The organism is Micromonospora sp. NPDC049274, assembly GCF_040678875.1.
Classification (GTDB): Bacteria; Actinomycetota; Actinomycetes; order Mycobacteriales; family Micromonosporaceae; genus Micromonospora.
Genome location: NZ_JBFAQS010000004.1, coordinates 226,742 through 284,412, shown reverse-complemented (window position 1 = coordinate 284,412; position 57,671 = coordinate 226,742). Strand labels below are relative to the sequence as shown.

Sequence of the window (57,671 nt, the reverse complement as noted above, 5' to 3'; positions counted from 1 at the left end):
CCGCGACGATCGACCACGATGCCGCCGACTCACCCGAGTCCCTCCTGATCGGCGGCGCGGTGGCCGAGAACCCGGAACGGGGTCGGGCGGCCAGCCCGATCGGCTACGTCACGGCGCAGGCCCCGCCCATGCTGCTGATCCACGGCGACCAGGACCTCCTCGTGCCGGTGGGGCAGAGCGAGGAACTCGCCGCGGCGCTGGCCGCAGTGGGTGTCGAGGTCGAGTTGTCGGTGGTGCCGGGGGCCGGCCACTGCTTCACCGGCGTCCCGTTGGAGCCCGTGGTTCGCGACAGTCTGGCGTTCTTCACCCGCGTTCTCGGGTCGTAGGGCGGGAGCGCGCGGCGGCCGTCCAGCCTGGTGGTGCCGCGAGGGCCGGACCGGTTCCCCTCCGGTCCGACCCTCACGAATCGTTCCGCGCTAGGCGCGGAGTCTGCGCTGCCGGACGACCAGCAGCAACGCGGCACCGAGGAGCACTGCGAGCACACCGGCCGCCATCCAGCCGCCGATCGGGAACGACGTGCCGGTCACCGGCAGCTTCCCCTTCACCGGGATGGTGATGGTGGACTCCGGCGCCACCGGCGCCGGGCCGTCCGGCGGGGTGCCGGTGGCCGTCGCGCTGTTGCGCAGCGAACCGTGGTGATAGTCGGCCTTGCTGACCGTGTACGTCGCCGCACAGGTCACGGCGGCACCGGCGGCCAGGGTGACCGAGCCGTTGGGTGTCCGGTCCGGGCCGCAGGTGATCGGGCCGAGGTTGGCCGGTGCCGCCGGTGCCGTGAGGGTGTCGGTGACAGTCACGTCGGTAAGCGCCACGCGGCCGGTGTTGGTGACCACGAACTGGAACGGCACCTGCTGACCCGGCCGGGTGATCTTCTCGGTGCTGCTGGACTTCACCACCGTGATGGCCGCGCCCCGGGTGGCCGTGACCTCGGCGGACGCCGGTGCGGAGCGTACCGGTGCGGGTGGTTGTTGGCCGGGGATGGTCGGCGGCGTGCCGGCCGCCACGGCCGTGTTCGTGATCGTGCCGGCGTCGATGTCCGCCGCGGTGACGGCGTAGGTCGACGTGCAGGTGGTGCTCGCCCCGGAGGCCAGGGTGACGCTGCCGTTGGCGACCGGTGGGGTGCCGCACGTGATCGCCCCGGGCGTGCCGGTGCCGGAGAACTCCGTCTCGTCGACAGTCACCGCGCTGAGCGGGGTGGTGCCGGTGTTGGTCACCACGAACCGGTACGTGACCACGTCACCGGCCGTCGACACCACTGTGGGTGTGACCGACTTGGCGATGGTGATCGCCGGGTGCGGGATCGGGATGTCCAACGGGGACGGCGGGGAGACCGGCGGCGGCCCGAACGGTGGCGTGCCGGTGGCGGTGGCGACGTTGCGCAGCGACGAGCCGACGAACTCCTCCTCGCTGACGGTGTAGGTCGCCCGGCACTGGATGGACGCGCCAGGCGTCAGGGTCACCTCGCCGTTCGGGATGTTCTGCGGGCCGCAGGTGATCTCCCCGAGTACGTCCCGCTCGGACGGCGGCAGCACGGTGTCGTTGACTGTCACTCCGGTCAGCGTGAGGCCGCCGGTGTTGACCACCAGGAAGGTGTACGGCACCTGCTGGCCCGCCGCGGTGATCGCCACCGTGGTCGATGACTTGATCACGTCGATGTCGGCCGCGAGCCCCGCCTGGGGAATGGTCAACGTCGAGGGCGGCGAGTTCACAGGCGTACCCCCGGGTGGGGTGCCGTGTGCGGTGGCGGTGTCGGTGACGCCGTTGTTGTCGAGGTCGGCCTGGGTGACCGTGTAGGTGGCCGTGCAGGCGGTTGACGCACCCGGCGCGAGGGTAGTCGTCGCGCAGGTGATCGGGCCCAGGTCGGCGTTGGACGAGGGCGGCGCCTGCACGTCTGTGACATTCACGCTGGTCAGGGTGAGCCCGCCGGTGTTGACCACGTGGAACCGGTAGGGCACCTGCTGCCCGACCGTGCCGATCGTGGTGACGTCGGAGACCTTGACCACCGAGATCGCGGCGACCAGCCCGGATTCGGGAATCGTCAGTGTGGACGGCGGCGAGTTCACCGGAGTCTCGGTGCCCGGCGGGGTGCCGTGCGCGGTGGCGGTGTCGGCGACCGCGTTGTTGTCCAGGTCGGCCTGGGTGACGGTGTAGGTGGCCGTGCAGACGGTCGCCGCACCCGGCGCGAGGGTGGTCTGCGGGCAGGTGATCGGCCCGAGGTTGGCGTTGGACGAGGGCGGGGCCTGCACGTCGGTGACGTTGACGTTTGTCAGCGTGACGCCACCGGTGTTGATCGCGAGGAACTGGTAGGGGACCTGCTGCCCGACCGTGGTGATCGTCGTCGTGGTGGACGACTTGACGACCGAGAGCGACGGCGTGACGTCGGCCGCCGGGATGGTCAGCACGACCTGATCCGAGTCCACCGGCTCCTCGGTCCCCGTCGGGGTGCCGTGCGCGGTGGCGATGTCGGTCAGTTCGTCATGGTCCAGGTCGGCCTGGGTGACGGTGTAGGTGGCGGTGCACGCGGTGGTCTCGCCGGGCGCGAGGGTGGTCTGCGGGCAGGTGATCGGCCCGAGGTTCGCGTTCGAGGACGGCGGGTCCTGCACGTCGGTGACGGTGATGTTGTTCAGCGTGATGCCGCCGGTGTTGGCGACCAGGAACCGGTAGGGCACCTGTTGGCCCACCGAGTTGATGGTCGCGCTCGTGGACGACTTCACAAGCGAGATGGCCGGGGAGGGCGCGTCGCCCGGGATCGTGAGCGTCGACGGATTCGACTGGACGGGCGTTCCCCCGCCGGGAGGGGTGCCGTGCGCGGTAGCGGTGTCGCGTACGGCGCCGAGGTCCAGGTCGGCCTGGGTGACCGTGTAGGTGGCGCTGCACGTGGTCTGCGCGCCGGGGGCGAGGGTGGTCGCGGCGCAGGTGATCGGCCCGAGGTTGTCGTTCGACGACGGCGGGGTCTGCACGTCGGTGACGCCGACGTTGGTCAGGGTGAACCCGCCGGTGTTGACCACGTTGAACGTGTACGGCACCTGCTGCCCGACGGTTGTGATCGTGACGGTGGTGGACGTCTTGAGCACCGCGATCGCGGCGACCAGGCCGGTCTCCGGCAGGGTCAGCGTCGAGGGTGGCGAGTCCACAGGCGTACCCCCGGGTGGGGTGCCGTGTGCGGTGGCGGTGTTGGTGACCTGGTCGTTGTCGAGGTCGGCCTGCGTGACGGTGTAGGTGGCGGTGCACGCGGTCCGCGCGCCCGGCGCGAGGGTGGTGGCGGCGCAGGTGATCGGGCCGAGGTTGTCGTTGGACGAGGGCGGCGCCTGCACGTCGGTGACGGTGACGTTGGTCAGGGTGAGGCCGCCGGTGTTGACCACGTGGAACGAGTACGGCACCTGCTGTCCGACGGTCGTGATCGAGGCGGTGGTGGACGTCTTCGTCACCGTGATCGACGGGATCAGCCCCGCCGCCGGGATGGTCAGTGTGGACGGCGGTGAGGTGACCGGGGGGCCGGTGGGTGGCGTACCCTGGGCGGTGGCGGTGTCGGCGACCCGGTCGTTGTCGAGGTCGGCCTGCGTGACCGTGTATGTGGCGGTGCAGGTGGTGGTCGCGCCCGGCGCGAGGGTGGTGGCGGCGCAGGTGATCGGGCCGAGGTTGTCGTTCGAGGAGGGCGGGGTCTGCACGTCGGTGACGCCGACGTTGGTGAGGGTCAGGCCGCCGGTGTTCGCGACCAGGTACCGGTAGGGCACCTGCTGGCCCACCGACGTGATGGACGTGGTGGTCGACGACTTCACGACGGTGACGGCGGCGGTGAGCCCCTGCGCCGGAATGGTCAGGGTGTCCGGATCGGACACTACCGGCGGTCCGGTGGGTGGTGAGCCCTGGGCGGTGCCGACGTTCGTGACACCGCCGTTGTCGAGGTCCGCCTGGGTGACCGTGTAGGTGGCGGTGCACGCCGTCCGGGCGCCCGGCGCGAGGGTGGTGGCCGCGCAGGTGATCGGACCGAGGTTGGCGTTGGACGAGGGCGGGGTCTGCTGGTCGGTGACCGAGATGGTGGTGAGCGGGACGCCGCCGGTGTTGACCACGTGGAACGAGTACGGCACCTGCTGGCCGACGGTCGTGATCACCGTGGTGGTCGACGCCTTGATCAGGTCGATGCCGGCCGGGCTCGCGCCCGCGCAGGACAGCGTGGTGCTGAACGGGAAGTAGTGGATCTCGCCGCCGCGGTGGTCCAGCGTACGGGTGATCACGCTGCCCTCGGTGTTGCTGGCCGAGAGGTCGGTGAGGCTGGCGTTGGGGGCGTAGATGGTGCCTTCGACCGTGGCGGCCCCCGGCGTGAGGGTGAGCGCGGTGGCGGTCGGGAAGTTGAACAGGATGTAGCGCGCCTGTGGGCCGCCGATGCCGGAGAAGTTCGGGGCGGTCCAGTCGAACGTGTTGCCGACCCCCGTGGTGTCCACGTTGACCAGCAGCGGGGTGCTGGCGGTCGGCTGGTTGGCGAAGGTGAGCGTCTGAATGTTGGCCAGGTCGGCGGCGGTCAGGTTCAGGACGTTTGTCACGCCCGGGGTGAGGGTGACCACGGCGTTGCTGCCCGCGGGGATGGGCCGGGGGAGCACGTCGCCGTTCGGAGTCCGGAGCACCACGGTGTTGTCGCAGGTGGCCAGGCCGGCGGTCGTGTCGCGGAAGGCGGTGAAGGCCCCGGCGAAGTTGATCGGCGAGGTGGGCCCGACGCTGGGGACGGGCTGTCGGGTGACAAGCTCCACCCGGGGGGACGCGTCGTAGTTGTCCGACGGCAGGATCCGCGTGTTGACCTGGGCGCCGTTGTTGTCGGTGTCGCGTACGACGGTGCCGGTCAGGTCGCCGACCTTGGCGTACCCGCTGGAGAGCACCTGGAGACGGGTGCCACCGACGCTGCCGGCGAAGTTCACGCGCCCACCGACGACGAGCGCGCTCGGTCGGGCGTCGCCCGGTACGACGAACGACCCGGCGGTCGCCCCGGCGAGTTGGTAGTTGCCGAAGGTGAGGTCTCCGCCGACGGCGAGGGTGCCCTCGTTCTCGTCGCTGACGACGTTGGCGTCGCCCTCGGTCATGACCCCGAAGCTCAGCGCCTCGGCGACCGGGTCCACCGGCCCGACGTCCTCGGCCGCGGTCAGTACCCGATTCGGCAGGGGCGTGGCCGGCGTCGGCGCCAGCAGAGCGTTGACCGCCAGGATGGCGCCGACGGCGGTCAGCGCCGCCGCGCGGGTCCTGCGGCTACCCCACGAAGAAATCCTCATCACGCCCCCGTTGTGTCCGATGTGCCAGGGGAGCGTAGCGAGGCAATTGTCGAGCTATGAGCTATTTGTCCGAAATGATGACCGGGGTGGGAGATCAGCGCGGCGCGGCCAGCGGCGGCGCCGACGGCCCGAAGGTGGTCAGGAACCGGTCCCGGAAGGTGTCCATCGGCCACACGGGCGCCTGCGGGCCGGGCCGCAGCCCGTCCTGCCAGCCCCATCCCGCGACCCGGTTCAGCACCGCCGGGTCCCGGGCGACGATGGTGATCGGCACGTCCCGGCTCGCGCCCTCGCCTGTCACCACCGGGGCCGGCTGGTGATCGCCGAGGAAGACCAGCACGAGATCGTCGTCGCCGTAGGTCTGTACGTAGGAGATCAGCGTCTCCAGCGAGTAGGCCACGGCCTGCCGGTAGCCGGCCCGGATCCGGCCGGTGTCCCGGTCGTTTGAAGCACCGTCCTCAGTCGCGCCGGCGTCACCGTGGTAGACCGCGCCGTCGCCCACCTCGTCCCAGCCGATCATGTGGGGCACCGCCGTCCACGGGGAGTGGCTGGAGATCAGCGGGATCTCCGCCATGATCGGACGGTCCGCGTCCGCGCGGACCTGCCGCTGGAAGAACGACAGGGTGTACTGGTCGGGCATCGGGGCGTAACTGAACTTCGGGCCCCGATAACCGAGCGCCGCGGCGTCGTAGTAGCTGTCGTAGGAGAAGAAACCCCGCTCCGGCCAGGGCTGGGTCGCCGCCGGCAGCACTCCGACGGTCTGCCAACCGGCCCGGCGGAACGCGCCGTTGAGGGTGAGCCGGTCGCTGGCCAGCAGAGAGCGGTGGCGCTGTTCGTTGTTCGTCCACAGACCCGACAGCAGCGTGTCGTGGGCCAACCAACTGCCTCCGCCGAACGTCGGGGAGGTGAGGAAGCCGCTGCGCGCGCCGTACCCGGCCGCGCGCAGCCGCTCCGTCCCGGTGTCCAACACCGCGTTGACCTGCGGCGCCAGCTCTGGATCCTCGACGGCGTCGCGCCCGTAGCTCTCCACGAAGGCGAGGACGACGTCCTTGCCACGCAACCCGGTCAGCAGTTGGTCACCCGGGACGTCCTGAAACGGATCGGCGTCGATCTGGGCGGTGAACCGGCCACGGTCGGCCAGTCGTGCGTCCACCTGCTCGGCGTGCGCGCCGACAAGCGCGGTGGTCCCGGCGTCGGCCACCGGCACGCCCGGGACGATCCGTACCCCGACGACGGCGCAGACCACCCAGGCGACAGTCAACGCGGCCACCGCCCGCGTCGCCACCCGCTCGTGGCCGACCAGCAGCGACGCCAGCCGCCGCACCGCCACGGTCACCACCAGCAGCAGCGCACCGACCAGCAGCACGACGCCCACCACCGCGCCGACCGCGCCGGCCCGTCCGGCCGAGTCCCGCACGAACCCGTACGCGTCGTCGAGCAGCAGCCAGTCCAGCACCAGGTCGAACGGCCGGTCGAGGGCCGTGCGGAAACCCAGGTCGGCGAGCTTCACGATGGCCAGCAGCCCGAGCAGCGGCCCCACCACTGCCACCACCACCCGCCGGGGCCGTGGCGGCAACGCCAGCAGCAGCGCCGCGACGAGCAGACCCTCCAGCGGAATGCGCAGGAACGCGCCGGGTGTCAGCTCGCCGAGCCGGTCCGGGCCGACCAGGACGGCGTACACCAGACCCACCGCCAGCACCGCGCCGGCCGCCGACCACGTCCGCCGGGCACGGCCGCGCCGCACGGGCGACACCACAGGAGTACGCCCCGAAGCGTCACCGGTCGGGGCGAGGCGCGGGCGTTGCCGGCCGGTCAGCCGGCGCAGCCGGGCGGGAAGGCTCATCACGACCTCCAGTCGGAGTGGACCGTACCGCCCGAGCGGGCCGCAAGCGCGGGCACCGGGCCGGGAACCGGCAGCAGCGGCGGCACGACGAGCGGCGCGTGCCCGCCCAGCGGAAGCAGGGGCAGCGCCACAGGTGCGGCGGGCGCGGGCGTGGCGATCGGCAACGCGACCGCGATCGGCGCGGTGACCGTCGGCGCGGCGACCTGCGGCGCGGCCCGGCGGCGGTGCCACAGCCAGGCCACGTCGCGACCGAACGACTCGACAAGCAGGGCCAGCGCCGCCACCAGGACCACAGCCGTCCACGGCTCCGGCAGCACCCGCGCGGCGGCGACCGCCAACACCACCCCCTGCGCGGCGGCCACCACCTTGCGCCAGTAGCGCGGCGGCAACGCGGCACGCAGCCAGGGCAGCACGGCGCTCGCCGCGACGAAGACGTACCGCATCGCGCCGACAGCCAGCACCCAGCTCCCGGCCGTCGGGGCGACGTACACGCTGAGAACCAGGATGAGGAACGCGTCGACCTCCATGTCGAAGCGGGCCCCGAGCGCGCTGACCGTGTCGGTGCGCCGGGCGACCTGACCGTCCACCGCGTCCAACAGCAGGGCCACCCCGCTCAGGGCGACCAGCAGCCCCACCGGCGTCGGACGGCCGAACGAGTCCACCACCAGCGCGGTCACCGCGCCGACCAGGACGGCCCGGGCCAGCGTCACCCGGTCCGCGGGACCGAGACGGGACGCGCCGGCCAGGTGCAGGCCCCGGCTCAACGCGAGGCAGGTGAGCGCCGCGTAGCCGGCCCCGGCCAGCCAACCCGCCGGGCTCAGACCCACGGTGGCGGTCAGCGCCGCCAGCACGACCAACTGCGCGCTCAGCCCGATCACCGGACCGCTTCGAACTGTGGGCACCGTACCTCCGTGTTTATGATCGACGACCCCGACAGGGAACACGGAAATCAGGGCCGTTCGGTTCGACAGGGACAAAAGGTGAGGTGTGCGAGGGTGATCCGCGAGGCGTACGCCTGCTGGGTGCGCGAGCCCGGCGCGGCGGAGATCCGGCCGGTGTCGCTGCCCGTTCCGGGGCCCGACGAGGTGCTGGTGCGAGCCCGCTACTCCGGGGTGAGCCGGGGCACCGAGACGCTTGTGTTCGCCGGCCGAGTGCCCGTCGACCAGTACGCGGCGATGCGCGCCCCATTTCAGGAGGGTGACTTCCCGGGCCCGGTGAAGTACGGCTACCTCAGCGTCGGCGTGGTCGAGCAGGGCCCGGCGGAGCTGCTCGGACGTACGGTGTTCTGCCTGCACCCGCACCAGAGCGCGTACGTCGTGCCGGCGACCGCAGTGGTGCCGGTGCCGGACGACGTGCCGCCCGCCCGCGCCGTGCTCGCCGGCACTGTGGAGACCGCCGTGAACGCCCTGTGGGACGCCGCGCCCCTGGTCGGCGACCGGGTCAGCGTCGTCGGCGCGGGCATGGTGGGCTGCTGTGTCGCGGCGCTGCTCGCCCGGTTCCCCGGCGTGCAGGTCGAGCTGGTCGACACCGACGCCCGTCGGGCCGGGATCGCCGGCGCCCTCGGTGTCGGGTTCGCCCAGCCGAGCGACGCGACAGGCGACCGGGACCTGGTCGTGCACGCCAGCGCCACCTCCGCCGGGCTGCAACACGCGCTGGACCTGCTCGCGCCCGAGGGCACGGTGATCGAGCTGAGCTGGTACGGCGACCGGCCGGTGCAGGTGTCGCTGGGCGGCGCCTTCCACTCCGGACGGCTGACCGTGCGCAGCAGCCAGGTCGGCATGGTCGCGCCCGCGCGGCGGGGCCGCCGCAGCTACACCGACCGGCTGGCGCTGGCCCTGGACCTGCTCGACGACCCGGCCTTCGACGCGCTGATCACCGGCGCGTCCCGGTTCGCGGAGCTGCCCGACGTACTCGCCCGACTGAGCACGGGTGACCTGCCCGCGCTCTGCCACCTCATCACCTACGACGACGGGGAGTGACAGTGTTCAGCGTGACAGTTCGGGATCACATGATGATCGCCCACAGTTTCCGGGGCGAGGTGTTCGGTCCGGCCCAGCGCCTGCACGGGGCGACGTTCGTGGTGGACGCGACGTTCCGCCGCCCCGACCTGGACGCCGACGGCATCGTCGTGGACATCGGCCTGGCCACCGAGCAGCTGCGGGCCGTGGTCGGCGAGCTGTCCTACCGCAACCTCGACGACGAGCCCGCGTTCGCCGGAATGAACACCACCACCGAGGTGCTGGCCCGTACCGTCGCCGACCGCCTGGCCGAGCGCGTGCACGCCGGTCAGCTGGGCGCCGGGGCGCGTGAGCTGGCCGGCATCACCGTCACCCTGCACGAGTCACACGTCGCCTGGGCCAGCTACGAGCGGTCGCTGTGACCGACGCGGGCCGGCCGACGCCGGCCCACGCCGCCGTCGTCGTCGGCGAGCCCGGCAGGACGGTGCACGTCGTCCTGCCCGGCGACATCGACGATCCGGCAACGCCCAGCGGCGGCAACGCCTACGACCGGCGGGTCTGCGCCGGTCTCGGCGAGAGCGGTTGGTTGGTGCGGGAGCACCCGACGCCCGGAGCGTGGCCGCACCCCGACCCGGCCGCCCGGGCGGCGCTGGCCCGGCTGCTCGCCGCCCTGCCGGACGACGCCGTCGTGCTCGTCGACGGCCTGATCGCCTCGACCGTGCCGGACCTGCTCACCCCGCATGCCCGACGGCTGCGCCTCGTCGTGCTGGTGCACATGCCCCTGAACGACGAGGCCGAGGGCCGTGCGCTGGCCACCGCGCGGGCCGTCGTCACCACAAGCGAGTGGACCCGCCGTCGCCTGCTGGCCCGCCACTGGTTGTCCGCCGACCGTGTCCGCGTCGCACCGCCGGGAGTGGCGCCCGCACCACCGGCGCCCTCCGGCTCGGCGGCCGGCGACCGGCTGCTCTGCGTCGCCGCGGTCACCCGCCACAAGGGCCACGACGTGCTCGTCGACGCCCTGTGCGTGCTGGCCGAGATGCCCTGGACGCTCGTCTGCGCCGGCACGCTGACCCGGGAACCCGATCTGGTGCGCCGGTTGCGCGACCGGCTCGCCGGCGCCGGGCTGGCGGAACGGGTCCGGCTGGCCGGCCCGCTGACCACTGCGGCGCTCGATGCCGCGTACGCCGCCGCCGATCTGCTCGTGCTGCCGTCGCGCGGCGAGACGTACGGGATGGTCGTCACCGAGGCGCTGGCCCGCGGCGTGCCGGTGCTGGGCACCCAGGTGGGCGGCCTGCCGGAGGCGCTCGGTCGTGCGCCCGACGGTGACCTGCCCGGGCTGCTGGTCCCGCCGGACGACCCGGCCGCCCTGGCCGGCGCCCTGAGCTGGTGGTGGGGTGACGAGGAGCTGCGGGCCCGGCTCCGGCGTGCCGCGCTCGCCCGCCGCGACACCCTGACCGACTGGCCGGCGACGACCGCGCGCCTGGCCGCAGTGCTCAAGGAGGTGGCGGAGTGACCGTCGACGAGACCCTGCCGTTCGCCGACTGGCTGCGTCTACGCGAGCCGGCCGACGCGGCGGCCCGCGCCGAGGACCTGGTGGACGCCGTCCGGCCCCGGCTGACCGGCGACGCCCCGATCATGATCCACGACCTGGGCAGCGGCACCGGCTCGATGAGCCGCTGGCTGGCGGCGCGGCTGAGCGGGCCGCAGCACTGGGTGCTGCACGACCGCGACGCCGACCTGCTGGCTCGGGCCGCCGACAGCATGGCCGGGGTGACCGCCGCCGACGGAGCGCCGGTCACCGTCGACACCCGTTGCGGCGACCTGACCCGGCTGAGCGCAGCCGACCTGTCCGACGGCGCGCTGGTCACCGCGTCCGCGCTGCTGGACATGTTGACCGCCGAGGAGGTCGATCGGGTGGTGGCCGCCTGCGTCGACGCCGACCGTCCCGCCCTGTTCGCGGTCTCGGTGACCGGACGGGTCCGGCTCACCCCTGCCGACCCGCTCGACGCCGAGGTCCAGGAGGCGTTCAACGCGCACCAGCGGCGTACCGTCGACGGCCGCCGGCTGCTCGGCCCGGACGCCGCCGCCGCCACCGCGGCCGCGTTCGCCCGGCGGGGCGTGCGCGTACGGGAGCGGTCCAGCCCGTGGCGGCTCGGCCCGGAGCAGGCCGACCTGGCCGCCGAGTGGTTCCGCGGTTGGCTGGGCGCCGCCTGCGAGCAACGCCCCGACCTGGTCGGCCCGACCCGGGCGTACGCCCAGCGCCGGCTGGCCGACGCGGCCGCCGGCCGGCTCGGCGTGATTGTCGAACATCAGGACCTGCTGGCCGGCGGATGAACCGTCGCCGCCCTGGGTACGTGCTCTAGAGAGAGTGGACGATCTTCGGGGAGGACCGGCGTCGATGCTGTGGGCCTGGGCACGAGTGGTCGGCGGGGTGGGCCTGCTCGCCGTCCTGCTGTGGCAGGTGGGTGGCGGCCCGTTCCTCGCCGGCGTACGGCTGATCAACGCGCCGTCCCTGGCCGCGGCCCTGCTCATCGGCGTGCTCACCACTGTCTGCGCGGCGTGGCGGTGGAGCCTCGTCGCCGGTGGCCTCGGCGTACGCCTGCCGTTGTCGACCGCCGTGGCGCACTGCTACCGGGCGGTGTTCCTCAACGCCACGTTGCCCGGCGGGGTGCTCGGGGACGTGCACCGGGCGGTGCGCCACGGCCGCGACGCCGGCGATGTCAGCCGGGGCATCCGCGCGGTGATCTGGGAACGTACCGCCGGCCAGGTGGTCCTGGTGGGTGTCGCGCTTGTGGTGCTCGCGGCGTTCCCGTCCCCGGTGCGGCCGTACCTGCCGGCCGCCGCCGCCCTGCTGCTCGCGGGTGGGCTGGCAGTCGTGTTGCTGGCGCGGCTCCTGCCCGGCACCGGCCGCTCCCGGTGGGCCCGCGGCGTACGGACCGCCGTGGCGGACATCCGTGCCGGCCTGCTGGCCCGACGGACCTGGCTCGGCGTCCTTGTCGCCTCCGCCGTGATGGTCGCCGGTCACCTGGCCACCTTCCTGGTGGCGGCGCGGACCGCCGGCTCCGACGCCCCGCTCACCCGGCTGCTGCCCCTGACACTGCTCGCCCTGCTCGCCATGGGCCTGCCCCTGAACGTCGCCGGCTTCGGCCCCCGTGAGGGGGTGGCCGCCTGGGTGTTCGGCGCGGCCGGGCTCAGCGCGGCCGAAGGTGTCGCCACCGCCACCGTCTACGGCGCCCTCGTCCTGGTGGCCAGCCTGCCCGGCGCGGCAGTCCTGCTCGCCCGACGGGCCCACAATCCCACCACCGCTCGGGAAGCTGCCTCCGGCGGCGGCTGTTGAGTCAGTGGTGAGACGGTACGCGCCGTCGCCTCCGGGCGGCGCCGGACAAAGGAGTCCCATGCTCGAAGCACTGCCGGTCGCCACGGTCCGTACGCAGGTCACGGTGCCGCTGGCGTTTCCCGACGGCTACACCACCACCGTCCGGGTGTTCACGTTCAAGGGACTGGTGGACGGTCGGGAACACCTCGCCCTCGGCCTGGGTGACTGGGCCGGGGCGCTGGACCGGCTCGCCGCCGGCGGGGAGCCGCCGCTGGTCCGCCCGCACAGCGAGTGCCTCACCGGCGACGTGTTCGGCAGCCAGCGCTGCGACTGCGGGCCGCAGCTGCGCGAGGCGGTGCAGCGGATCGCCGAGACCGGCGGGTTCCTGCTCTACCTGCGCCAGGAGGGCCGGGGCATCGGCCTGTACGCCAAGCTCGACGCGTACGCCCTGCAGGACGCCGGGTTGGACACCTACCAGGCCAATGTGGCGCTGGGCCGGGGTGAGGACGAGCGCGACTACAGCGTCGCCGCGCAGATGCTGGCCACCCTCGGCGTGCCCCGGGTCCGCCTGCTCAGCAGCAACCCGGACAAGGCCGAACAGCTCACCCGCCTGGGCGTGGACGTCGTCGAACGGGTACCGACGAGCATCTTCCTCTCCCCGGCCAACGCCGAGTACCTCGCGGCGAAGGCCGCCAAGGCGGCACAGACCGAGGCGGCGGAGGCGGAGTCCGGTCGTACCCCTGACCGGCACGTCTCCCGGTGAGCTGCCGGCCGGCGCCGACGCGGCCCTACGTGCTGCTGAGCTGCGCCACAAGTATCGACGGGTACATCGACGACGCTTCCGAGCGGCGGCTGTTGCTGTCCAACTCCGACGACCTCGACCGCGTCGACGCGGTCCGGGCCACCTGCGACGCGATCCTGGTCGGCGCCGCCACGGTCCGCCGCGACGACCCCCGCCTGCTGGTGCGGTCCGCGTCGCGTCGGGCCGAGCGGATGGCGCGCGGGCGGCCCGCGTCGCCGACCAAGGTGACCCTGACGGCCCGGGGGGACCTCGACCCGACCGCCCGGTTCTTCACCGCGGGCGATGCCGTCCGGCTTGTCTACTGTGCCAGCGCGGCGCTGGACAAGGCCCGGGAGCGGGTCGGCCGGGTGGCCGCCGTGGTGGACGGGGGCGAGCCGGTCGACCTCGGGTGGGTCCTCGCCGACCTGTCGGCGCGGGGTGTGCGCCGGCTGATGGTGGAGGGTGGCGGGACGGTGCACGCCCAGTTCCTCACCGCCGGCCTCGCCGACGAGCTGCACCTGGTGGTCGCCCCCTTCTTCGTCGGCGACCGCCGGGCGCCGCGCTTCGTCGGCGAGGGGAACTTCCCCTGGCATCCCGGTCGCCGCGCCCGGCTGGCCGAGACCCGCCAGATCGGCGACGTGGTCCTGCTCCGCTACGCGCTCTCCGAGCGCTGCCGCGACGCCTGAATACGACGCAGCAGGTACGCGAGTCCGCTGAGCAGGAAGAGCGCCGCGCTGAGCAGGAGCCAGCGCACCAGGTACGGCCGCTGGGTCAGGCCGGTGGCCGCCTCGTGGGTCGTCTCGCCCCAGCGCAGGATGCCGGGGGAGTAGACGACGAACAGCAGCGCCGTGCCGAGCGCCGGCACACGCAGGTGGTTGAGCAGCGTGACACGATCGCGGACCACCGCGCGCAGCGCCCGGTCGGCGCTCGCGTACACCGGGAACAGCACCAGGTCGTGGGCGATGACCGCGCCGACGAACCAGAGCAGCATCCGGCCGAACGTCGCCTCCTGCGCCAGCCGTAGCGCCACCCAGCCGGCGAGCACGATCACCGCGGTCACCAGGAGCAGATGCCATGGCGCCGCGCCGTAGCCGGCCCGCAGCCGCCCGGCCGGTCCCGCCGTCGGCCTGTCCCGTCCCTCGGTCGGTCTGTCCCGTCCCTCGGTCGGCTCGTCGCGCTCAGCCATCGGTCCGGACCCGGAAGTCGATCTCGGCGACCCACTTCGTGCAGTGCACCCCGGGCAGGGCCGGCACGATGACCCGAGCCGGATAGCCGTGGTCGGGGGCCAGGTCGACGCCGTTGACGCGCAGGGCGAGCAGCGAATCCGGATCGAGGACCTGGTTGGCGGCGAGTACCGCCGTACGGAACAGCCCACCCTGCTCCAGCGACGACACCCGCGCCGAGACCGGGTCCGCGACCCCGGCGAGGGCGGCCAGGTCACGAAGACGGACGCCGGTCCACGTCTGCCGGGTCGACCAACCCTCCACGCAGGAGATGGGCAGCGCGGCGGTGTGCTGCGCCATGGCCAGCAGGCCGGGCCGGTCCAGGGTCACGGTCCGGCCACCGCCGCGCAGGGTCAGCCGCCAGCTCGCGTCGGTCTGTTCGGGGCGGATGCCGGCGGCGGCGACGGTGCGGTTGACCGGGAATCCGTTCGGTCCGGTGCCGGGCTGTCGCCCCCGGGGCAGCAGCAGCGCGGTGCGCCGCAGCGGACCGTCGAGGCTCTGCCCGATGGTGAGGACGGCCAGCAGCAGCGCCCCGCCGCCGACCAGGCCGACCGCGCCGCGTCGACTGACCGTGGCGGGCCCGGGTTCGGCGGCGACCAGGCCGTCCGGGTCGGGCGGCTCGGGTCGCGTCGCGGCGCGCGGGGTCCGCAGCTCCGCGCCCAACGGGCGGGACCGCAGCGCGGTCACCAGCCGGGGGAACTTGATGAGCACGTGCGCCACGAAGGCAGCCGTGAAGATCCAGGCCCCGAAGTAGTGGGCGGTGTAGAAGTCGAAGCCGAACACGTACGCGTACTGGATGTTGAGCAGGCCGGTGGCGATCTGGAACAGGATCCCGCCGACCAGCAGCAGCAGGGTGAGCCGTTCCAGCACCTGGGCGAGGGAGCGGGCCGGCGGCCAGTCGAACAGCTTCGGCAGCACCGACCACAGCTTGCCCAGCACCACCGGGACGAGCACGATGCCGAGCGTCACGTGCAGTCCCTGGGTGACCCGGAACAGCCATGACGGCCGCGTCGGCCAGTCGAAGGCGGGCAGCCGCAGCCAGCCCACGTGCGCCGGGAACGCCTGGTCGAACTGCGGGCCGTAGGCGGCGTAGTCGAGCAGCCCGGTGATGATCACCAGAGGCAGGGCCACCAGCAGCACCGACCCGTAGACGGCGGTGAGCCAGGGGCCGCGCAACGGGCTGCGCCAGCTCCGTTCGGCGGCGTCCACACCGGGCGGGCGGTGCTGGGCCAGCCCTCGCCAGAGTCGGCGCGGCGCCCCGTAGCCGTCCGCGTCGGCCGCCTTGGTCCCGCTGCCGCCCGGACCGGGTCTGCTTACCGGCACCCGCCGCTCCTTCCTCGCCGTTCGCGCGCCGTACGTCGTCCACACTCCTCGGCCCGGCCGGGCGCGTGGGCCGGCGGCGGGCACTGCCGGCAGGTTAGACCGCGGGGGTACGGCCGGGCCGGGTTTACCGCATTACCGAACGCTTAGCGGGCCGCCGGCACCTGCCGAGCTGTTGCGAAGTCCTTACGGGTCCGCCGAACCGGCCCGCCGGGCGCCCGTTCCGCCCTACCGTGACCGGCATGCGCGTACTGGTCACCGGCGCGGCCGGGTTCATCGGGTCGCAGGTCGTCGATCTGCTCGTCGAGCAGGGTCACGAGGTGGTGGCGCTGGACGCGCTGCTGCCCCAGGCGCACGGCGGTGAGCTGCCGGCATGGTCCCGCCGACACGACGTGGTACGCGGCGACGTCCGTGACGGCCCCCTGCTGGACCGGCTGCTGACCGGAGTGGACGCGGTCTGCCACCAGGCGGCGATGGTCGGTCACGGCCTCGACCCGTCGGACGCCCCCGACTACGTCACGCACAACGACTACGGCACGGCGGTGCTCCTGGCGGCCCTGCACCGGGCGGGGATCGGCCGGCTGGTGCTGGCCAGCTCCATGGTGGTCTACGGCGAGGGACGCTACGCCTGCCCCGAGCACGCCACGGTGCGCCCCGCGCCCCGCCGGCCCGAGGACGTGATGGCCGGCCGGTACGACCCGACCTGCCCGCACTGCGGCCACGGACTCGATCCGGTGCTCGTGCCGGAGGACGCGCCACTGGAACCCCGCAGCACGTACGCCGCCAGCAAGCTCGCCCAGGAACACCTGGCCGCCGCATGGGCTCGGCAGACCGGCGGCGCGGTGTGGGCGCTGCGGTACCACAACGTCTACGGCCCCCGGATGCCCCGCGACACTCCGTACGCGGGGGTGGCATCGATCTTCCGGTCCGCGCTGGCTGCCGGCGTGGCGCCCCGCGTGTTGGAGGACGGCCGGCAACGGCGCGACTTCGTGCACGTCACGGACGTGGCACGGGCCAACCTGCTGGCGCTGACCAGCAGCGCCCCAGCGGCCACGCTGGTGCCGGTGAACGTCTGCTCGGGCGAGCCGCACACCGTCGGGGAGCTGGCGGTCACCCTGGCCGAGGCGATGGGCGGGCCGGCCCCGCAGGTGGTGGGTGGGTCCCGCGCCGCCGACGTGCGGCACGTGGTCGCCGACCCGCGCCGGGCCACCGAACTGCTCGGCTACACGGCCCGGGTCGGCTTCGCCGAGGGCGTGGCCGGCTTCGCCACCGACCCGCTGCGCGAACCAGCAGCCGTCGCGGGCTGACCGGTCTGCACCGGCCGTTCGTGGCCCTGCCGTCCGTGACCGTGCGGCCGGGGTGGCTAGGAGACCGTCCAGACCAGGTGGTTGACGGCCAGCGCGGTGAGCGCCTGCGCGGCCAGCCACCAGCGCCGCGACCCCGCCGGCAACCACGCCGTGGCCACCAGCAGCCAGACGACGAACGGCAGCCAGATCCGCTCCACCTCCGCCTTGCTCAGCCCGGACAGGTCCGCGCCGAGGACAGCGACGAGAGCGGCAAGCGGTAGCAGCACGGTGGGGCCGGCTGCGCGTACCGCTGCTGCCGCAGGCGTGGCCAGCCGGCCGACGGCCCGCCACCCGCTCGCGGCCGCGCCCGGGCCGAAGCGCGGCCCGCCCGGCGCCGGCCCGCGCGCAGCGGTCGGGGCGTGGGCCGCCAGCGCAGGGCGCAGCCCCGGCCACGACGATCGCGCGGCCGCCAGCACGCGGCGCAGCGTCGGCCCGAGCACGGGCCCGGCGCTGAGCAGCAGCGCGGCCAGGTTGGCCCAGACCCAGTAGGCGTACGGGCGGTCGGCGGCCCAGCCCTGGTAGTACCGCTGCACGACCAGGTGGTAGCCGACCCACCAGTGGAAGCCCGTCGCGCTGAAGGCCGCCACCACTGCCGCGACCCCGACGACGGCGGCGAGCAGCGCGCCCCGACGGTGCGTCCGGCGCAGCGCCACCACGGCCAGCGCGAGAAGACCGACCAGCAGGAACCCGTACGACAGGTACAGCGCGAACCCGAGCACGGCCCCGCCGGCCAGAGCGGCGACGCGGCCACGGACCGCCAGCAGCGCCAGGCCGGCCGCGACCACGGCGGCGAAGATGCCGTCGGCCGAGGCGCCCACCCAGACCGCCCCCGGCAGCAGCACCAGGAACGGGAGCACCGCACGCGCCGCGTCAGGCGCGCCGAGAGCCCGCAGGGTCACCGGCACCGACACCGCGACCGTGGCGCCGACCAGCACACAGGCCAACGCGGCGGCCGCGCCTCCACCGAGGCCGATGCGGTCCAGCCAGACGAAGATGAGCAGCGCGCCCGGAGGGTGACCGGCGGTGTGGGTGGCCCACGAGCCGGGCTGGAAGTCGACGATCCGCCCGGCGAAACCGGCAAGCATCGCCGGGATGTCGGTGATCCCGGGTACCTCGTGCAGATACTCGGCCTGCGGGGTGAGCCGTTGGGTCAACCCCGCCGTCCAACCGTCCACCAGGGCCAGCGACAACGTCCAGGCCACGGCCGTCAGCCACGCGGCGGTCAGTAGGACACCCCACCGGGCGGTACGGGCCCACCGCGCTCCCCAGCCCACCACCGCGACCGCGACCGCCAGCGCGGCCGGGCTGCCCCAGCCGACATGCGGCCGCCACGTCGCGTACAGCGGCGCCGCGTCGGCGTGCATCCCGGCGCCGCGCGCGTTGACCACGGCCCCCACCAGCACGGCGATGGCGAGCAGCGCCGCCTCCACGCCCACCACCAGGAGGTCCCTGGCGTGGCGGCGCGGCGGGGTCCGCCCGGGGGCGGCGGCGAGAGCGGTGGTCGAGGCCATGACCACCGGACGGTACGGCGACAGCCCGACCCCGCGCCCCGGAATCGGCCTCCCGTCACCGGACGGTAAGAAATGCCCAGGTGGTAAGGGTTCGGTAAGCACATTTCCGCCTCCGTCGCCGGGGTGCCGCCCTAGCGTCGGCGGTATGCCGACTGAGATCGACGTGGTGCTGCCCTGCCTGGACGAGGCCGCCGCCCTGCCGGGCGTGCTCACCGCGCTGCCGCCCGGCTACCGGGCCATCGTGGTGGACAACGGCTCCCGGGACGGCTCGCCCGAGGTGGCCGCCCGGTACGGCGCCCGGGTGGTGCACGAGCCCCGACGCGGCTACGGCGCGGCCGTGCACGCCGGTCTGGAGGCCGCCGACGCCGAGGTGGTGTGCGTCCTGGACGCCGACGGGTCGTTCGACCCCACCGAGCTGCCGGCCCTGGTCGCGCCGGTGGTCGCGGGCACCGCCGACCTCAGCGTGGGCCGGCGACGGCCGGTCGGGGCCGGGGTGTGGCCGTGGCACGCCCGTGCCGGTACGGCGCTTGTCGCCGCGCTCCTGCGCCGTCGGGGCGTACCGCTGCGGGATCTCAGCCCGATCCGGGTGGCCCGTCGCGAGGCGCTGCTCGGCCTCGGCGTCACCGACCGGGCCTTCGGCTACCCCCTCGAACTGCTGATCCGGGCCGCCGCCGCCGGCTGGCGGATCCACGAGCTGGACGTCACCTACGCGCCGCGGGCCGCCGGCACCCGGTCCAAGGTGTCCGGCTCGGTGCGGGGCACCCTGCGGGCCACCCGCGACTTCGCCGGCGTGCTGCGTACCGTGGAAGGCCCCCGGTGACAGTTCTGCTGGTGGTCGCCAAGGCACCGGTCGCCGGGGCGGTGAAGACGCGGCTCTGCCCACCCGCCACGCCGGAGCAGGCGGCCCGGATCGCCGCCGCCGCGCTGCGCGACACCCTCGACGCCGTCCGTGCCACCCCCGGTGTCACCCCGGTGCTGGCCTGGTCGGGTCGGCTGGCCGAGGCGGAGGACGCGGCCGCGTTGACCGCCGCGCTGGCCGGCTGGACGGTGCTCGACCAGCGCGGCGCCGGCCTGGGCGAGCGGCTCGCCAACGCGTACGCCGAGGTCGCGGTGGCCTACCCGGGACGGCCCGTGCTGCAGATCGGCATGGACACGCCGCAGGTCACGCCGGCCGGCCTGGCCGCGGCGGTGCTGCGCCTGCGCGCCGCCGACGCGGTGCTCGGCCGAGCACGCGACGGCGGCTGGTGGTCACTCGGGCTGCGCGATCCCCGGCACGCCCGGGTGCTACGCGACGTGTCGATGTCGACGCCCGACACCGGTCGCGACACGTGGGCGGCCCTGACCGGGCGCGGTCTGCGTACCGCGCCGCTGCCGGTCCTGCGCGACGTCGACGAGTGGTCCGACGCCCTCGCGGTGGCCGTCGAGGTGCCCGAGGGTCGCTTCGCCCGACAGGTCGCGGCGGTCCGCCTCGCCCTGCTGCCGGGAGGCCGGCGGTGAACCCCGTCGACACCGCCCCGGTCGATGTCGCACCGGCGAGGCCGTCGCCCACGCTCCCGCCGCCGGTGAGCACGGACCCGTTCGCCGCCGCGCTCGCCGACCGTGTGGCCCGTGGCCGGTGGCTGGTGCACGGCGACGGTGTCCGCAGCCGGCTGCCGGTGGACCGCTGGCACGGGCCGGCCGAGCCGGCGGTCGCCGGGCTTGTCGAGCGGTGTGCCGGGCCGACACTCGACCTCGGTTGCGGGCCGGGGCGGCTCACCGTGGCGCTGACCCGGGCCGGCCGGACGGCGGTAGGCGTGGACGTCTCCGCGACGGCGGTGCGGCTGACGCGGGCCCGGGGCGCGGTGGCGGTGCACGGCGACCTGTTCGAACCGCTGCCCGGCGAGGGCCGGTGGGCGCACGCCGTGCTGATCGACGGGAACATCGGCATCGGCGGTGAGCCGGTCGCGCTGCTGCGCCGCTGCCGGGACCTGCTCGTACCCGACGGCACGGTCCTGGTCGAGCTGGAGCCGCCCGGCGCGGGCCTGTGGCAGGGCCAGGCCCGGGTGGCCGCCGAGCAGCGGGCCGGCCGCCTCCTGCTCGGCCCGGCGTTCCGCTGGGCCCGGTTGGACGCGCGCGCCGTGCACCCGGTCGCCGACGCCGCCGGGCTCGCGGTGCGGGAGGTGTTCCGGAGGGGGCGACGCTGGTTCGGCGAGCTGACGGCGAGCCGCTGACGCCGCCGGTGTCAGGCGGTCGGGAGGCGGACCACGAAACGGCAGCCGCCGACGACGTTCTGCACGTCCACCCGGCCGCCGTGCGCCTCGACGAGCCCGCGCACGATCGCCAGCCCCAGCCCTCCGGAGCCCTCCCCGCCGGAGCGGGGCGTCCGGGCCGGCTCACCCCGGAACGCCACGTCGAACAGTCGGGGCAGGTCGTGTTCCGGAATACCGCCGCAGGTGTCGGCGATCGCCAGCCAGGCGGCGTCGCTCTCCCGCCCGGCGTCCACCCGTACCGTGCCGTCGCTCGGCGTGTAGTGCACCGCGTTGAGCAGCAGATTGCCCACCACCCGGGCCAGCTCCGGCTCGCTGGCCAGCACCGTGGGCCAGCCCGACTCGGCGGCCACCAGGCGGATGCGACGGGCCTTGGCCAGCTGCGCGGTGCCGGCCAGCGCGTCGGAGACCACCTCGCCCAGCGGCACCGCCGACAGTGTCAGGCGCAGCGCCCCGGCGTTGATCCGGGACAGCTCGAACAGGTCGTCGACGAGTCGGGTCATCCGGTCGGTCTGCAGGCGGATCCGCCGGTGATATTCGGCGACCGTCGCGGGGTCGTCGACCACCCGGTCCTCCAGCGCCTCGGCCATCGCCCGCAGGCCGGCGAGGGGTGTCCGCAGGTCGTGCGACACCCAGGCCACCAGGTCCCGGCGGCCCTTCTCGACCCGCCGTTCCCGCTCCCGGGCCTGGGCCGCCCAGACGGCTGCCACGGCCAGTCGACGCCCGAAGTACCAGCCGACGCCGAGGCTCACGACCGCCGCCGCGGCGACCGTCAGCAGGACGACCTGGAGGTCGTGCGGGGACAGGAACATCGCCTGGGCGACCACCACCACCCCGGCCACCACGGCGGCCACGGTGACGGTGAGCAGGACGCACACGTGCACGGTGATCGACCGGTGCCGCAGCAGCCGTAGGGTGAGCGCGCCCAGCAGGCCCACGCCGAGCGCGGCCGCGAGCGCCGCCGCGAAGATCAGCGCCAGGTCACGCATCGGCCGGCTCGTACCGGTAGCCGACGCCCCAGACCGTGACGATCCGTCGCGGTTCGGCCGGGTCGTCCTCGATCTTCTCCCGCAGCCGCCGCACGTGCACGGTCACCGTGGACTGGTCGCCGAAGTTCCACCCCCACACCCGCTCCAACAGCTCGGCGCGCCGGAACGCCCGCGTCGGGTGCCGCATCAGGTGCGCCAGCAGGTCGAACTCGCGCAGCGTCAGGGCCAGGTCGCGGCCGTGCAGCCGGGCTGTCCGTGGCCCGGTGGCCACCTCCAACCCCGCGTCGGCCAGCAGCTCGGCCGCCGGCGCGGCCGGTTCACCCGCCCGGCGCAGCACCGAACCGACCCGCAGCACCAGCTCACGCGGCGAGAACGGCTTACCCAGGTAGTCGTCGGCGCCCAGTTGCAGGCCGAGCACCCGATCCGCCTCGTCGCCGCGCGCGGTCAGCATGATGATTGGTACGCCGTCCGGCTGCTCCCGCAGTCGCCTGCACACCTGCAACCCGTCCAGCCCGGGGAGCATCAGGTCCAGCACGACCAGGTGCGGCGGCCGGTCCTGCACGGCCTCCAGAGCGGCCAGGCCGTCGCCGACGTGGCTCACCTCGTACCCGGCGTGCTCCAGGTAGCGGCAGACCACGTCGCTGACGGTCCTGTCGTCGTCGACCACGAGCACCCGCTGCGCCACTGGCCACCTCCCCGGGCCAGCGTAGCCAGCACGGATGCGGTCGGCGATTGCGCAGACCTTGCGGTTTGCTTACCGCCGAGCCCCTGGTCGTCGACCTGACGGCTGATCCGGCGCGGGCCGTCCGGCGTGGGCTGACCGAGTGATCAGCCAGGCGGCGCGGACTGCGTACGATGCGGGGCTGGGTTTCCCTCGTCGCGGCGGAGGTATCGGGCAGATGGCAGGCCAGCACGAGGGTTTCGCCCTCGGCGTCGACCTCGGCACGTCCAACACGGTCGCCGTGCTGCGATGGCCGGACGGGCGGACCCGTCCCGTGCTGATGGACGGTCAGCCGGTCAGCCCGTCGGCCGTGTACGCCGACCCGGACGGCACGCTGCACGTCGGCACGGACGCCCGACGGCTGGCGCAGGCCGACCCGGCCCGGTTCGAGCCGAACCCGAAGCGTCGGGTGGAGGAGCCGACCGTAAGGCTCGGTGACCGCTCGTACCTCCCGGCGGAGCTGCTCGCGGCGGTGCTGGCGGCGGTCGGGCGGGCCGCGGTGGACGCGGTCGGCTTCCTGCCCCCTGCCGTGCTGACCTGCCCGGCGGCCTGGGACGAGACGCGCCGGCAGGTGCTCGCCGACGCGCTGCTGCGGGCCGGGTGGCCGCAGGCGGCCGAGCACACCCTCGCCGGGCCGACGCCGCCGGGCACGCGACTGCTGCGCGAGCCGGTGGCCGCCGCCCGCTACTACACCCAGGTGCTGCACCGGCCGGTGCCGGTCGGCGGCGCGATCGCGGTGTTCGACTTCGGCGGCGGGACGCTCGACGTCGCGGTGCTGCGCAACGAGGGCGCCGACCCGTGGGGTGACTCCGGCTTCCGGGTGGTCGCCGACGGCGGCCTGCCCGACCTGGGCGGCCTCGACCTGGACGCGGCCCTTGTGCAGCGGGTCGGCGAGCTGCTGGGCGAGCGGCACGCCCGGCGGTGGGCGCGGCTGGTCCGGCCCTCGGATGCGGCGCAGCGCCGCGACCAGGTCCGACTCTGGGACGAGGTACGCGGCGCGAAGGAGATGCTGTCCCGCTCCGCCGTGGCGCCGGTCGCGGTGCCCGGGGTCGCAGAGGCGGTGCGGCTGACGCGCGACGACGTCGAGCGGGTGGCCGCGCCGCTGCTGCGTCGTGCCGTGGAACGGGCCCGGGAGGTGATCGCCGCCGCCGGTCTGCGCCCCGACCAGCTCGCCGGGCTGTTCCTGGTGGGCGGTTCGTCGCGGATTCCGCTTGTGGCGCGGATGCTGCACGCCGAGCTGGGAGTGGCGCCGACCGTGCTGGACCAGCCGGAAATGCCGGTGGCCGAGGGCGCGCTGACGGACCTTCCGCTGCGCCGAGCCCTGCCGGCGTACGCGGGAGCGCAGGCTGCCCCTCCGGCTTCGCCCGCGCCGGCTGTCCCGGCTCCGGCAGGCCCGGCGCCAGCGGGCCCGGCTGTCCCGGCTGTCCCGACGGGGCCGAGTTCGGCGCAGACCGTGCCGGCTGCGGCGGGCCAGGCGGGGCCGAGTTCGGCGGAGACCGTGCCGGCTGCGGCGGGTCCAGCCCTGCCGGGTTCGGCGGAGACGGTGCCGGCTGCGGCGTCGACCGCGCCGACCGTGCCGTCGCAACCCGGGCCGGCGTCGACGCGGCCGGACTGGCCGCCACCCCCGATGCCGACCGTGCCGGGGCCGCAGGGCGTCGCGGGCACCCTGGCCGACGGGGCGGGCGCCGCCGGAACACCCACTCCATCCGGCGGTACGACCTGGCGGCGGGCCCGCTGGGTGGTGCTCGCCGCGGTGCTCGCCCTGGCCGGGATGGCCACCGCGGCGACCCTCTACCTGCTGCGGGACCGCTATCCGGACCTGGAGTTCGCGTCGCTACGCGAGTTGTCGCGGCCGCCGGCCGGCGCCGAGCGGCCCAGCGACATGTGGACGGCGGTGCTCGACGATCGGGCCTACCTCGGGTATCCGCTGCCGGACGATCGGCTGGAGGTGGTGGCCGTCGACACCACCACCGGCGACGAACTGTGGCGCCGGCAGACCGACGTCACCGCCGACGACTGGTCGGGACTTGTCGCCGTGCCGGGAGCGGTAGCGGTTGTCGCCGACGCTCCGGTCGACAGCACCCCGCGCGAACTGGCCGTGCTGGACGGCCGCTCCGGCGCCCAACGCTGGCACCGGGCGATCCGTGGCGACGACGACGTCTACTTCTCCGACGACACGGCGGTACTGGTGGACCGGTCCGCTGGCCGGCTGGTCGGCCTGAAGCTGGGCGACGGTTCCGACAAGTGGAGCAGGCCCAGTCCGCGTGACCAGTACGGCGGTGTCCGTACCGTCGTCCGGCCGGTGGGCACCGACGAGGCGGCGGGTGGGCCGGCGTTCCTCGACGGCGCCGCCCGCGACCCGTGGACGGGCAAGGGACGGCGACTCGTCCAGCTCGGGCCGGACCGGTCGCTGCGGCTGCTCGACATGTCCTCGGGCTCGGTGCTGCGCGAGTGGGGCAACGTCGCCGACCTCGACGATCTGCTGGTGGCGCACGAGGACCGGCTCTACGTGGCCCCCACCGACGGCGGGTACCAGCTGCTGGCGTACGACCTGGGTTCCGACGCGGCCCCGGTGGTCCTCTACCGTGCCGAGGACGCGGAGTACCGGCCCAAGACGCTTGTGGCCTGCGGTGAGCGGCGGGCCTGCCTGGTGCAGGTGCGCAACAGCGACGCCGAGCGCACCGAGGTGGTCGCGGCGACCGAGGGCAAGCCGGCGGTCACCTGGTCGGCGCCGGGCGCGACAGGGCTGGTCCCGGTCGGCGAACAGCTGCTCGCCGAGCGGGAGTACCCGAAGACGACTGTCACCCTCTTCGACGCGGCCGGCAAGGTGGTGCTGGCTGACCGCCCCGGCGTGGCGGCCCGGCTGGACGCCGGCAACCTGCTCGTCTTCGCCGAGGCGACCAGTTCGGTGGCGGACGACCGCAGCGTGGCCGGCGTGTGGGCCGAATCGGGCACGATCGACGAGCTGGGTCAACTCGTCGACGTCCGCAGCGCGTCCTGCTCGTGGAACACACGGGTGATCGCCTGCGGCGCGGACCGGGACTTCGTGCTGTACCGGTTCACCGACGACGGCGCTTAGGATGCTCCGGTGATTCTTCGGGGTACGGTCCGCGCCGATCGTCCGCTGGTGGTGCTCGCCGTCGGCGAGGAGGCCCGCTATCTACCCGCTGAGCTGCCGGTGCTGCTGACCGGGATGGGCAAGGTGAACGCCGCCAGCGCGGTCGCCGCCGTGCTGGCCGCCGGACCACGCCCCAGCCTGCTGCTCAACCTGGGGACGGCCGGCGCGCTGCGCCCCGGTTGGACGGGCATCCACGAGGTCGCCACGGTGCTCCAGCACGACCTGGACACCGCCCTGCTGCGGACGCTCACCGGTCAGACCTACGGCGCGCCGCTGGCTCTGGCCGCCGAGGGCGCGGTGCTGGCCACCGGCGACACGTTCGTGGCCGACGACGACGCCCGGGAGCGCCTGGCGCAGCGCGCCGACCTGGTCGACATGGAGGGGTACGCGGTGGCGTGGGCCGCCGCGCGGGCCGGCGTGCCGTGCCGGCTGGTGAAGCAGGTCAGCGATGAGGCGGGGGAGGGCGCGGCCCGCACGTGGCGGGAGTCGGTGGACGCCTGCGCCCGCGACCTCGCGGACTGGACCGCTCGACACCTCGACTGAACGGGTCGGTCAGCCGTCGAGCCGCCGGGCGTGCAGCCCCGGCTCGGTCGCCCGGTAGTGGGCGTGGGAGGGGATCAGCGCGTGGCCGGCCAGTCCGAGGGCCGCGATCGCGGTGACCAGCACCGGTGGCCAGTCGCCGGCCCACGGCAGGGTCAGCAGGGGCAGCAGCTGCCACGCCACGCGCCGCCACGGCACGCGGGCGGACAGCAGCACGGTGAACAGGGCCCGGCCGACCACGAACAGCGCCGGCCCGCCGATGATCAGCATCAACCACCGCACCGGCGTCGTTCCGGTCGGCCGGTCGACCACCAGGTCGAAGGAGGCCGCCGTGACGGCCACGCCGGCCAGCATCACCAGATGGGTGTACGGAGCCACGCGGGCCGGGCGGTCCCCCCTCGCCCCGAGTAGATCGCCGGCCCGGAAGACGTAGATCTGCCAGAGCAGCAGCATGATGGCGAACGCGCAGAGCAGGGCGGCGAGCCGAAGGCGGTCGAATTCGCTGCGGCTGACCTCCAGGGTGGGCACCAGGATGATGTCGCCGAGGGCCAGGATGACGAACTGCTGGTACCGCTCGCCGAGGTGCTCGGTGGTCCGCGCGTACTGGTTGAGGGGCACCCGACCCAGCCAGGGGGTGGGGTAGCGGGCCGCCGCGGAGGCCAGGTCGATCGCGATCGCGAGGGTCCAGAGCCCCCATCGTGCCGAGTCGGCCAGCGCGCCGGTGATCCAGAGGACGCCGGACACCAGGAACCAGAACAGGAACCGGCTGGCTCGTGCCAGGGCCAGGCGGTGCTGCTGGCGAAACAGCGCGGCGAGCAGGACGATGCCGCGTATCACGTGCGTGCCGACGTAGGCGAGCGCGAAGGCGGTGGCCTGCCCGCCGGTGACCATCGGCAGCGCGGCCGCCATCCCGACCGACCCGACCATGGCGACCATGAGGATGGCCTGGATCGGGCGCTGCTGCGGGTCGTAGAACTCCGTGGTGGTCGAGGTGACCGACCACGTCCACCAGATCGCCGTCAGCATGAGGAGCACCTTGGCGCTGTCGGCCCAGGACTCCTGGTCGGCGAGCAGCTTCGAGGTCTGCGCGAGCGCGGCCACGAAGACCACGTCGTAGAGCAGCTCCAGCAGCGTGGCCCGAGTCGACCCGTCCGGCCGGCGTAGGAGTGCCGCGGTGCCTCCGGTGGTCATGCCCGGCCTCCCGCCGTGTCTCCCGAGGATTATCGGCGGCGTCGGCGCGGGCCGTCCCCGGATCGGCGATTCCCGCCCGTCGGGGAAGAGGGCGACCGGAGGTTGCCAGGACGTTCCACCCCGGGTGACGCTGATCGGCATCCATCGGTCTCGATCTCCACCGGAGGTTCGGATGCGCCGCTCCCCACTCGTCGCCCTCGTCCTGACCGCCCTGCTGCTCGTCGCGCCGGGCGCGGCGCGGGCCGCCGTCCCCGACCGGGCCGCCGCCGACCCGCCGGCCGTGCTGTCCGGGGTACGCACACCCGGCACCGCCTGGGGCCTCGACCCGACCACCGGCCGGATGACAGTCACCGTCGACGACACCGTGGCCGCCACCGACCTGGCGAGGCTGCGGGCGGCGGCCGACCGGGCCGGCGCGCTGCTGCGTCGCGAACCCGGCACGCTCCGCCCCCTGATCGCCGCCGGGCAGGGCATCTACGGCGGCGGCAGCCGCTGCTCGCTGGGCGCGAACGTGCGCAGCGGCAGCACCTACTACGTGATCACCGCCGGCCACTGCACCGCGGCCGTCAGCGCCTGGTACGCCGACAGCGCGCAGACCACGGTTCTCGGCACCCGCACCGCCACCAGCTATCCCGGCAACGACTACGGGCTGATCCGCTACACCGGCCGGATCGCCCATCCGAGCGCCGTCTACACCTACCCCGGGCTGCTCACCATCTACGGCGCCGGCACCGCGTACGTGGGTCAGGCGGTGTGTCGCAGCGGTAGCACCACAGGGGTGCGCTGCGGCACGGTCACCGGGCTCAACCAGACAGTCAACTACGCCACCGGCGTGATCTACGGCCTGATCCGCACCAACATCTGCGCCGAGGCGGGGGACAGCGGCGGGCCGCTGTACGTGGCGTCCACCGGCACGATCCTCGGCATCCTCTCCGGGGGCACCGGCAACTGCACCTCCGGCGGCACAACCTACTACCAGCCGATCGGGGAGGTGCTGGCCGCGTACGGGCTGACCCTGCCCTGACGCCCGTTGCGCTCAGCGCAACGGGTTGCTCGTCTGGCACAACGCGCCTAGGCTCGGCGGCACTCCGGACCCCCTCCTCGAGGACGTGTGCCGCCATGTCGAGCGACCCCCGACCCGACCACGCTGCCGCCCCGGTCGGCTCTCCGCCGGCCGAGGTGGTCACGGTGGGGGAGACCATGGTCATGCTGTGCCCACCGCCGGGCGAGCCGCTGGAGCACGCCGAGCGGGTCGCCGTCTCGGTCGGCGGCGCGGAGTCCAACGTCGCCGGTTACCTGGCCCGACTCGGCCACCTGACGACCTGGGTGAGCCGGGTCGGCGACGACCCCTTCGGCCGGGCGGTCGTCCGGCACGTGGCCGAGGCAGGCGTCCACGTGGATCTGGTGGGCGTGGACCATGCCGCCCCCACCGGCCTCTATCTCAAGGACCCGGGCCCGACGGGCACCGCCGTGCACTACTACCGGGCGGGCTCGGCCGCGTCCCGGATGGACCCCGGCGCGTTGGCCGACCCACGGCTGGCCGGCGCGCGGGTGCTGCACCTGTCCGGGATCACCCCGGCGCTCTCCGCCTCCTGCCGGGCGCTTGTCGAGCACGCGGTGACCGACCGGCCGCTGCCGGGCGCGCTTGTCAGCTTCGACGTCAACCACCGGGCCCGGCTCTGGCCCGCCGAGCGGGCCGCGCCGGTGCTGCGTGACCTCGCCGACTCGAGCGACCTGGTCTTCGTCGGCCAGGACGAGGCGTACGCCCTGTGGGGCACCGCCGACGCGGCGGCGGTACGCCTACTGCTTCCCGGCCCGCGGACGGTGGTCGTCAAGGACGGCGCCGTGTGCGCCACCGTCCTGAGCCGCGACGCCGCGCCTGTCGTCGTCCCGGCGCCCCGCGTGTCTGTGGTGGAGCCGGTCGGCGCCGGCGACGCGTTCGCCGCCGGTTACCTGGCCGGGCTGCTGCGTGACCTGGACCCGGCGCGGCGGCTGCGCCTGGGTCACCTCGTCGCCGCGCAGGCGCTGGGCAGCGCCGGCGACAACGCCCCGCTGCCGGCGTGGTCCTGGTTTCAGCGGCTGCTCGACGGACCCTGGTCACCACCCGACCTGACCACCGCATCGGCGGAGGGCTGAGGGGTGTCCGAGGGCGTCGACCGGGCGATGCGCGTGCTCGAACTGCTGGCGCGCGAGCCCGCGCAGCTCGGTGGTGTGGCCGCCGACCTGGGGGTGCACAAGTCCACCGCGCTGCGGCTGTTGCAGACCCTCGAGTCGGGTGGCTTCGCCCGCCGCACCGACGGCGGCTGGACGGTGGGCCTGCGGCTGATCGACCTCGCGCAGCAGGCACTGGACTCGCTGGACGTGCGTGCGGTGGCCCGCCCCCACCTGGCGGCGCTCGGCCGCGACTGCGGGCACACCATCCACCTGGCACAGCTGGTCGACGACGACCTCGTCTACGTGGACAAGATCGAGGCCCGTGGCCAGGTGCGGATGTACTCCCGGATCGGCCGCACCGCCCCGCTGCACGCCAGTGGGGTCGGCAAGGCGGTCCTCGCGTACCGCCCGCAGTTGACCCGGCTGGTCGAGGGTGGCGCGCTGCCGGCGTACACCCCGGCCACCATCTGTGACCCGGCCGCGCTGCGCGCGGAGCTGGCGGCCGTCGCCGAGCGGGGGTGGGCCGCCGACGACGGTGAGTTCGAACCGCTGATCACCTGTGTGGCCGCGCCGGTGCGCCACGCCGACGGGTCGGTGAGCGCGGCGGTGTCGGTGACCGCCCCGACGGTGGTGGCCACCCTCGCCGACCTGCGCCACGTGCTACCCCGACTGCTGGCCACCACCCAGCAGATCTCCCGTGACCTCGGATGGAGTGGACCATGACCACAGCTGACTTCGACCACATCTTCGGTGGCGCCCGGGTGATGGCGATCCTGCGCGGCCTGCCGGTCGCCGAGACCGTCCGGCTCGCCGAGCGCGCCTGGGACCTGGGCATCGACGTGGTGGAGGTGCCGGTGGCCACCCCGGACGCGGTGCCGGCCCTGCGCGCCGCCGTCGAGGCGGGGGCGGCACGGGACCGGATCGTCGGCGCCGGCACCGTCCTCGACGTCGAGCAGGTCGCGGCGGCGGCCGACGCGGGTGCCGCGTTCACCGTCGCGCCCGGTCTGGACCTCGCGGTCGCCGACGCCGCAGCCGCGCGCGGCCTGCCGCACCTGCCCGGCGTGGCCACCCCGACCGAGGCGCAGCAGGCGCTGCGGCACGGCCTGACCTGGCTCAAGGCGTTCCCCGCGATCTCTCTCGGGCCGGCGTGGTTCAAGGCCATGGCCGGCCCCCTGCCGCAGCTGCGCTTCGTCGCCACCGGCGGCCTGGACGCGGGCAACGCCGCCGCGTTCCTCGACGCGGGCGTCCGGGTGGCAGCCGTCGGCTCGGCCCTCTCCGACCCCACCCAGTTGGACCAGCTGGCCAAGCTGACAGCCCACAAACGCTGACAACCGGGTGGCGCGATTGCGCCATGGCGTCAATGCGCCGGGGGACAGCGGGGTACGAGGAATGGGCGTTGCCGTGATGCTGTGCTGCGTACCGCTCCTCGACACAAAGAGGTCATCGTGGCTCTGTCTTCCAGGCGCCGCCGATCAGGGCTGATCGCCCTCGGCGCCGCCCTCACTCTGGCCGCCGGGTTCACCCCACCCGGCACGGGGGCGTCCGCTGCCCCGCCGGGAAACCCGGGTCGCCCCACCGGTCAGCCGCCGGCGGCCCCGGGCCGCGCGTCGACCGTCACCCTCATCACCGGGGACACGGTCACCGTCACCACCGCGGCCGACGGCAGCACCGTCTCGACCGTCCGCCGGCCGGACGGCAGCACGCCGACGTTCCACCGTACGGTGCTCGACGGCGACACCTACGTCTACCCGGACGCGGCGCTGCCGTACGTCACCGGGGGCCTGCTGGACCGGCAGCTGTTCAACGTCACCGACCTCATCGCCGACGGGTACGACGACGCGCACACCGACGCGCTCCCGCTGATCGTGACGCTCACCGACGCCGCGGCCCGCGCCCGCACCCGGCCCACTGTGGACGGTGCCGAACTGGTCCGACCGCTGGACAGCGTGCGGGGCGCGGCGCTGACCCGCCCGCGCGGCACCGCCGACCGGTTCTGGGGCGCGCTCACCGCCGGCACGGCCCGCCGTACCGGTGACGCGCCGACGCTCGCGAACGGCATCGCCAAGGTCTGGCTGGACGGCCGGGTGCACGCCGACCTCGCCGAGTCCACCGCGCAGATCGGCGCTCCGGGCGTCTGGGCCGAGGGCAACACCGCCGCCGGTGTCGACGTCGCGGTGCTCGACTCCGGCGCGGACGCCGAGCACCCGGACCTCGCCGGGCAGATCGCCGAGTCGAGCAGCTTCGTGCCCGAGGAGCCCGACATCCTCGACTACAAGGGACACGGCACGCACGTCGCCTCGACCATCGCCGGGACCGGCGCCGCGTCCGGTGGCGCCGAGCGCGGCGTCGCTCCGGGCGCCCGGCTGCACGTCGGCAAGGTGCTCAACAGCGAGGGCAGCGGGCAGGACTCGTGGATCATCGCCGGGATGGAGTGGGCCGCCCGCGAGCAGAAGGCCCGGGTCGTCAGCATGAGCCTGGGTGGTGAGTCCACCGACGGCAGCGACCCGATGAGCCAGGCCGTCGACCGGCTCAGCGCCGAGACCGGCGCGCTCTTCGTGATCGCCGCCGGCAACGGCGGGCCGAACAGCATCGGCAGCCCGGGGGCGGCGAACTCCGCGCTCACCGTGGGGGCCGTCGACTCCACCGACCACCTCGCCGACTTCTCCAGCCAGGGCCCGCGCGCCGGTGACGGTGGACTGAAGCCCGAGATCACCGCACCCGGTGTGGACATCCTCGCCGCCCGCTCCCACTACGTGCGGGGCGGATCCGGGGACTACACGCTGATGAGCGGCACGTCGATGGCGACGCCACACGTGGCCGGCACGGCCGCGCTGGTCGCCGCCGCGCACCCTGACTGGACCGGTCAGCGCATCAAGGAGGCGCTGGTCAGCACCGTCAAGGCCACGCCGGGCTACACCCCGTACCAGGCCGGCGCCGGCCGGGTGGACGCGGCCGCCGCCGTGCACGCCACAGTCTTCGCCACCCCCAGCGCCTACTCCGGCTTCCAGGCGTGGCCGCAGCAGCCCGGCGCGAGCGTCGACCGGACCGTCACCTACACCAACGCCGGCAGCACGCCTGTCACCCTGCGGTTGGCCCTCGACGCGCCGACCGCACCGGCCGGCCTCTTCGCCCTGTCCGCCGGCACGGTCACCGTGCCCGCCGCCGGCACCGCAACGGTGACGCTGACCGCCGCGTACGACAAGCTGCCGGTCGAGAAGCAGGTCAGTGGCGCGATCATCGCCACCGACGACGCCGGTACGGTTCGTGGTCGCACCCTGATCGGGGCGGGCAAGGAGGGCCAGCGGCAGAACCTGACGCTCGTCGCCAAGGACCGGGACGGCAAGCCGCTCGCCGGCAAGGTCATCCTCACCACCGACGGCCTGTTCAGCGCCGTGGACCTGCCCGAGAGCGGCACCGCCACGCTGCGGCTGCCGGTGGCGAGCTGGAGCGGCTGGCTCTCCGCCGACGTGCGCGGCGCGCACGGGCCACACTCCAAGGGCATGGCGATGCTCAGCTTCACCGACGTCAACCTGACTGCCGACCGCACCGTCACCCTGGACGCGCGGGCCGCCCGGCAGGTACGCGCCGAGGTGCCGCAGGAGGCCACCGCCAGCGCGCTGCGGATGGACATCCACCGGTCCACGAAGAACGGTCTCACCGAGAGTCAGGTGCTGCCCGACGACTCGTACGACAGCATGTGGGCGTTGCCGACGAGCCGCCCGGTGACCGACGGCGAGTTCGAGTTCGGCGCCCGGTGGCGGCTGGAACAGCCGGCCCTGACGTTCTCGGCGGGCGGCCGCTCGTACGACGATCTGCTGGTGAAGCGGGCGACCCCGGCGCTGCCGGCCGGTCGTCGCCAGCTGGACGCGGTCTACGTCGCCGACGCGTCGACGGCGGGACTGGCCAAGCGTCCGGTCCGCGACCGGGCCGTGGTGGTGCGCCGCAGCGACAGTGTGGACATCGCCACCCAGGCGCAGGCCGCCGCCGCGGCCGGGGCGACGCTGCTGCTCGTGGTCAACGACGGCGTCGGTCGCCTCCAGCCGTGGGACGAGGCGCCGTGGAGCCCGGAGAGCCCGGCCCCGGTGACGGTGGCGACGCTCGGCGCCGACGAGGGCGACCAGCTCATCGCGGCGCTGGGGCGCGGCCCGGTACGGCTCACCGTCGACTCGCACCCGGAGACCACCTACCTGTACGACGTGGCGCACCACTGGACCGGGACGGTGCCTGCCGACCCGACCTACCGGCCCACGAAGCGGCAGTTGGCCCGCGTCGACGTGGAGTTCCGCAACTACCGGCAGGGCAAGGCGCTGGAGTTCCGCACCGACGTGTGGCGCGGCTGGGCGTCGAGCAACCAGGAGCCCGCCCCGGCGCAGGGCCGGCGGACCGACTGGGTGAGCGCCGACCAGCGGTGGATCGACGACGCGTTCATCGCCGGCGAGACGGGCCAGCACCTGATGGAGGTGGCCACCTACCGGGCCGACCGACCGAGCAGCGTGCAGTGGTTCGGGCCGATCCAGCGACCCCGGATGGGCGGCGGCTACGTGCCGGTGCGTTACCTGGACACCGTCTACCTGCCCGCGCCGGGCTGGGGCGACGGGGGTGGCCACATCGGTGAGGCGTACGCGAACTACGACATGGTCAACCGGACCACCCTCTACCAGGGCGACAAGGAGCTGAACTGGGGTAACGCCGAGTATCTCCAGGTTTCCGGGCTGGCCGCGCAGCGCCTGCCGTACCGCCTGGTGGTGGAGAACGACAGGGCCGCCTGGACCAACCCGTACTCCCGGCAGACCCGCACCGAGTGGGGCTTCAGCTCGGCGGCCACCGGCGCGGAGTCCTCGGCGGTGCTGCCGATGATCCAGCTGGACTACCAGGTGGCCATCGACCCCGCCGGCCGGGCGTCGCGGCGGGCGCCGCTGACCGTGGTGGCCTCCCACCTGCCGGGTGTCACGGGCACGATCGGCGCGGTCACCGTCGAGGTGTCCTACGACGACGGGAAGACCTGGCAGAGGCAGCGGCTGACCCGGCACGGCGACGGCTGGCGTACCACGTTGGCCGGGCCGGCGAAGGCCGGCTTCGTGAGCCTGCGCACCACCGCGCGCGACGCGGCAGGCAACACCGTGAGCCAGAGCATCACCAGGGCCTTCGGCCTGCGGTGACGCGCTGACGGCCGGCCGTCGGTCGGGGTGCCCCACGCACTCCGGCTGGCGGCCGGTGCCGTCGCGGCGTCAGCCGGCGACGGCCGGCCGGTCGAGGAAGTGCAGCCGGGCGCGCTTCTCCGGGAGGTCGATCACCGGACCGGCCCGGAAGCCGCTGCGCCGCAGCCGGCGGAGCATCCGCTCGTTGCGGACGTCCGGCTCCATGACGACCCGCAGCCGGCCCGGGTCGGCGAAGACGAACTCCAGGATCGCGCCGAACAGCGCGCCTGTGAAACCCCGCTCGGCGGTCACCGGCGGTCCGACGAGCAGATGGACGCCGACGTCGCCGGGGCGCACCTCGTAGCACCCGCCGACCGGATCGGCCCCCGGCTCGTACGTCTGCACCAGCGCCACCGGTACGCCGTCGCGATGTGCCAGGTACGCGTGGTGGGTGCTCAGCGAGTCCAGGTACGCGTAGATCTCGCGCACCCGCTCGCGGCTGGCCTCGCGCATCCCCCAGAACCGTGCGCGTTCGGCAGTGACCCAGCCGTGCAGCAGGTCGGCGTCCTCGTCCGGACGCACCGGACGGACGGTGACCACGCCGAAACCGGTGACGTCACGCCGGTAGTGCGGTTCGTCAGTGCTCATCCGACTCCTCGGTGAGGCGCTCCCAGTCGGTGGTCACCGGCAGCAGCTCGCCGGCCAGCCACGCGGCCTGCTGGTCGTCGTGGTGCGGGTCGCCGGGCACCCCGCAGGCGCCCAGCGGGACCACCCACCGGCTGTCCTGGCGGCGGGCCAGGTCCCAGACGAACCGCGCGGCCGGCCCCCGGAAGCAGCCGTGGGTGACGCCGGGCACGCTGGAGGTGGCCAGCACGCAGTCGTGGTCGCCGTCGAGGCGGGGACCGGGCGCGGCGTCCGGGTCGGGCAGCGCCCGCCACGGCGTCAGCCGGTGCAGGTCACCCCAGCGCACGTGGCCGTCCGTCGCGTCCGTGACCTCCTCGGCCGCCGCGCGGACCGCCGCCGCCGCGTCGAGGCCGGGCAGCGACGTGCCGTCGAGCAGGTGCTCCAGCGCGTAGCCGACCCGCGGCGTCAGCGCCAACCAGGGCGCGAACACCTCGGGGTACGCCGGAGGCTCGGCCAGCGACGCGAGAGCGGGATCGGCGGCGATCCGGCGCACGACTGCCGCCCGCAGGATGGCGAAGTCCGCCGCGTCGGTGCTGTCGGCGCTCATCCGCCGGTCCCAGCGCAGCAGCCGGTCGCGCAGCGCGGCGGCGGCCGGGCCGAGCCCGGTCAGCCCGCCCAGCACCGCCAGCAGCGGCCCGGCCGAGCCGAGGTACGTGTCGGTGTGCACGACGGCCATGTCCTCGGCCGTCCAGTCCCGGCCGGCGTCGAGCAGCTCGGTGATCCGACGTGCCCGGTGCGGAGGGGCGAACTCGACGCCGAGCGACGCCGCCAGCCCCCGCTCGTTTGCCATCACCGCCCGGCCGGTCACCTGCGCGCGAGGCAGCGGCGCGTGCCAACCCCGCCAGGCGTACGCGGTCTCCCAGGCGGGGACCACCCGCCGGCCGTTGTCGGGATGCCGCCGCGGCACCGCCCCGGCGACCCGGTGCAGCAGCCCGCCGGCGGTGTCCGCCGCCTGCACGACGTTCACCGGCTCCACCCAGTGCCGCAACGCGGAGTCCACATCGGACACCCTACGGGCGCGCAGCAGTTCCGGTAACGCCGCGAAGCCCAACTCGCCGCGGACCCGGGGCGGGTAGCGCAGGCTCACCGCCGTCTCGTCGTCCGGCCCACCGGCGATCACCGGCCCCCGGTCGGTCTCCACCACCTCCACACGCACCGGGTCCGCGCCGGCCACCTCGATCGTCTCGACGTGGACGTGCGCCTCCCGCCAGCCGTCCGGGCCGAGCGCCTGCACCCGCGTACCCTGCCGGCGCAACCGCTCGGCGTAGACGTCCTGGTAGTCGGCCATCGCGTTGGTGATCGCCCACGCCACCGCGCCGGTGTGGCCGAAGTGCGCGATGCCCGGCACGCCGGGCACGGCCAGCCCGACCACGTCGTACTCCGGGCAGGCCAGCCGGATCTGCTGGTAGACGCCCGGATCCTCGAGGAACCGGTGCGGATCACCGGCGAGCAGCGCGCCGCCCGTGCCGGTGCGTTCGGCGGCCAGCAACCACCCGTTACTGCCGGCGACGGCCGGCCCGTCGGTGGCGAACGCCTCGACCGCCGCCGGGCCGAGGCGCTGCGCGACGTGCTCGCGCCACAGCTTGCCGGGAAATCCCGCGAACAGGATGTGGTGGCCCAGCCACACCGCGAGGGGCGTCCACGGCTCCCACCGGCCCGGGACGAGCCCGGTGGCGGCGAACTCCGGTGACCGGGCCGCCCCGGCGGCGAGGCGGTCGTTCACCCCGTCGACGTACGCGCCCACCCACTCGGCTGTCGCGTCGTCCAGGTTGGCGTGGCAGCGGCGGGCGGTGTCGTCGAGCCGGACCTGGCGCGCGAAGCGGTCCCAGCCGAGCGCGTCGACGCCGAGGACTGCCGCGCTGGTGCCCTGCGACCGGTGCCGTTCCACCTCGATCTGCCACGCCCGGTCGTACGCGGTCACCCGGCCCTGCGCCGCCGCGAGGGCGAGCGGGTCGGCGGCGCGTACGTGCGGGACGCCCCACCTGTCGCGGAAGAGCCCCGGCCTCATGCCGGCTCGGGCGCGCGACGGCGGGCGGCCGGGACGACAAGCGGAGTGCCGGTCTCCGGGTCGTCGATCACCCGGCAGGGCAGCCCGAACACCTCGGCGACCAGGTCGGCGGTGACCACCTCCCGAGGGTCGCCGGCAGCCACCACCTGCCCGTCGCGCATCGCGATGAGGTGGGTGGCGTACCGGGCGGCGTGGTTGAGGTCGTGCAGCACCGCGACAAGCGTACGGCCCTGCTCCTCGTGCAGCCGCGCGCACAGGTCGAGGATCTCGATCTGGTGGGCGATGTCGAGGTACGTCGTCGGCTCGTCGAGCAGCAGCAGCGGGGTCTGCTGGGCCAGCGCCATGGCGATCCAGACGCGCTGCCGCTGGCCGCCGGACAGCTCGTCCACCGGCCGGTCGGCGAGGTCGGCGACCCCGGTGGCGGCCATCGACTCGTCGACGATCCGCTCGTCCTCGCGTGACCACTGCCGCAGCAGACCCTGGTGGGGGTAGCGGCCCCGGGCGACCAGCTCGGCGACGCCGATCCCGTCCGGGGCGATCGACGACTGCGGTAGCAGGCCGAGGGTGCGGGCCACCTTACGGGCGGGCAGGTCGTGGATGTCCCGACCGTCGAGCAGCACCGCGCCGGCGCTCGGGCGCAGCATCCGCGACAGCGCGCGCAGCAGCGTCGACTTGCCGCACGCGTTCGGCCCGATGATCACCGTGAACGACCGGTCGGGCACCGCCACCGTCAGGTCCTCGGAGATGGTGCGCCGATCGTAGGCGAGGGTCAGCGCGGTGCCGCCGAGGCGGGACGTCATGGGTGCTCCTTGAATCGCGTCAGGGGTGTTCACAGCCGACCCGCCCGGCGTTCGACGGCCAACAGCCAGACCAGGTAGCCACCGCCGAGCACTCCGGTCACCACGCCGACCGGAAGCTGGTGCCCGGGAAACGCGCGCTGGGCCACCAGGTCGGCGCCGACGAGCAGCGCCGCGCCGACGGCCATCGACGGCAGCAGGTTCGGGCCGGGCGCCCGGGTCAGCCGCTTGGCCACGTGCGGCGCGACGAGCGCCACGAACGACACCGGGCCGGCGGCCGCCGCCGCGAACGACACCAGCAGCACCGCCGAGGCGAGCAGCACCAGGCGCAGCCGGCGTAGCGGCACGCCGAGCGCGCTGGCGGTGTCGTCGCCCAGCTCCATCATCCGCAGCGCCGGGCCGCAGCCGACGAGCACCAGCGGCGCGAGCACCGCGGTGACGGCGAGCAGCGGCCCGGCGTTGGCCCAGCCCCGTCCGTCCAGGCTGCCGGTGAGCCAGAGCACCGCGCGGGCGGCGTCCATCAGCGGGGCCCGGGTCAGCAGGTAGCCGTTGACGCCGGTGAGGATCGCGGAGACGCCGATGCCGACCAGGACGAGTCGGTAGCCGTGCACGCCCCGCCGCCAGGCGAGCGCGTAGATCAGCAGGCCGGTGGCGAGCCCGCCGACGACCGCGGCGCCGGCCAGGGCCAGGCTGCCGCCGCCCACGACGACCACCACCAGTGCGCCTGTCGACGCGCCCTGGGTGAAGCCGAGAATGTCGGGGCTGCCCAGCGGGTTGCGGACCAGTGACTGGAACACCGCGCCGCCGAGCGCCAGCGCGGCGCCGACCAGCAGGGCGTTGACCAACCGGGGCAGCCGTAGCTCGGTCACGATGAACTGCTCCGCCACGCTGCCGCCGCCGGACAGGGCGCGCAGCACGTCGGTCGGGCCCATCGGGTAGTCGCCGCTGCCCAACGCGACCAGGCCGAGCCCGGCGGCGAGCACCGCCGCGCCGAGGCCCACGGCCAGGGCGCGGGGGCGGAACCGCACCGACAAACCCCCGGGGGTACGGAGAACCGTCATGGTGCTGAGCCCGTTGGTGCGCGCGCTCACGGGTGTGCCACCCGTCCCCGGGTGACCAGCCAGAGGAAGAGCGGGCCGCCCAGCACGGCGGTGACCATGCCGACCTGGAGTTCACCGGGCCGGCCGAGCACCCGGCCCAGCACGTCGGCGCCGAGCAGCAGCACCGGCGCGAGCACCGCGCAGTACGGCAGCAGCCAGCGCAGGTCGGGCCCGGTGAGCGCGCGTACCAGGTGCGGCACCAGCAGGCCGACGAAGACGATCGGGCCGCAGGCGGCGGTCGCCGCGCCGCAGAGCAGGGTGACCGCGACGATCACGGCGGCCCGGATCACTGCCGGTCGAGCGCCGAGGGCGCGGGCCGCGTCGTCGCCGAGCGCGAGGGCGTTCAGCGGACGGGCGGCGCCGAGGGCGACCAGCAGGCCGACCAGGATGAAGGGCGCCACCCGGGTCACGGTCGCGGAGTCCGCGCTGGCCAGCGAGCCGACCGTCCAGAACCGCAGCCGGTCCAGCGAGGCGGTGTCGAGCAGCATGACCGCGCTCACGAACGAGTACAGGGTGGCGTTGAGCGCCGCGCCGGCGAGCGCGAGGCGGGCCGGGGTCGCGCCGCGCCCGCCGCCGACGGCGTACACAAGCGCGGTGACAAGCGCCGCGCCGAGCAGCGCGAACCAGACGTACCCGCCGATGGCGGTGACGCCAAAGAAGGTGGCGGCGACGGCCACGGCGGCGGACGCGCCGGCGTTGATGCCGAGCAGCCCTGGGTCGGCGAGGGGGTTGCGGGTGAGGGCCTGCATCACGGCGCCGGCCACTCCGAGCGCCGTGCCGGCGAGCAGCCCGAGCAGGGTACGGGGGAGGCGCATCCGGTGCACCACCGCGTACTCGCTGGCGTCGGGGTGCAGCAACCCGGACCAGACGTCGGCGAGCGGCAACGACTTCGCGCCGACCGCGATGCTGAGCACCAGGATCACGCCGAGCAGCGCCACGGCGCCGAGCAGGCCGACGGCGCGGGCCGCCCGGCGTCGCTTCGGGGGAGGGGCCGTCGACCCGTCCGGCACGGTCGGTGCCAAGGTGGTGACGGTGGGTGTGGCGTCCAGTGTGGGCTCCGGGAGTGTGGCGACACGGCGAACCGCTGTTGACAACGACCGAGGTTAGGCTAACCTAACCCCGCTGTCCCGGTCGACCCGACCTTCCCTTGATCGAAAGACGACACCATGCCCGATGCACTGTCCGCCCGTCGCCTCTCTCGTCGTGGCCTGCTGGCCGCCGGCGGCGCCGCCACGCTGGCCGCGCTCCTCGCCGGCTGCGGCAAGGACGATGCGGCCAAGCCCACTGGCAGCGGCAACGCCAGCGGCCCCTGGTCGTTCACCGACGACCGCAACAAGAAGATCGAGGCGGCGACTCGTCCGGCGCGCGTGGTGGCCTTCACCGGAGTGGCGGCAGCACTGGTCGATTTCGGTCTCGACAAGCAGCTCGTCGGCGTGTTCGGCGAGACCAAGCGTGCCGACGGCTCGGCCGATCCGCAGGCCGGCGACCTCAACGTCGAGGCCGTCGAGGTCCTCGGCAACGTGTGGGGCGAGTTCAGCCTGGAGAAGTACGCGGCTCTGCGCCCCGAACTGCTTGTCACCCACATGTACGACCCGGACGCCCTCTGGTACGTGCCGGACGAGAGCAAGGACAAGATCCTTCCGCTCGCGCCCAGCGTGGCGATCACCACGGCCCGCGTGCCGATGACCAAGCCCATCGAGCGGTACGCCGCGCTGGCCGAGTCGCTCGGCGCCGACCTCTCCGCCAAGAAGGTCACCGACGCGAAGGCCCGCTTCGACGCCGCAGCCGACGCCGTCCGGCAGGCCGTCAAGGCGAACCCCGGCATCAAGGTGATGGCCTGCTCCGGCAGCCCCGACCTGTTCTACGTGTCCAACCCGAAGGTCAGCACCGACCTCATGTACTTCGCCGAGCTGGGCGTCGACATCGTGTTGCCCACCAAGCTCGAGGCCGGCGACTACTTCGAGGCGCTCAGCTGGGAGAACGCCGGCAAGTTCCCGGCCGACCTGATCCTGCTGGACAACCGCAGCACCGCGTTGCAGCCCAAGGACCTCACCGCCAAGCCGACCTGGCAGCAACTGCCGGCGGTCAAGGCCAACCAGGTGACCCCGTGGGACGCCGTGCCCCGCTTCTCGTACGCCGGCTCCGCGCCGCTGCTGGAGAACCTCGCGACCGCCATCCGCAACGCGAAGAAGGTCAGCTGACGCCATGAGCACGAGCACCGTCGAACCCGTCGCCCTGCAGTACCGCTTCTTCGCCGCGCACGTCGTCCGGGCCCGCCAGGTCGGCGCCTCGCTGATCCGGGTCACCTTCGGTGGCGCGGAGCTCGTCGACTTCGCCGGCGGCGGCCGGGACCAGAGCGTCTCGCTGTTCCTGCCGCACCCCGGGCAGGACACCCCTGTCGTCCCGGTCGAGCGGGGCGAGGACTGGTTCGCCGCCTGGCGGGCTCTCCCGTCGGATGTCCGCGCGGTCATGCGCTCGTACACCATCCGGGAGCACCGCCCGGAAGCCGGCGAGGTGGACATCGACTTCGTCGGCCACGGCGGCACCGGTCCCGCCTCGCGCTGGGCCAGCCTGGCGGGGTTCGGCGACCGGGTGCTGCTGCTCGGCCCGGCGGTGCACGACAACCGCAGCGTCTGCTTCCGCCCGCCGGACGACACGGACCTCGTGGTGCTGGTCGCCGACGAGACCGCGCTGCCGGCCACCGCCGGCATCCTGGCCTGGTTGCCCGCCGGCGCCCGGGTCCGCGCCTGGATCGAGGTCCCCGACGCCGCGGACATCACCGAGCTGCCCACCGAGGCCGCCGCGGAAATCCGCTGGATCGTGCGCGGCAGCACCCCGCCCGGGAGTGACCTGCTGGTCAGCGCGCTGCGCGCCGCCCGCCTGCCCGCCAGCAGGCCGTACGCCTGGATCGCCGGCGAGTCCGGCGCGGTGCGGGCGCTGCGCCGGCACCTGGTCGGCGAGCGCGGCATCGACCGCCGCCGGGTGACCTTCGCCGGCTACTGGCGGCGCGGGCTCTCCGAGGAGGACGTGCGCGCCGAGGCGCTGGCCGCCGCCACCGCCTGATCAGCGACCCACCGCCAAACGCAGCACGGCCCCCGGCGCTCGAACCCGCGCCGGGGGAGGGTTCCGGCTGCCCATCGTCGAGAACGTGGAGGACATCCCGTGACCGTGCCGACGTACCCCGTTGAGCCCGACCCGCCCGTGCCGGCCGTAGCCGCACCGCCGTCGACAGGCATCCGGCCGCCGGCGTCGACGGCCGCGCTGCCGCCGGCGACGGCTGCCGAAAGGGCCGCCGCGCGGGCGCAGCTGCTGCACGACGGCTCGGTCGAGCAGTACCGGCGGGCGATCGCCGCCGGCGTCGACCGGGTCGCCCGCCGGGTCGCCGCGGTGGACCGGCCCGGCACCGGCGTCACACCGGCCGAGTTGGCCCCCCTGGTGGACCGGGTCGACCTGGACCGGCCCCTGGGTGACGCCGGCGCGGCCCTGGACGAGCTGGAGGACGTCTACCTGCGCGACGCCGTCTGGTTCCACCACCCCCGCTACCTGGCCCACCTCAACTGCCCGGTGGTCATTCCGGCGCTGCTCGGCGAGGCGGTCCTCAGCGCGGTCAACTCATCCCTGGACACCTGGGACCAGAGCGCCGGGGCGACCCTCATCGAGCGGCGGCTGATCGACTGGACCGCCCAGCGGATCGGTTTCGGCCCGGACGCGGACGGCGTGTTCACCAGCGGGGGCAGCCAGTCCAACCTCCAGGCGCTGCTGCTGGCCCGGGAGGAGGCGTGCGCCGAGGCGACCAGCGCGGCGGCACGCGCCGAGCTGCTGCCCCGGCTGCGGGTGCTCACGTCCGCGGCCGGGCACTTCAGCGTGCAGAAGTCCGCCAAGCTGCTCGGGCTCGCCCCGGACGCGGTGATCGCGGTGCCCACCGACGCGCAGCGGCGGATCCGACCCGCCGCCGTCCGCGAGGAGATCACCCGGTGCCGGCAGGCCGGGCAGGTCGTGATGGCTGTCGTCGGCACCGCCGGCACCACCGACTTCGGCTCCATCGACCCGTTGACCGACCTGGCCGGGATCTGCGCGGCGGCCGGCGTCTGGCTGCACGTGGACGCCGCGTACGGCTGCGGGCTGCTCGTCTCGCCGACGCGCCGGCACCTGCTCGACGGCATCGAACGGGCCGACTCGGTGACGGTCGACTACCACAAGTCGTTCTTCCAGCCGGTCAGCTCCAGCGCGCTGCTGGTCCGCGACCGGCGGGTCCTGCGCCACGCCACCTACCACGCCGACTACCTCAACCCGGCGCGGATGGTGGAGCAGCAGATCCCCAACCAGGTCGACAAGAGCCTGCAGACCACCCGCCGGTTCGACGCGCTGAAGCTCTGGCTGACCCTGCGGGTGATGGGCCCGGACGCGCTCGGCGCGCTCTTCGACGAGGTGGTCGACCGGGCCGCCGACGCCTGGCAGCTCGTCAGCGAGGATCCCCGCTTCGAGGTGGTGACCCGCTCGCAGTTGAGCACAGTGGTCTTCCGCTACCTGCCCACCGGCGCGGGCCGCGAGTTCGCCGACGCGGCCAACCTGCATGCCCGGGAGGCGCTCGCCGCCTCCGGCCTCGCCGTGGTCGCCGGCACCCGGGTAGACGGTCGACACTTCCTCAAGTTCACTCTGCTCAACCCGGCAACCACCGTCGACGATGTCGGCCACGTGCTCGAACTGATCGCCGGTCACGCCGGCCGGTACGTGCGCCAGCGCGCCGCCGCCGACCTGACCTGCCCCGTCGGCTGACCCCGACTGATCCCTGCCGGCTGACGCCGGCTGACCCGCCCGTCGGCCGACGCCGGCGATCACGAACCCGCGCCTGGAGAACCCGATGTCCACCCACGACTTCATCGCCATCGGGCTCGGCCCGTACAACCTGGGCCTGGCCTGCCTCACCGCGCCGATCGACGAGCTGGACGGGGTGTTCCTGGAGGCCCGCCCGAGCCTCGCCTGGCATCCCGGCATGCTGCTGGAGTCGGCCCGCCTGCAGACCCCGTTCATCGCCGACCTGGTCAGCCTCGCCGACCCGACGTCGCCGTACTCCTTCCTCAATTACCTCAAGGAGATCGGCCGGCTCTACCCGTTCTACATCCGGGAGAGCTTCTACCCCCTGCGCAGCGAGTACGACGCGTACTGCCGGTGGGCGGCGGCGAAGCTGCCGAACCTGCGCTTCGGCCAGACGGTGACCACTGTCGAGTACGACAGCGCCGACGAGCGGTACGTGGTGCGGGCCAGCACGGGCGAGGGGGAGAGCGTCGAGTACCGCGCCCGGCACCTGGTGCTCGGCACCGGCACCCCGCCGCACCTGCCCGCCGCCGTGGCCGGGCTGCCCGGCGACGCCGTGCACAACTCGCGGTACCTGGAGCACCGCGACGCGCTGCGGGCCAAGCGCAGCATCACAGTGGTGGGCAGTGGGCAGAGCGCCGCCGAGATCTACCACGACCTGCTCGGCGACCTCGACCGGTACGGCTACCAGCTCACCTGGGTCACCCGCTCGCCCCGGTTCTTCCCCCTCGAATACACCAAGCTGACGCTGGAGATGACCTCGCCGGACTACGTGGACTACTTCCACGCGCTGCCCGAGGCGACCCGCTACCGGCTGGAGGCCGAGCAGAAGAGCCTTTTCAAGGGGATCAACGCCGACCTGATCAACGACATCTTCGACATGCTCTACGCGCACAGCGTCGACGGGCCGGTGCGTACCCGGCTGCTGACCAACACCGAGCTGGTCGACGCCGCCCACCACGACGGGGAGTACACGCTCGGGTTGCGGCACGTGGAGCAGGAGCGGGACTTCTCCCTGCGTACCGAGGGGCTGGTGCTGGCCACCGGCTACCACTACCGGGTGCCCGAGTTCCTCGCCCCGGTGCGGGAGCGGATCCGCTGGGACGCGCACGGCCGGTTCGACGTGGCCCGCAACTACAGCATCGACCACAGCGGGCGGGGCATCTTCCTGCAGAACGCGGGCACCCACACGCACAGCATCACCTCACCCGACCTGGGCATGGGCGCGTACCGCAACTCCTGGATCATCCGGGAGCTGCTCGGCCGGGAGCACTACCCGATCGAGAAGAGCATCACCTTCCAGGAGTTCGGCGCCCCGGCCGGGGTGACGTCGTGAACGTCGTCTTCACCCGCGTCGACGACCGGCTCGGCGCGTTCGCCCTGCGTACCCTCGAACCGGAGGCCGACGCCCCGCTGCTGCACGGCTGGGTGACCCACCCGAAGGCGGCGTTCTGGCTGATGCAGGACGCCGACGAGGCCCAGGTGATCGAGGAGTATCGACGTATCGCCGCGCACCCGCACCATGACGCGTACCTCGGGCTGTGGCGGGGGGAGCCCGCCTTCCTGGCCGAGCGCTACGACCCGGCCCGTGTCGAGCTGGTCGGCCTGCACGACGCCCAGCCCGGCGACGTGGGCATGCACTTCCTGTGCGCGCCCGCCGGAGACCCCGTGCACGGCTTCACCCGGGCGGTGATCACTACAGTCATGGCCTGGCTCTTCGCCGACCCGGCGACCGAGCGGGTGGTGGTCGAACCCGACGTGCGCAACACCGCCGTGCACGCGCTGAACGCCGCCGTCGGCTTCGAGGTCGTCGGCCCGATCGCCAAGCCGGAGAAGGACGCCCTGCTCAGCGTCTGCACTCGCGCCCAGTTCCAGGCCGCAGCCGGGCACGCCGCCGAGGCCGCCGCCACCCACACCGAAGGAGCCCCGGCGTGACCTCCACCGCCGTCCCCGCCCAGACGACCGCCACGCACACCACCCCCGGCGCGCCCGCCGCGCCGGCCGCGCCCGGCGACCCGGTCGCGCATCTCACCCCGCAGCGCTGGGCGCGGGCCAACCGGATGCTGGTCCGCAAGGCGCTCGCCGAGTTCACCCACGAACGGCTGCTCACCCCGCAGCCCGTGCCGAGCCCGGACGACCGGCAGTGGTACGAGGTCCGCAGCGACGACGGCACCGTCACCTACCGCTTCGCGGCCCGGGTGCTCGCGCTGGAGCACTGGCAGATCGACGCCGACAGCATCACCCGGCACCGGGACGGCGTCGCCGTGGCTCCCGACGCCGTGGACCTGATCGTCGAGCTGCGCGACGCCCTCGGGCTGTCCGCGCGGGTGCTCCCGGTCTACCTGGAGGAGATCACCTCCACCCTCGCGGGCACCGCGTACAAGCTGGCCCAGTCCCTGCCGAGCGCCGCCGAACTGGCCGAGGCGGACTTCCAGACGATCGAGACGTCGATGACCGAGGGGCATCCCTGCTTCGTGGCCAACAACGGCCGGCTCGGCTTCGGCGTCGACGAGTACCACCGCTACGCCCCGGAGGCCGCCACTCCCGTACGCCTGGAGTGGCTGGCCGCGCACCGGGACCACTCGACGTTCAGCAGCGCCGCCGACCTGGACTACGACGCATTGATCGCCGGCGAGCTGGACGCGGAGACACTGGCCCGGTTCGCCGCCACGATGGCCGAGCTCGGGCTGGATCTCGCCGACTACCACCTCATCCCGGCGCACCCGTGGCAGTGGTGGAACAAGCTGGCCGTCACCTTCGCGGGGGAGTTGGCCCAGCGTCGGCTGGTGCACCTCGGCCCCGGACCGGACTCGTACCTCGCGCAGCAGTCGATCCGCACGTTCTTCAACGTCACCGAGCCGCGCCGGCACTACGTGAAGACCGCGCTGTCGGTGCTGAACATGGGCTTCATGCGCGGGCTGTCGGCCGCGTACATGGCCGCCACCCCGGCCATCAACGACTGGCTGGCCGACCTGATCGCCGGCGACGAGGTGCTCGCCGGCACCGGGCTGACGATCATCCGGGAGCGGGCCGCGGTCGGCTACCGGCACCGGCAGTACGAGGCGGCCACCGAGCGCACCTCCCCGTACCGCAAGATGTTGGCCGCCTTGTGGCGGGAGAGCCCGTTGCCCGGCCTGGCCCCCGGGCGGCGGCTGTCCACCATGGCCGCGCTGCTGCACACCGACGACCACGGCGGCTCGCTGGCGGCGGCCCTGATCGACCGGTCCGGCCTGACACCCGAGGTGTGGCTGCGCCGCTACCTGGACGCCTACCTGACCCCGCTGCTGCACAGCTTCTACGCCCACGACCTGGCCTTCATGCCGCACGGCGAGAACGTCATCCTGGTCCTCGACGAGCACGACACCGTCGAGCGGGTGATCTTCAAGGACATCGCCGAGGAGATCGCGGTGCTGAACACCGACGTCGAGCTGCCGGCGGAGGTGCGGCGGATCCAGGTCGAGGTGCCCGACGACACCAAGCTGCTGAGCATCTTCACCGACGTGGTGGACTGCTTCCTGCGGCACCTGGGCGCGGTGCTGGTCGAGGCCGGGGTGCTCACCGAGGACGCCTTCTGGGGCACGGTCGCGGCCTGCGCCGCCGACTACTTCGACCGGGTGCCGCACCTGGCCGAGCGGGTACGCCACTACGACCTGTTCGCCCCCGAGTTCGCGCTGTCCTGCCTCAACCGGCTCCAGTTGCGCGACAACCAGCAGATGGTCGACCTGGCCGACCCGTCGGCCGCCCTGCAGTTCGTCGGCACCCTCGCCAACCCGCTCGCGCCCCACGCCCCGGCCCGCTGACACGGCCCACGCGCTGTTCTACCTGGTGGTGCTCGGCCGCCCGGTTGAGCCCGCTCGTGTTATCGATAACACGAGCGGGCGCGCGTTACCCCAGACGCTTACCGGTAGGGCGGCGCACCGATCGTCCACAGGCGCGGGACCACTGCCGACAGTTACCATCTTGAATTGATGGGGCCTGGGGCCGTAACATGCCGGACACGGATGTGAACGCTAACGTTCGGACCCCTGCATCCCCGCCGAGCCCGTCCCGCCCGGTTGTCGTCCCGTCGCCGGTAGCGCTCACCTGGAGGTCCCATGTCGTCCCTGCCCCTCAGCCGACGCCGCGTGCTGCAAGCCGCCGGCGCCACCGCCGTGATCTCCGCGACCGGAGCCACGACGCTCGGCGCGGGCCCCGCCGCCGCTGCCGTGGTCCCGCCGGCGCGGCCGGACATCGGCGTCGGCGCCTACGCCTTCGACCTCGGCCAGGTGCGACTGACCGCCGGCCGCTGGCTGGACAACCAGAACCGCACCCTGAACTACCTGCGCTTCGTCGACGTCGACCGCATGCTCTACAACTTCCGCGCCAACCACCGGCTGTCCACCAACGGCGCCGCCACCAACGGTGGGTGGGACGCGCCGAACTTCCCGTTCCGGACCCACATGCAGGGGCACTTCCTGACCGCGTGGGCACAGGCCTACGCGGTACTGGGCGACACCACCTGCCGGGACAAGGCGAACTACATGGTCGCCGAGCTGGCCAAGTGCCAGGCCAACAACGGCGCGGCCGGGTTCGGGTCGGGATACCTCTCCGGCTTCCCGGAGTCCGACTTCTCCGCCCTTGAAGCACGCACGCTGTCCAACGGCAACGTGCCCTACTACTGCATCCACAAGACGCTCGCCGGGCTGCTCGACGTGTGGCGCTACACCGGCAACACGCAGGCCCGCACGGTGCTGCTGGCCCTCGCCGGTTGGGTCGACACCCGCACCTCCCGCCTGAGCAGCAGCCAGATGCAGTCGATGCTCGGCACCGAGTTCGGCGGCATGAACGACGTGCTGACCGAGATCTACCAGATGACCGGCGACTCCCGGTGGCTCACCACCGCCCAGCGCTTCGACCACGCCTCCGTGTTCAACCCCCTGGCCAACAACCAGGACCAGCTCAACGGCCTGCACGCCAACACGCAGGTGCCCAAGTGGGTCGGCGCCGCCCGCGAGTTCAAGGCCACCGGGACGACCCGCTACCGGGACATCGCCAGCAACGCCTGGAACATCACCGTGCGCGCGCACACCTACGTCATCGGCGGCAACAGCCAGGCCGAGCACTTCCGGGCGCCCAACGCGATCGCCGGATACCTCAGCAACGACACCTGCGAGCAGTGCAACACCTACAACATGCTCAAGCTGACGCGGGAGCTGTGGCTGCTCGACCCGAGCCGGACCGACTACTTCGACTACTACGAGCGCGCCACGATCAACCACCTCATCGGCGCGCAGAACCCGGCCGACAGCCGGGGCCACATCACCTACTTCACCCCGCTCAAGCCGGGTGGCCGACGTGGCGTGGGTCCGGCGTGGGGCGGCGGCACCTGGAGCACCGACTACAACTCGTTCTGGTGCTGCCAGGGCACCGGCGTGGAGATCAACACGAAGTTGATGGACTCCATCTACTTCTACAGCGGCACCACGCTGACCGTGAACCTGTTCGTGCCCTCGGAGCTGAACTGGTCGCAGCGAGGCATCACGGTCACCCAGAGCACCACGTACCCGGTGAGCGACACCACCACCCTCACCCTCGGCGGCACGATGAGCGGGTCGTGGAGCGTCCGCGTCCGCATTCCGGCGTGGACCAACGGCGCGACGATCAGCGTCAACGGCGTGGAGCAGTCCGTCGCCACGACGCCCGGCAGCTACGCCACTGTCACGCGTACCTGGGCCGCCGGGGACACCATCACCGTGCGCCTGCCGATGCGTGTCGTGGCGCAGCCGACGAACGACAACTCCAGCATCGCCGCCCTCACCTACGGCCCGAGCGTGCTCTGCGGCAACTACGGCAACAGCACGCTGAGCGCGCCGCCGGCACTCAACGTCTCGTCCATCGCCCGGACCAGCACCAGCGCGCTGGCGTTCACCGCCACCGCGAACGGGTCCACCGTCAACATCGGGCCGTTCCAGGACGCCCACGGCTTCAACTACACCGTCTACTGGAACACCAGCGGCAGCAGCGGTGGTGGCAGCAGCCACCGGCTGGTGAACGTGGGCACGGGCCTGGTGCTCGGCATCCAGAACATGTCCACCGCCGACGGCGGGCTCGCCGTGCAGTGGGGTGACACCGGCACCGCCGACCACAACTGGGTCGTGGTGACCGACGGCAACGCGGTCCGGTTCCGCAACGTCAACAGCGGCAAGGTCCTCGGCGTGGAGAACATGTCCACCGCCGACAACGCCCGCGTGCTGCAGTGGTCCGACAACGGCACCGCCGATCACCGGTGGACCCTGGTGGACAACGGCGACGGCACTTACAAGATCCGCAACGTCAACAGCGGCAAGCTGCTCGGCATCCTGAACGGGAACACCGCGTACGGCGCGCAGGCCGTGCAGGACTCGGACAACGGCAGCGCCGACAACCGCTGGCGGCTCGTGGCAAACGCCTAGGGCTCACGCCACCACGTCGAGGGCTCGACCTCGCTCAGTCGGCCGTTCCCGCGCGCCCGAACGCGCGGGCCAGCTGGGCCAGGTCGAGCCCCTCGAAGTGGCGGAGGAACCGCCGACGTACGGCCGCGAGATGGCTGGGCCAGGACTCCTCCAGCCGGGCGAAGCCCGCGTCGGTGAGCACCGCGTTCCACCCACGGGCGTCCTCCTCGCACCGTTCCCGCTTGACCAGGCCCTGCGTCTCCAGCCGAATGATCGTCCGGGTCATGCCGCTCAGCGAGAGGTAGCAGGCCGCCGCGAGCTCGTGCATGCGCATGCGCCGGTCCGGCGCCTCGGAGAGATTCATCAGAGCGGTGTACTCGGTGAGCGGCACCTGCCGATCGCTGACCATGTCGGCGTCGATGGTGCGCGGCACCACGTACATCACCCGGCCCAGGGCGCGGATCAGCGCCTCCTCGTCGGAATCGAGGGGTCGCAGAGGCTCGGAGCTGGGGTCGGGCATGCTCTCAGCATAGTTGCTTGATTGAGCAATTGCTCACGCAGCGTGTGACGACGCCCATAGGCCCGTCATTTGCTTGACGAAGCAAGAAGTGGCTAGCGTTCCGGCGTCAGGTTCGGACTACTGAAAGGCGCAGCCATGACCAGGATCGGGATCATCCTCGGAAGCACCCGCCCGGGGCGTAACGGCGAAGCCGTCGCCCGTTGGGTCCACGAGATCGCCCAGCAGCGCTCCGACGCGCAGTTCGAGCTGATCGACCTGCTCGACTACAAGCTGCCGCACCTCGACGAGGCGTACCCGCCCTCGATGGGCCAGTACAGCCAGCCCCACACGCTGCGCTGGGCCGAGACCATCGCGTCGTTTGACGGTTTCGTGATGGTAACGCCGGAATACAACCACTCGACCTCGGGCGCCCTGAAGAACGCCATCGACTTCCTCTACGGCGAGTGGAACAACAAGGCCGTCGGCTTCGTCAGCTACGGCTCGGTCGGTGGCACCCGGGCCGTCGAGCACCTGCGCCTGATCGCCGGTGAGCTGCAGATGGCCGACGTGCGCGCGCAGGTCGCCCTCTCGCTCTTCACCGACTTCGAGAACTTCAGCGTCTTCAAGCCCAACGACCACCAGCGGGACGCGCTCAACGCGACCCTCGACCAGGTCGTGGCCTGGAGCGCCGCGCTCGCGCCGCTGCGCCAGGGCTGACCCCCTTCGCGTACGCCCTGAGACGGCCCCGGGAGTCCCTCCCGGGGCCGTCTCAGCTCGACCGGACGTCGAAGGCGGTGCCGGTGGCGACGGCGCGCAGCTTGTCGGGATTGGCGACGTTGTGGATGGCGGTGATGCGGCCTTCGGCGTCGATGTCGAAGGTGACGGTGGCGATCACCCGGCCCGCGCCGCGGAACACCACGCCCGGGCCGCCGTTGATCTCGGCGCGGGCAACTGTCATGTCGGCGGGCGGGACACCCTGGTAGGTGACGGTGCCGATGGCGGCGAACCAGGCGGCCACCGTCCGGGCGCCCACGATCGGCCGCAGCGCCTGACGGACCTTGCCTCCACCGTCGGTCCACAACGTGACGTCCGGGGACAGCAACTCCAGCAGGGTGTTGAGGTCCCCACCGGTCGCGGCGGCGACGAACCGTTCGGTGACCCCGCGCTGCCGCACAGGGTCCGCCGGGAAGCGTGGACGTCGGGCCCGCACGTGCTCGCGGGCACGGTGCGCGGCCTGGCGTACCGCGGCCTCGGAGCGTTCCACCGCCTCCGCGATCTCGGCGTGACTGAAGTCGAAGACCTCCCGCAGGACGAACACCGCTCGCTCCAGCGGGCTGAGCGTCTCCAGCACGACAAGCATCGCCATCGACACCGACTCGGCGTCGGTGACGGCGTCGGCCGTGTCGCCGACGGTGAGGATGGGCTCCGGCAGCCACGGTCCCACGTAGGTCTCGCGTTGACGCTGAGCGGAGCGCAGGCGCTGCAACGCGAGGTTCGACACGATCCGCGCCAGGTACGCCCTGGGGTCGGCGACCTGCGAACGTTCGGCCGCCGACCAGGCGATCCAGGCGTCCTGCACCGCGTCCTCCGCGTCGGCCGCGCTGCCGAGGATGCGGTACGCCACGGAGAACAGCAGGTTGCGGTGGCGGTGGAAAACCTGCTGGTCGACGCTCTCGGCGGGTGGGGTCACCGGGCGTCCCGCAGCCGGGTGAAGCGGCCGCCACGCGGCCAGTACGCGCCGGAGGCCGGCAGTCGCGACATGCGGCGGTACGTCGGCCAGGGCGAGGCGCTCACCGTCTCCTTGTACCAGACCGCGGCGCGGCCGGTCAGACACACCCGGCGCGGGCTGTCGTCGGGGTGGGTGAACTGGACGACCGCGTCACGCCGTCCCAGGCTCACCGGCGTGTGGTAGTAGCCGAACCGGAACGGTCGGGGCTGCCGGCCTCGGAGGGTCCTGGTGATCGACACCCCGACGTGCACGCCTGTCGGCATGCCGCTCTGGCAGGTGCCGTGCAGGACGCCGTAGCCCTGCGGGATCGCCGCGGCGTCGCCGATCGCGTACACGTCCGGGTGGGAGACCGAGCGCAGCGTCGCATCGGTGACGACGCGACCGCGCTCGTCCACGGTCAGCCCCGCCGCGGCCGCCAGCGGCGACACCCGCGTACCGCCGGTCCAGAGGACGACGTCGGCGGCGACGCCGCGCCCGTCGGCCAGCTCGACCCCGTCCGGCAGCACCCTCGTCACCGCCGACCCGCCGCGCACCTGAACGCCCAGTCGCGTGAGGGCGTTGCCCAGGTACGCCCGTGCCGTCGTGTTCATGCCCGCCCCGGGCTCCCGCTGGCCGACGAGCACGACTGTCAGCTCCGGGTGCCTCTCGGCGATCTCGGCCGCCGCCTCGACGCCGCTCAGGCCGCTGCCGGCGACGACGACGGTTCCGCCGCCGAGCCGCGCCAGCCGGTCGGCCAGCGCGGCCGCGTCCCCCGGGCTGTCCAGGGTGTACGCGTGCTCCTGGGCGCCCGGCACCGCTGCCGTGTCGGCGACGCTGCCCAGCCCGTAGACAAGCGTGTCGTAGCGCAGTTCCCGGCTGTCGTCGACCCGGACGGTTCTCGTGTGCGCGTCCACGGCGGTCACCCATCCGCGGACGAACCGCGCGTCCATGCCCGCCAGCAGGGTGGGAATGGTCAGCTCGGCGAGGTCCTGCCCGGTCGCCGCCATGTGCAGCCGCAACCGCTCGGTGAACCGCTCCTGCGCGTTCACCAGCGTCACCCGCACGTCGGAGCGCCGCCGGGTGCGCGCCGCCAGTTGGATCGCCGTGGCCATCCCCGCGTAGCCCGCCCCCAGGATCAGGACGCGGTGCGTGCTCTGTGCTGTGCTCATCGTGGTGCCTCTCCGCTCGCCGTTCCTCGCCGATCGAGGTGACGACCAGGAGATGCGGTACGCCGCCGGTTCGTGACATCGGTCCGGTGTGACGGTCGGCACGGCGGCACGGGGGCCGCTACCCTCGGCGGGATGAGCCGAGCTGCCAGCCCTCATCGGCCGCCGCTGTGGCGCGACCGCGCCTTCGGCACGTACTGGATCGCGCAGTCGCTCTCCGCGGCCGGCGACGCGTTCGCCTACCTGGCGGTGCCGCTGCTGGTGTTTAAGGCGACCGGGTCGGTGGCACAGATGGGCCTGCTCACCGCCGTCGCGGGCGCGGCATCCGTGCTCGCCGGGGTCTTCGGCGGCGTGCTTGTCGACAGGTACGACCGCCGCACGCTGATGATCGTCGCGGACCTGGCCCGTCTGGTCCTCTACGCCCTGGTGCCGCTGGCCTGGCTCGCGGGCCCGCAGGTCTGGCTGCTCTTCGTCGTGCTGCCGATCTGCGAGGCGGCCGGCATGCTGTTCCAGGTCGCGGCGGTGACCGCGGTGCGCAACCTCGTCGACTCCGACCGGCTCACCGAGGCCAACGGCAGGCTCCAGGCGACGTTCGCGGCGACCGCCGTTCTCGGGCCGCTGCTCGCTGGCGTGGTGTCGGCCCGCTTCGGCCCGGCGGTCGCCATCGCCGTCAACGCGGCGAGCTTCGCGCTGTCGGCAGCCGGTCTGTCGCTGATCCGGCTGCGCCCCGTCCAGGCCGCCGACGCCGCGCCGGTGACCCGGCAGCGTCCGGTGGCCGAGTTCCTGGCCGGGGCACGGTTTCTGTGGCGACAGCCCGTGCTCCGCGCGCTGACCGTCCTGCTGTCGGTGTTCATCTTCCTGACCTACGGCTTCACCGACGTGCTGATCTACCGCGTCACGCACGACCTGGGCGGCACCGAGAGGACTGTCGGCACGGTGCTCGGCCTGGCGGCGCTGGGCACGGTCGCCGGGGCGCTGCTGGTGGCGCCGCTGCGTCGCCGGCGCGGCTTCGGCGCCACCTGGATCGGCGCGCACGCGGTCTGTGGGTTCGCGGTGGCGGGCGCCGGCATGGTGACGACCCTGCCGGCGGTCACCGCGCTGACCGCCGTCTACCTGTGCTGTCTCAGCATCGGCGGCATCTGCTCGATGTCGCTGCGCCAGGAGATCACCCCCGACCATCTGCTCGGTCGGGTCACCTCGGCGTTCTGGAGCACGCACTACGCCCTCGGGCCGGCCGGCGCCGCCATTCTGACCTGGACCGCCGGCCGGTACGGCGTGCCGGCGGTCGCGTTCGTGGCCGGAGCGGGGTGCCTGCTGGTCGCGGTCGGCGGGCTGTTCACCCCGATTCGCCGCGCCGGCGCGAAGCCGGCTCTCCGCCCGCCGGGACTCCAGCCCGCCTCGGCCGGGGGCACCATCAGTGGCTGAGACGCTATGGAGCTGATGCCGTATACGAATCAGGCAGGCAGGATGCTCGCTGCCCACTGTGGTCGCTGCCCACTTTGTTTGCCGGCCAGGGTGATCGCCGGCGTCGCTCGCGGTCGATTCGTTTTCGACATCAGCTCCAAAGGTCCCGAGTCACCACGGCATCCCGCGAAGGTCTCTGTCGTCCCTGTCGAGCTGCCCCGGAAATGGGGCGCCGCGCGCATTGGCGGACGGGCCGCCCCAGGAACGGGGCAGCTCGACAGGCGGTCAGCGCTACTGGGGCCATTCGTCGTCGGTTCGCCGGGCACGGCGGGCGGCGGTCAGAACTCCTGGTACATGACGTGCAGGCCGACCCGGCCGAGGGCGGGATGGCGGAACGCGCCAGGCACGGTGCCGACCACCTCGAAACCCTCCCGCCGGTACAGCTCGACCGCCGATCGGTTGCTCTCCACCACGGCGTTGAACTGCATGCCGGCGTACCCCCGCAGGCGTGCCCAGGTCAGGGCGTCGCGGCACAGCGCGGTGCCCACGCCCCGGCCCCGCGCGTCGGCGGCGACCAGGAAACTGGCGGTGGACACGTGCGCGCCCGGCCCGGGCCGGTTGGTGCCCATCTTCGCGCTGCCGAGGACCCGGTCGCCGTCGACCGCGACGACGGTCCGCCCGGGCGGGGCCTCCACCCAGATGCCGTACGCCGCATCCGCGGTCATCTCCGGGTCGTAGGGAAAGGTGTCCTCGGCCCGGACCACGTCCTCGATGATCGGCCACACCTGCGACCAGTCCTGGTCGTCGAACTCACGGATCAACACCGGCGCAGGCTACGCGGGCGCTCGGGATGGGGACAGCGGATTTCGGCTGTCGAGCGGGGCCGCTCGCCGTCACGAGGCGGCGTCGGCTCGCCGGGCACGGGGCGCGGGGGCGGCCGTCTCGCGCCGCTGCGCCGGTGCCGGGCCGGCCGTGTCCCGGCGGATCAGCTCGGCGGGGAGCACCTCGAACCGGGGCACCGACGTCCCCGTGCCCAGCACCAGCGACATCGCCCGGACTCCCATGTCGACAAGCGGCAGCCGTACGGTGGTCAGCGCGGGTGTCACGTCCCGGGCGATCGGCATGTCGTCGAAGCCGACCACCGAGACCTGCCGCGGCACGGCCAGCGAGCGGGCCCGCAGGGTGGCGAGGGCGCCGATGGCCATCGAGTCGTTGAGGGCGACGATCGCGGTCAGCCCGGGGTCGGCGTCGAGCAGCCGGGCGGTGGCCTCGGCGCCGCCGTCGCGGTCGAACTCCGCGTACCGGATGCGCCGTTCGGGCAGCTCGCGGCCCTGCTCGGTGAGCGCCTGCCGCAGCCCGGCCAGCCGATCGGTGGTGGTGGTGAGGATGCGCGGGCCGGCGACCACGCCGATGGCCCGATGCCCCAGCTCGCACAGCTCACGACCGGCGAGGTGCCCGCCGGCCCGGTTGTCCGGCATGACGGCGTCACCGGAGTGCTCGTGGCGGCCGATGACCGCGACCCGCCCGCCGGTCGCCTCGTACGCGGCGAGCTTCTCGTTGAGCTGCCGGGTGAACGCGTCGTCGTGGTAGCCGGAACCGGCCAGGATCAGCGCCGCCACCTGGTGGCCGCGCAGCAGCTCCACGTACTCCAGCTCGCGGTCCGGGTCGCGGTAGCTGTTGCAGATCATCAGCAGCCGCCCCCTGTCGGTGGCGACGCGTTGCAGCCCACGGGTGATCTCGGCGAAGTACGGGTCGGAGACGTCGTGCACGATCACACCGACCGCGCTGCGGTGCGAGCGGGCCAGCAGTTGGGCGTGCGCGTTCGGCACGTACTGCAATTCGGCGACGGCGGCGAGCACCCGCTCGCGCAGCTCGTCGGTGACCGGTTTGCTGCTGCTGTTGATGACGCGGGAGGCGGTGGCGGGTGAGACGCCTGCCCGGCGGGCCACATCGGACAGGGTCGCCATGGCCCGCCCCCTCGATCTGTTGACGGCGTTTCGCCGTGCCGGCTAGCGTCACCGTACCGCAGAGAAAGCCCTTTCCCGCAGGGAGACCCGGTGACGTCGACGGAGGGAACACCATGACCCGCAGATCCATCGGCATCATCGTCAACGGCGTGACCGGACGGATGGGCTACCGTCAGCACCTCGTCCGCTCGCTGCTGGCCATCCGCGAATCCGGCGGCGTGGCGCTGGCCGACGGCACGACCATCTGGCCGGAACCCGTTCTGGTCGGGCGCAACGAGACGAAGCTCCGCGAGCTCGCGGAACGGCACGGCCTCACCGACTGGACCACCGACCTGACCTCGGCGCTGGCCCGCGACGACATCGAGATCTACTTCGACGCCCAGGTCACCCAGCAGCGAGAGAAGGCGATCCGGCAGGCCATCGACGCCGGTAAGCACATCTACACCGAGAAGCCCCTCGCCGAGGA

General features: G+C 73.6%; 47 protein-coding genes and 2 pseudogenes (2 of these 49 running past the window's edge). 29 read left to right on the top strand and 20 right to left on the bottom strand.

Features of this window, described 5'->3' with window-relative positions:
• Positions 1-326, top strand: partial view of an alpha/beta hydrolase gene (locus AB0K10_RS10205; protein ID WP_363681883.1) — the end only. Its footprint begins 514 nt before the window's first position; 326 of the gene's 840 nt are visible here — the last part of the coding sequence; its start codon lies off the left edge, out of view; it ends in the stop codon at positions 324-326.
• A 90-nt stretch (positions 327-416) separates the two neighbouring features.
• Here AB0K10_RS10205 and AB0K10_RS10200 read toward each other — a convergent pair whose 3' ends face one another.
• The 4 genes and pseudogenes from AB0K10_RS10200 to AB0K10_RS10185 all read right to left on the bottom strand — a co-directional run.
• The gene (locus AB0K10_RS10200) at positions 417-1,457 is read right to left on the bottom strand and encodes a hypothetical protein (RefSeq protein WP_363682214.1); all 1,041 of its coding nucleotides are present in this window, start codon (positions 1,455-1,457) and stop codon (positions 417-419) included.
• 2,703 nt (positions 1,458-4,160) lie between these two features.
• Positions 4,161-5,255: pseudogene (locus tag AB0K10_RS10195) on the bottom strand (choice-of-anchor A family protein); the annotation flags it as partial.
• A gap of 94 nt (positions 5,256-5,349) precedes the next feature.
• A complete protein-coding gene (locus AB0K10_RS10190; RefSeq protein WP_363681881.1) occupies positions 5,350-7,095 on the bottom strand; it encodes a sulfatase-like hydrolase/transferase in 1,746 nt (581 codons plus the stop codon).
• 206 nt (positions 7,096-7,301) lie between these two features.
• Positions 7,302-7,997 (bottom strand): annotated as a pseudogene (locus AB0K10_RS10185) (CDP-alcohol phosphatidyltransferase family protein); the annotation flags it as partial.
• Positions 7,998-8,090: 93 nt separating this feature from the next.
• Between AB0K10_RS10185 and AB0K10_RS10180 the strand changes: the two are divergent.
• From AB0K10_RS10180 to AB0K10_RS10150, 7 genes are all read left to right on the top strand, one after another.
• On the top strand, positions 8,091-9,074 hold the full coding sequence (locus AB0K10_RS10180; RefSeq protein ID WP_363681879.1) for a dehydrogenase: 984 nt from the start codon (positions 8,091-8,093) through the stop codon (positions 9,072-9,074).
• 2 nt (positions 9,075-9,076) lie between these two features.
• Positions 9,077-9,475: a 6-carboxytetrahydropterin synthase gene (locus AB0K10_RS10175; RefSeq protein WP_363681877.1), complete on the top strand. Its 399-nt coding sequence runs from the start codon at positions 9,077-9,079 to the stop codon at positions 9,473-9,475.
• A 62-nt stretch (positions 9,476-9,537) separates the two neighbouring features.
• Positions 9,538-10,566 (top strand): glycosyltransferase family 4 protein, encoded by a 1,029-nt coding sequence (locus AB0K10_RS10170; RefSeq protein ID WP_363682212.1) that lies wholly within the window; start codon positions 9,538-9,540, stop codon positions 10,564-10,566.
• On the top strand, positions 10,563-11,387 hold the full coding sequence (locus AB0K10_RS10165; RefSeq protein ID WP_363681875.1) for a class I SAM-dependent methyltransferase: 825 nt from the start codon (positions 10,563-10,565) through the stop codon (positions 11,385-11,387). The genes AB0K10_RS10170 and AB0K10_RS10165 overlap by 4 nt, the downstream gene beginning before the upstream one ends.
• Before the next feature lie 64 nt (positions 11,388-11,451).
• A complete protein-coding gene (locus AB0K10_RS10160; RefSeq protein ID WP_363681873.1) occupies positions 11,452-12,390 on the top strand; it encodes a lysylphosphatidylglycerol synthase transmembrane domain-containing protein in 939 nt (312 codons plus the stop codon).
• 58 nt (positions 12,391-12,448) lie between these two features.
• Entirely contained in the window at positions 12,449-13,132 is a 684-nt protein-coding gene (gene ribA, locus AB0K10_RS10155; RefSeq protein ID WP_363681871.1) for a GTP cyclohydrolase II, read from the top strand.
• A complete protein-coding gene (locus AB0K10_RS10150) occupies positions 13,129-13,836 on the top strand; it encodes a dihydrofolate reductase family protein (RefSeq protein ID WP_363681869.1) in 708 nt (235 codons plus the stop codon). Before ribA ends, AB0K10_RS10150 begins: the two co-directional genes overlap by 4 nt.
• On the opposite strand, the gene AB0K10_RS10145 is transcribed toward AB0K10_RS10150, so the two are convergent.
• Together AB0K10_RS10145 and AB0K10_RS10140 are read right to left on the bottom strand one after the other, a co-directional pair.
• Positions 13,803-14,336, bottom strand: a complete 534-nt coding sequence (locus AB0K10_RS10145) for a hypothetical protein (RefSeq protein ID WP_363681867.1) — start codon at positions 14,334-14,336, stop codon at positions 13,803-13,805. The genes AB0K10_RS10150 and AB0K10_RS10145 overlap by 34 nt on opposite strands.
• Entirely contained in the window at positions 14,329-15,696 is a 1,368-nt protein-coding gene (locus AB0K10_RS10140; protein ID WP_363681865.1) for a molybdopterin-dependent oxidoreductase, read from the bottom strand. Before AB0K10_RS10140 ends, AB0K10_RS10145 begins: the two co-directional genes overlap by 8 nt.
• A gap of 239 nt (positions 15,697-15,935) precedes the next feature.
• Here AB0K10_RS10140 and AB0K10_RS10135 point away from each other — a divergent pair, with 239 nt between their 5' ends.
• Positions 15,936-17,000, top strand: a complete 1,065-nt coding sequence (locus AB0K10_RS10135; RefSeq protein ID WP_363681864.1) for an NAD-dependent epimerase/dehydratase family protein — start codon at positions 15,936-15,938, stop codon at positions 16,998-17,000.
• A 56-nt stretch (positions 17,001-17,056) separates the two neighbouring features.
• On the opposite strand, the gene AB0K10_RS10130 is transcribed toward AB0K10_RS10135, so the two are convergent.
• Positions 17,057-18,550 (bottom strand): hypothetical protein, encoded by a 1,494-nt coding sequence (locus tag AB0K10_RS10130; RefSeq protein ID WP_363681862.1) that lies wholly within the window; start codon positions 18,548-18,550, stop codon positions 17,057-17,059.
• Between the two features lie 145 nt (positions 18,551-18,695).
• Here AB0K10_RS10130 and AB0K10_RS10125 point away from each other — a divergent pair, with 145 nt between their 5' ends.
• From AB0K10_RS10125 to AB0K10_RS10115, 3 genes are all read left to right on the top strand, one after another.
• Positions 18,696-19,370, top strand: a complete 675-nt coding sequence (locus AB0K10_RS10125; protein ID WP_363681860.1) for a glycosyltransferase family 2 protein — start codon at positions 18,696-18,698, stop codon at positions 19,368-19,370.
• The gene (locus tag AB0K10_RS10120; protein WP_363681858.1) at positions 19,367-20,047 is read left to right on the top strand and encodes a DUF2064 domain-containing protein; all 681 of its coding nucleotides are present in this window, start codon (positions 19,367-19,369) and stop codon (positions 20,045-20,047) included. The genes AB0K10_RS10125 and AB0K10_RS10120 overlap by 4 nt, the downstream gene beginning before the upstream one ends.
• Positions 20,048-20,151: 104 nt before the next feature.
• A complete protein-coding gene (locus tag AB0K10_RS10115; protein WP_363682210.1) occupies positions 20,152-20,760 on the top strand; it encodes a class I SAM-dependent methyltransferase in 609 nt (202 codons plus the stop codon).
• An 11-nt stretch (positions 20,761-20,771) separates the two neighbouring features.
• Here AB0K10_RS10115 and AB0K10_RS10110 read toward each other — a convergent pair whose 3' ends face one another.
• Positions 20,772-21,785 (bottom strand): ATP-binding protein, encoded by a 1,014-nt coding sequence (locus AB0K10_RS10110; protein ID WP_363681856.1) that lies wholly within the window; start codon positions 21,783-21,785, stop codon positions 20,772-20,774.
• The gene (locus tag AB0K10_RS10105; RefSeq protein ID WP_363681854.1) at positions 21,778-22,470 is read right to left on the bottom strand and encodes a response regulator transcription factor; all 693 of its coding nucleotides are present in this window, start codon (positions 22,468-22,470) and stop codon (positions 21,778-21,780) included. Before AB0K10_RS10105 ends, AB0K10_RS10110 begins: the two co-directional genes overlap by 8 nt.
• Before the next feature lie 214 nt (positions 22,471-22,684).
• Between AB0K10_RS10105 and AB0K10_RS10100 the strand changes: the two genes are divergently transcribed.
• Together AB0K10_RS10100 and AB0K10_RS10095 are read left to right on the top strand one after the other, a co-directional pair.
• The gene (locus AB0K10_RS10100; protein WP_363681852.1) at positions 22,685-25,585 is read left to right on the top strand and encodes an Hsp70 family protein; all 2,901 of its coding nucleotides are present in this window, start codon (positions 22,685-22,687) and stop codon (positions 25,583-25,585) included.
• Between the two features lie 9 nt (positions 25,586-25,594).
• Complete coding sequence (locus tag AB0K10_RS10095; RefSeq protein WP_363681850.1) at positions 25,595-26,167, top strand: nucleosidase; 573 nt, start codon at positions 25,595-25,597, stop codon at positions 26,165-26,167.
• 9 nt (positions 26,168-26,176) lie between these two features.
• On the opposite strand, the gene AB0K10_RS10090 is transcribed toward AB0K10_RS10095, so the two are convergent.
• Positions 26,177-27,355, bottom strand: a complete 1,179-nt coding sequence (locus AB0K10_RS10090; protein WP_363681848.1) for a low temperature requirement protein A — start codon at positions 27,353-27,355, stop codon at positions 26,177-26,179.
• Positions 27,356-27,527: 172 nt separating this feature from the next.
• Between AB0K10_RS10090 and AB0K10_RS10085 the strand changes: the two genes are divergently transcribed.
• The 5 genes from AB0K10_RS10085 to AB0K10_RS10065 all read left to right on the top strand — a co-directional run bounded on the left by AB0K10_RS10085 (position 27,528) and on the right by AB0K10_RS10065 (position 34,668).
• A complete protein-coding gene (locus tag AB0K10_RS10085; RefSeq protein WP_363681846.1) occupies positions 27,528-28,379 on the top strand; it encodes a S1 family peptidase in 852 nt (283 codons plus the stop codon).
• 95 nt (positions 28,380-28,474) lie between these two features.
• Positions 28,475-29,491, top strand: a complete 1,017-nt coding sequence (locus AB0K10_RS10080) for a sugar kinase (RefSeq protein ID WP_363681844.1) — start codon at positions 28,475-28,477, stop codon at positions 29,489-29,491.
• A 3-nt stretch (positions 29,492-29,494) separates the two neighbouring features.
• Positions 29,495-30,232, top strand: coding sequence for an IclR family transcriptional regulator (locus tag AB0K10_RS10075; protein WP_363681842.1), 738 nt, complete (start codon positions 29,495-29,497; stop codon positions 30,230-30,232).
• Positions 30,229-30,837, top strand: a complete 609-nt coding sequence (locus AB0K10_RS10070) for a bifunctional 4-hydroxy-2-oxoglutarate aldolase/2-dehydro-3-deoxy-phosphogluconate aldolase (RefSeq protein ID WP_363681841.1) — start codon at positions 30,229-30,231, stop codon at positions 30,835-30,837. Before AB0K10_RS10075 ends, AB0K10_RS10070 begins: the two co-directional genes overlap by 4 nt.
• 117 nt (positions 30,838-30,954) lie before the next feature.
• Positions 30,955-34,668 (top strand): S8 family serine peptidase, encoded by a 3,714-nt coding sequence (locus AB0K10_RS10065; protein WP_363681840.1) that lies wholly within the window; start codon positions 30,955-30,957, stop codon positions 34,666-34,668.
• A 69-nt stretch (positions 34,669-34,737) separates the two neighbouring features.
• On the opposite strand, the gene AB0K10_RS10060 is transcribed toward AB0K10_RS10065, so the two are convergent.
• From AB0K10_RS10060 to AB0K10_RS10040, 5 genes are read right to left on the bottom strand one after another with little or no spacing between them, the layout of a single operon-like run.
• Positions 34,738-35,295: a GNAT family N-acetyltransferase gene (locus AB0K10_RS10060; RefSeq protein ID WP_363681839.1), complete on the bottom strand. Its 558-nt coding sequence runs from the start codon at positions 35,293-35,295 to the stop codon at positions 34,738-34,740.
• Entirely contained in the window at positions 35,285-37,339 is a 2,055-nt protein-coding gene (locus AB0K10_RS10055; RefSeq protein ID WP_363681838.1) for a penicillin acylase family protein, read from the bottom strand. Before AB0K10_RS10055 ends, AB0K10_RS10060 begins: the two co-directional genes overlap by 11 nt.
• On the bottom strand, positions 37,336-38,139 hold the full coding sequence (locus tag AB0K10_RS10050; RefSeq protein WP_363681837.1) for an ABC transporter ATP-binding protein: 804 nt from the start codon (positions 38,137-38,139) through the stop codon (positions 37,336-37,338). The genes AB0K10_RS10055 and AB0K10_RS10050 overlap by 4 nt, the downstream gene beginning before the upstream one ends.
• Before the next feature lie 29 nt (positions 38,140-38,168).
• Positions 38,169-39,197, bottom strand: coding sequence for an iron chelate uptake ABC transporter family permease subunit (locus tag AB0K10_RS10045; RefSeq protein ID WP_363682208.1), 1,029 nt, complete (start codon positions 39,195-39,197; stop codon positions 38,169-38,171).
• Between the two features lie 26 nt (positions 39,198-39,223).
• Positions 39,224-40,258 carry an iron chelate uptake ABC transporter family permease subunit gene (locus AB0K10_RS10040; RefSeq protein ID WP_363681836.1) on the bottom strand — a complete coding sequence of 345 codons (1,035 nt, stop codon included), beginning with the start codon at positions 40,256-40,258 and terminating at the stop codon, positions 39,224-39,226.
• A gap of 144 nt (positions 40,259-40,402) precedes the next feature.
• Between AB0K10_RS10040 and AB0K10_RS10035 the strand changes: the two genes are divergently transcribed.
• The 7 genes from AB0K10_RS10035 (at position 40,403) to AB0K10_RS10005 (ending at position 50,482) form a co-directional block, all read left to right on the top strand.
• Positions 40,403-41,437, top strand: coding sequence for an ABC transporter substrate-binding protein (locus AB0K10_RS10035; protein ID WP_363681835.1), 1,035 nt, complete (start codon positions 40,403-40,405; stop codon positions 41,435-41,437).
• Between the two features lie 4 nt (positions 41,438-41,441).
• A complete protein-coding gene (locus tag AB0K10_RS10030; protein WP_363681834.1) occupies positions 41,442-42,299 on the top strand; it encodes a siderophore-interacting protein in 858 nt (285 codons plus the stop codon).
• Between the two features lie 171 nt (positions 42,300-42,470).
• Positions 42,471-44,012, top strand: coding sequence for an aspartate aminotransferase family protein (locus AB0K10_RS10025; protein ID WP_363682206.1), 1,542 nt, complete (start codon positions 42,471-42,473; stop codon positions 44,010-44,012).
• 85 nt (positions 44,013-44,097) lie between these two features.
• On the top strand, positions 44,098-45,387 hold the full coding sequence (locus tag AB0K10_RS10020) for a lysine N(6)-hydroxylase/L-ornithine N(5)-oxygenase family protein (protein ID WP_363681832.1): 1,290 nt from the start codon (positions 44,098-44,100) through the stop codon (positions 45,385-45,387).
• Positions 45,384-45,986, top strand: coding sequence for a GNAT family N-acetyltransferase (locus AB0K10_RS10015; RefSeq protein WP_363681830.1), 603 nt, complete (start codon positions 45,384-45,386; stop codon positions 45,984-45,986). Before AB0K10_RS10020 ends, AB0K10_RS10015 begins: the two co-directional genes overlap by 4 nt.
• Positions 45,987-46,111: 125 nt before the next feature.
• Positions 46,112-47,851 carry an IucA/IucC family siderophore biosynthesis protein gene (locus AB0K10_RS10010; protein ID WP_363682204.1) on the top strand — a complete coding sequence of 580 codons (1,740 nt, stop codon included), beginning with the start codon at positions 46,112-46,114 and terminating at the stop codon, positions 47,849-47,851.
• A 294-nt stretch (positions 47,852-48,145) separates the two neighbouring features.
• Entirely contained in the window at positions 48,146-50,482 is a 2,337-nt protein-coding gene (locus AB0K10_RS10005; RefSeq protein ID WP_363681828.1) for a beta-L-arabinofuranosidase domain-containing protein, read from the top strand.
• 34 nt (positions 50,483-50,516) lie between these two features.
• On the opposite strand, the gene AB0K10_RS10000 is transcribed toward AB0K10_RS10005, so the two are convergent.
• Positions 50,517-50,981, bottom strand: coding sequence for a MarR family transcriptional regulator (locus AB0K10_RS10000; protein WP_363681826.1), 465 nt, complete (start codon positions 50,979-50,981; stop codon positions 50,517-50,519).
• Between the two features lie 135 nt (positions 50,982-51,116).
• Here AB0K10_RS10000 and AB0K10_RS09995 point away from each other — a divergent pair, with 135 nt between their 5' ends.
• Positions 51,117-51,677, top strand: coding sequence for an NAD(P)H-dependent oxidoreductase (locus AB0K10_RS09995; RefSeq protein WP_266243282.1), 561 nt, complete (start codon positions 51,117-51,119; stop codon positions 51,675-51,677).
• Between the two features lie 52 nt (positions 51,678-51,729).
• Here the strand turns inward: AB0K10_RS09995 and AB0K10_RS09990 are convergent, their stop codons facing one another.
• Entirely contained in the window at positions 51,730-52,650 is a 921-nt protein-coding gene (locus AB0K10_RS09990; protein ID WP_363681824.1) for an RNA polymerase sigma-70 factor, read from the bottom strand.
• On the bottom strand, positions 52,647-53,837 hold the full coding sequence (locus tag AB0K10_RS09985) for an FAD-dependent oxidoreductase (RefSeq protein WP_363681822.1): 1,191 nt from the start codon (positions 53,835-53,837) through the stop codon (positions 52,647-52,649). The genes AB0K10_RS09990 and AB0K10_RS09985 overlap by 4 nt, the downstream gene beginning before the upstream one ends.
• A 132-nt stretch (positions 53,838-53,969) precedes the next feature.
• Here AB0K10_RS09985 and AB0K10_RS09980 point away from each other — a divergent pair, with 132 nt between their 5' ends.
• Positions 53,970-55,259, top strand: coding sequence for an MFS transporter (locus tag AB0K10_RS09980; protein ID WP_363681820.1), 1,290 nt, complete (start codon positions 53,970-53,972; stop codon positions 55,257-55,259).
• Between the two features lie 317 nt (positions 55,260-55,576).
• Here the strand turns inward: AB0K10_RS09980 and AB0K10_RS09975 are convergent, their stop codons facing one another.
• Both AB0K10_RS09975 and AB0K10_RS09970 read right to left on the bottom strand, forming a co-directional pair.
• Positions 55,577-56,062 carry a GNAT family N-acetyltransferase gene (locus tag AB0K10_RS09975; RefSeq protein ID WP_363681818.1) on the bottom strand — a complete coding sequence of 162 codons (486 nt, stop codon included), beginning with the start codon at positions 56,060-56,062 and terminating at the stop codon, positions 55,577-55,579.
• 69 nt (positions 56,063-56,131) lie between these two features.
• The gene (locus AB0K10_RS09970) at positions 56,132-57,205 is read right to left on the bottom strand and encodes a LacI family DNA-binding transcriptional regulator (RefSeq protein ID WP_363681816.1); all 1,074 of its coding nucleotides are present in this window, start codon (positions 57,203-57,205) and stop codon (positions 56,132-56,134) included.
• Between the two features lie 113 nt (positions 57,206-57,318).
• Between AB0K10_RS09970 and AB0K10_RS09965 the strand changes: the two genes are divergently transcribed.
• A protein-coding gene (locus AB0K10_RS09965) for a Gfo/Idh/MocA family oxidoreductase (RefSeq protein ID WP_363681814.1) crosses the window boundary here: on the top strand, positions 57,319-57,671 show its start. Its footprint extends 799 nt past the window's final position; 353 of the gene's 1,152 nt are visible here — the first part of the coding sequence; the start codon lies at positions 57,319-57,321; its stop codon lies beyond the right edge, outside the window.

Excerpts from the sequence above, each read along its gene's own strand:
- AB0K10_RS10070 (WP_363681841.1), top strand. The coding sequence starts at position 30,229 with ATGACCACAGCTGACTTCGACCACATCTTCGGTGGCGCCCGGGTGATG.
- AB0K10_RS10110 (WP_363681856.1), bottom strand. The coding sequence starts at position 21,785 with ATGCGTGACCTGGCGCTGATCTTCGCGGCGGCGCTCGCGGCCGCGCTC.
- AB0K10_RS10050 (WP_363681837.1), bottom strand. The coding sequence starts at position 38,139 with ATGACGTCCCGCCTCGGCGGCACCGCGCTGACCCTCGCCTACGATCGG.
- AB0K10_RS09980 (WP_363681820.1), top strand. The coding sequence starts at position 53,970 with ATGAGCCGAGCTGCCAGCCCTCATCGGCCGCCGCTGTGGCGCGACCGC.
- AB0K10_RS09970 (WP_363681816.1), bottom strand. The coding sequence starts at position 57,205 with ATGGCGACCCTGTCCGATGTGGCCCGCCGGGCAGGCGTCTCACCCGCC.
- AB0K10_RS10090 (WP_363681848.1), bottom strand. The coding sequence starts at position 27,355 with ATGACCACCGGAGGCACCGCGGCACTCCTACGCCGGCCGGACGGGTCG.
- AB0K10_RS10160 (WP_363681873.1), top strand. The coding sequence starts at position 11,452 with ATGCTGTGGGCCTGGGCACGAGTGGTCGGCGGGGTGGGCCTGCTCGCC.
- AB0K10_RS10035 (WP_363681835.1), top strand. The coding sequence starts at position 40,403 with ATGCCCGATGCACTGTCCGCCCGTCGCCTCTCTCGTCGTGGCCTGCTG.
- AB0K10_RS10000 (WP_363681826.1), bottom strand. The coding sequence starts at position 50,981 with ATGCCCGACCCCAGCTCCGAGCCTCTGCGACCCCTCGATTCCGACGAG.
- AB0K10_RS10145 (WP_363681867.1), bottom strand. The coding sequence starts at position 14,336 with ATGGCTGAGCGCGACGAGCCGACCGAGGGACGGGACAGACCGACCGAG.
- AB0K10_RS10190 (WP_363681881.1), bottom strand. The coding sequence starts at position 7,095 with ATGAGCCTTCCCGCCCGGCTGCGCCGGCTGACCGGCCGGCAACGCCCG.
- AB0K10_RS10130 (WP_363681862.1), bottom strand. The coding sequence starts at position 18,550 with ATGGCCTCGACCACCGCTCTCGCCGCCGCCCCCGGGCGGACCCCGCCG.
- ribA (WP_363681871.1), top strand. The coding sequence starts at position 12,449 with ATGCTCGAAGCACTGCCGGTCGCCACGGTCCGTACGCAGGTCACGGTG.
- AB0K10_RS10055 (WP_363681838.1), bottom strand. The coding sequence starts at position 37,339 with ATGAGGCCGGGGCTCTTCCGCGACAGGTGGGGCGTCCCGCACGTACGC.
- AB0K10_RS10045 (WP_363682208.1), bottom strand. The coding sequence starts at position 39,197 with ATGACGGTTCTCCGTACCCCCGGGGGTTTGTCGGTGCGGTTCCGCCCC.
- AB0K10_RS09985 (WP_363681822.1), bottom strand. The coding sequence starts at position 53,837 with ATGAGCACAGCACAGAGCACGCACCGCGTCCTGATCCTGGGGGCGGGC.
- AB0K10_RS10085 (WP_363681846.1), top strand. The coding sequence starts at position 27,528 with ATGCGCCGCTCCCCACTCGTCGCCCTCGTCCTGACCGCCCTGCTGCTC.
- AB0K10_RS10020 (WP_363681832.1), top strand. The coding sequence starts at position 44,098 with ATGTCCACCCACGACTTCATCGCCATCGGGCTCGGCCCGTACAACCTG.
- AB0K10_RS10135 (WP_363681864.1), top strand. The coding sequence starts at position 15,936 with ATGCGCGTACTGGTCACCGGCGCGGCCGGGTTCATCGGGTCGCAGGTC.
- AB0K10_RS10005 (WP_363681828.1), top strand. The coding sequence starts at position 48,146 with ATGTCGTCCCTGCCCCTCAGCCGACGCCGCGTGCTGCAAGCCGCCGGC.
- AB0K10_RS10030 (WP_363681834.1), top strand. The coding sequence starts at position 41,442 with ATGAGCACGAGCACCGTCGAACCCGTCGCCCTGCAGTACCGCTTCTTC.
- AB0K10_RS10125 (WP_363681860.1), top strand. The coding sequence starts at position 18,696 with ATGCCGACTGAGATCGACGTGGTGCTGCCCTGCCTGGACGAGGCCGCC.
- AB0K10_RS10060 (WP_363681839.1), bottom strand. The coding sequence starts at position 35,295 with ATGAGCACTGACGAACCGCACTACCGGCGTGACGTCACCGGTTTCGGC.
- AB0K10_RS10010 (WP_363682204.1), top strand. The coding sequence starts at position 46,112 with ATGCTGGTCCGCAAGGCGCTCGCCGAGTTCACCCACGAACGGCTGCTC.
- AB0K10_RS09995 (WP_266243282.1), top strand. The coding sequence starts at position 51,117 with ATGACCAGGATCGGGATCATCCTCGGAAGCACCCGCCCGGGGCGTAAC.
- AB0K10_RS10080 (WP_363681844.1), top strand. The coding sequence starts at position 28,475 with ATGTCGAGCGACCCCCGACCCGACCACGCTGCCGCCCCGGTCGGCTCT.
- AB0K10_RS10100 (WP_363681852.1), top strand. The coding sequence starts at position 22,685 with ATGGCAGGCCAGCACGAGGGTTTCGCCCTCGGCGTCGACCTCGGCACG.